This window comes from Cupriavidus sp. FW305-27 (assembly GCF_058787995.1).
This window is the reverse complement of record NZ_JBYTAG010000055.1, coordinates 1-48,982: the sequence shown is the minus strand read 5'-3', so window position 1 is coordinate 48,982 and position 48,982 is coordinate 1. Positions and strand designations below refer to the sequence as shown.

The window sequence follows — 48,982 nt, the reverse complement described above, 5'->3', positions numbered from 1 at the left end:
GCCATGCTGGGTGGGGGAGGCTGTGGTTTCCATGGCTTTGGGTGTCAGGTTGCGGTGTCCAAAGATTAGGGGCCGCCGGGGGCAATTTGAATCACGGCGGCAAGCAAGTCAGCGTTGCGCGGCGCGCAACGCCTTCATTTCGGGGGTGGCGTTTAATGATCATTGGATAATCAACGGGCAGACGGCGCGCGGCGCAATCGCCACGGCGGCAGCCTGAATCAACAACCGGAAGCTACCTGGCAGCTCATTGGTGGCGTCTTCGATGAGTTCGCGCACACGGCCGAGAACGTGGGTCAGGCCCTGCGGCACGACGAGACCGAACTCGGCCAGCAGGCCGCGGAGGTGGTTGGCCTGGGCGGTGCGTGCACCGACGAAGCCCTGGCGCACCCGATGCAGCGCCAGCACGGCCTGCTGCTCGACGTTCTTAAGAGGCACGAAGCGCATGTTGGGCCGCGCGACCGCTTCGCAGATCGCCTCGGCATCGGCCGCGTCGTTCTTATTGGTCTTGACGTAGGGCTTGACGAACTGTGGCGCCATCAGCTTGACGGTGTGACTAAATGCCTGCAGCTTGCGCGCCCAGTGGTGGGCTCCGCCGCAAGCTTCCATGCCAATCAGGCACGGAGGCAAATTGGCGAAGAAGGGAATGGAAAGGGCACCGATGGCGCCGGCCCCGGCAGCCCGCGCCGCAGGCAATGGCCGGTGCCCACGCGACTAACTCTATTCGACCGTTGGCCCCGGATAAAGGCATCGGCAAGAACAACAATTGGTACTGCCAGGAGCAAATCCACTGCCTGGCAGCCTTTTGTATCCCTTTGTATCGGCAAGCCTGCGGGATACGTACATATGCAAATCCGCACTCTGCACGCCACAGCCCGGATACATGAGTCGCCTTAAATCCATGGATCCCGCCGCAGGGGCGCGCGGGATGCAACTTCCATCAGTCTTCTGGAGCCAACCATGACCCAATCCGGACAAACCCTCTATACCGGCAAGACGCACACCACCGGCGGACGCGACGGCGCCGCCCGCAGCGATGACGGCCGACTGGACGTAAGACTGTCGTCACCTGGCAGCAGCGGCAGCGGCACCAACCCCGAGCAGCTGTTCGCCGCAGGTTGGTCCGCCTGCTTCATCAGTGCGATCGGCTTCGCGGCCCGCGCCAGCAAGATCGCACTGCCGCCGGATCTGGCGGTCGACGCCGAAGTCGACCTGGCCAACAGTGAGGGCGCCTACTTCCTGCGCGCCCGGCTCAACGTGAGCCTGCCGGGCGTGGACACGGAGACCGCCCGGGCGCTGGTGGACACCGCGCATCTGAACTGCCCTTACTCCAAGGTCACGCGCGGCAACCTCGACGTCGAGATCAACCTGGTCTGACCCAGGCACCTGATCCGGGTCCGGGCGGCCGGCGGGCGGCCCGGACCCCACCCTCGATACGGGCCGAAGGCACTGGCGGATAGTGTCAGGACGCCCTCGTGCCAGGCGATTGTTGCCATGGCGGACCAACAGTGGTTGCCGCCGTTGTGTTCCTTACCGGGGCCGGTATGTCCGGCGCGAACATTAAGAGACCGTTTCAAAAAGACGGCTCAGCGCGCCTGAAGATGTTCCAGCAGACGAGAGAGCAGCCGAGTTTGAGGAGGGTCCTCATGAATGTCAGCTCGACGTTCGAAGCGAATGCGAAGACGACGGAAGTTGTGAAGTCACGCAGGAGTACGTTCGACAACCCAGCGGAATTTGCCCAGTCCACTGCCATGTTCTGTGCGGCGCTTGGCGATTACTGGTTTGACGCCGCGCTCACGCAGCCGCTGACGATGCGGTTCGGAGTCGTAGCCGCAGTCGGCGTAGATGACTTTGGGCTTCTGAAGCGGTCGGCCACGTACGCCGCGAATCGGCGGAATGGCATGACGAGCGGCAGCAATTGGCTGACGTCGTTGCGGTTCGCGCCGGTCAGGATTGCACTGATGGGGACGCCATTCGCATCGACGAGGATGTGATGCTTGGAACCGGGTCGCGAGCGATCCGTGGGGTTTGGGCCAGTTTTTCGCCCGCCCCAACGGCTCGCACCAACAATGAATCGACGGCTGCTCGTGAGAAATCGAGTTGGCCGGTCTCGTGTAACTTCGCGAGCCCAGCTTGTGCAGTCGGTCCCACACGCCGGCCTTCTGCCAGTCGCGCAAGCGCCGCCAGCAGGTCGAACCAGAGCCAAATCCCAACTTGGTCGACAGGTCGCACCAGCGTATTCCGGTCTTGAACACGAACAGGATGCCATTCAGCGCCGCCCGACTCGAAACCGGGCACCGCCTGGATATTTCTCGCGTCGCGGTTTCGACGGCGGCAGCAAAGGCTCGATCAGTGCCCACAGCTTGTCGTCAATGATCGGCGCGCTCATCCCCTCGGTTCCGGTTGTTCAGATGGCCAAGGCTAACAGCCCCCTGGGGTCTTTAGCGAAATGGTCTCTTAGGCTTCGTCGCCAAACGACTTCAGCCAGCTGTACCGGCTAGCGGCTTCCGACCCTCGGGCCATCACCGTTCCCCGCCATCCGCACGCTTGCGTTGAACGGGCCTTGCCCGCGCCGCCATCGCCTCACCGACCGCGTCCCGCACGCATTCCGCCAGCGACTCCGAAGCCCGCGTCCGGGTCGTGGCACTCGCCCGCGCGATCACCAGCGGCTGCCGCACCGTCTCCTCCAGAATCGGCCGCTCCGCCACGCTTGCGCCCTGGCCTGACGCTGGCGCCTGCGTAATCAGCAGCGCCACTCCCAGCCCATTCGCCACCATGCTCCGCGCCAGCTCCAGCGACGTCACGCGGTAGCGCACCTCTGGCTGCAGTCCAAATTGCCAGAACGGCGCCATCAGGAATTCACGGCTGTGCGGCAGATCGATCAGGATCAGCGGCTCCCGCGCCAGTTCGTGCAACGATATCCCACCCTTGCGCCGCGCCAGTCGTGAACCGGCAGGCACCAGCCCGTAGGGCCTGAGTTCCGCCATGACCTCGCGGTCGATTTCATTGGGCAGGCCGACGTCGTAGGTTAGCGCCAGCTTGATCTGCCCGCCGTGCAGCCAGTCTTCAAGCTGGGCCAGGTCGCCCTCGACGAAGCGCACCGAAAAGCCAGGGATAGCGCTCGCGCGCGATGCGCAGCACCAGCGGCAGGTAGGTCGGCGCCAGCGTGCGGAAGACGCCGATCCGGACCTCGCCGGCGGTGGCATCGCCGCTCTTGTCGACTTCGAACGCCATGGCCGCGCCGAGGATGTGGCGCGCTTCGGCGAGCTTGCGCACGCCGAAGTGGGTCAGGGTCATCTTCGCGCCCGCGTCGCGCGGAAACAGCGCTTCCTCGAACAGCGTCTCCAGTTCGCGGATGGCGACGGAGATGGAGGGCTGGGAGACGTTCAACTGCCGCACCGCCGCCGTGGTGCTGAACGATTCCGCGGTCGCGACGAAGTAGCGCAACAGCCGCAGCGAGGTGCGCATTAAGAAATATGCCGCACAGAATCGTGTCACCGCAACGCAATCCGGGCGCCCCTGCAGGGTACGGCGCCGCCAGGCCTGCAGGCCGAGGTGAACGGGCTGCTGGGCGCGGCGGGCATTCCGGTTGCGCCCATCCGCAATGTGAAGGAGGCACTAGAAAGCGAGCATGCCGCCCATCGCGGCCTGCTGACCGAAGTGCGCGAGCCGGACGGTGGCACCGTGCGGCTGCCATCGCAGCCGGTGAAGTTCTCAGGCTATGGCGCCAACCGCGTGACGCCTGCGCCGGCGTTGAGGCAGCACACCGAGGCCATCCTGGGCGAACTGGGTATCGCCTCTGCGCAGGCCGGGCAATTGTGGGCCAGCGGCGCGCTGGGTGCCGCGGCGATGGCCGCCGAAACATTGCAAACGCATATTTTCAACACGGAGAAGCAACATGCATAGGCGCTTGGGTGTCGAGCCGGGCGATCTGGAAATCGCGGACGCGATCAGCCGTTTCGCACAGAGCGAACTGGCGCCGAAGGCGGCCGAAGTGGATCGCGACGAAACCTCCACCACCCGCTACGTTCCCCAGCTCGCCGAACTCGGCCTGATGGGCATGAACCTGCCTGAGCGTTGGGGCGGGACCGAAACCTCGCCGGTCGCCTGATCCTGTCGCTGGCCGAGGTCGCCAGGGCCTGCGCCTCGACCTCGTCGATGATCGGCGCGCACTACCTGGCCACCGATTCCATCCTGATCGGCGGCGACGACGGGCTGCGCGAGCACTACCTGCCGGAAGCGGCGTCGGGCACGAAGCTGGGCGCCTTCGCGCTGACCGAGCCGCGCGCCGGCTCCAACCCCGCCGACATGGCCACGCGCGCCACGCCGGAGGGCGACGGTTATCGCCTGCGCGGCGTCAAGCACTTCATCTCCAACGCGGACGCGGCGGACTTCATCGTGGTCTACGCCAAGACGGATCCGGCCGCCGGCACGCGGGCATCAGCGCCTTCGTGCTGGCCGCCAACCGGCTGGGACCGGAAGGCAGCGGCTTCCGCACGGCAATGAAGGTGCTCGACAACAGCCGCCTGGACGTGGCCGAGCGGCTGGTGCGCGATGCCCGCATGCTGCGCATCTACGAGGGCTCGTCCGAGATCCAGCGCACCGTGATCGCGCGCGCCGTGCTGGGGTGAGCGCCGCGCTCAGCGCAGGGACCGGAACGCGGCGCGCACCTCGGCGCTGAACAGCCCCGGCTCTTCCCAGGCCGCGAAGTGGCCGCCCTTGTCTACGCGGTTGTAGTAGACCAGGTTGCGATAGGTCCGTGCTGCCCAGTGCTTCGGCGGCCTGTAGACCTCGCCGGGGAAGATTGTTACGGCAGCGGGGATCGAGATGCCGGTCCCGCTGGCCGCGCCAGGATTACTCTCCGCGTAGATGCGCCCGCTCGACGGCCCGGTGTTGGTCAGCCAGTAGAGCGTGATGTTGTCGAGCAGTTCGTCGCGGGTCAGCGCGCGCTCCGGGTCGCCTCGGGTGTAGACCCAGTCGGCGATCTTGTCATAGATCCACGCCGCCAGTCCCACGGGCGAGTCAGAGAGGCTGTAGCCCAGTGTTTGCGGGCGCGTCCCCATGATGGCGGCGTAGCCGAAGCCTTTGTTGAGGAACTCCCGCGCTTGGTCGAATACCGCCTGATCTTCGGCAGTCAGGCCCTCCGGGGCAGGATCGCCGCTCTTGAGCGCCCTGGCAATTTCCGGCGGGAGCGTGGTCGCGCGCTCGATCCGGTTGACGTGGATACCGAGCAGGCCCGCAGGCGCCTGGCGGCCCATGGCATCGGAAATGATGGCGCCCCAGTCGCCGCCTTGCGAGACGTAGCGCGAATATCCCAGGCGCTTCATCAGGACGCCCCAGGCGCGGCCGATCCGGTCCGGATTCCAGCCGGTGCCCTTGGGCTTCTCCGAAAAGCCGAAGCCAGGCAGGGAAGGCAGCACCAGGTGGAAGGCATCGTCGGCAGTGCCGCCGTGCGCCGTCGGATCGGTCAGCGGACCGATCACCTTCAGCAACTCGAACACCGAACCCGGCCAGCCGTGGGTCATGATCAGCGGCAATGCGTTGGGATGACGGGAGCGCACGTGGATGAAATGAATATCCAAGCCGTCGATATTGGTCAGGAACTGCGGCAAGGCATTTAGCTTCGCCTCGGCCTTGCGCCAGTCGTAGCCCGTCTGCCAGTAGCGCACAAGCGGCTGGAGCTTCGTGAGCTGCACGCCATGGGAGCGATCACTGACCGTCTCGGCGTCGGGCCACCGCGTCGCGGCCAGGCGGCGGCGCAGGTCGGTAAGCGCGGCTTGCGGAACATTGACGCGGAACGGGCGGATGGCATCTGCGGCAGCGGCCTGTGCCCCGGCGGCCTGCGCCGCATCGGACCGGGTAGCAGCCGTTACCGGACGAAATGCCGCAAGGGCGGCCGCCGCCACGCCGCTCAGCAACAAGGCCCGGCGGGACAGGACGGTAGCGTTGGGAGATTCCGATGCACTCATGGTCGCACTTCTTGAGCTCTGGTTTTCAATATCGCGGTGCATTCAGGTCGCGCTCACTTGCTCGGTACGGCCAGCGGAGCCCCTTTCTTGACAATATAGGTAGCGAGTTCCGCCGCCTTGCCGGTGCCGACATTCCTTGCCGAGTGAGCCGTTCCCGAAGGGATGAACAAGCTGTCGCCGGCCTTGAGCGTGACCGGCGGCTGGTCCCCGAGCTGGTACTCCAGCGTGCCTTCGAGAACAAAGGCGACTTCTTCGCCCGGATGAGAGTGCTTCGGGGCAAACGCGCCCGAATCGAAGTCGACTCGCACCTGGACGGCCTCGCGTCCGGGCACGCTGATGTCCTGCTTCAGCAGGTCCGTGCGATGGATACCCACGGCCTGCGCCTGGGCCGCTTGCATCGCGATGCTGCTACCGACGACCAGCAACGCCGTCGCCATGAATCGAGTCGTTTTCATTTGGAAGTCCTTTCATGCCCGGGAGCATGCGTAAGTGAGCTGATGCGTGACAGGGCGATTACCGGCATCCGGTAACGCCATTTGAGCAGCGTGACGTGTTAGCGATGTATCGGCCAGGCGGGGTTTTCGTAAGCGCATGTGTTCGCGCTAACGGCTGACACATTGCGATACAAAACGGGCGCCACGAAGGCAGTGCTCGCCTCATTTTTGGTTCTTCGAAGAATTCCGGGGACTGAATTGCCACATTCCGTATCCTAATGGCCGTTAAGACGGCGATTAGGGAACGGGATGCTGGATCGGAAAACGCTACAGGCGTTGGGCTGCTGGGATGGCTACAAGCTGGAACGGGTGGTGTGGCCTGAAGGGGAAAGCCGACGCTAGCGCTGTACCTCAAGCCGGTCAGCAAAGTCATGTACTGCGAGGAATGCGGGTCGAAGTGCCGGCAGGTCCATGAGACGGTGGTGCGGCGCGTGCGGGATCTTCCGCTGTTCGAGTACCGGGTCGTGCTGCACGTTCCCCGGCGCCGGGTGTGGTGCGACCAATGCGGTGGCCCGCGCCTGGAACGCTTGGAATGGCTTGGCCGCTACCAGCGTGTCACGGCCCGTCTAGCTCAGGCTTGCGGTCAGCTACTGCGTACCTGGCCATGGACGAATTCGCGCTGCACAAGGGCCATCGCTATGCCACGGTCGTCGTCGATCCGATCGGGCGGCAAGTGCTCTGGATCGGTCAGGGCCGCTCGCGCGAGACAGCACGGGCCTTCTTTGAGCAGCTCCCGGCGGGAGTAGCCAAGCGCATCGAAGCCGTTGCCATCGACATGACAACTGCCTATGAACTGGAGATCCGGGAGCATCGCCCGCAGGCTGAGGTGGTCTTCGACCTCTTCCACGTGGTAGCCAAGTATGGGCGCGAGGTGATCGACCGGGTCCGTGTGGACCAAGCCAATCGCCTGCGGCACGACCGTCCAGCCAGACGGGTACTCAAATCCACGCGCTGGCTGCTGCTGCGCAACAAGGAAAACCTGAGCGACACTCAAGCCGTGCATTTGAATGACGTGCTGCAGGCCAATCAACCGTTGCTGACCGTCTACATCCTGAAGGACGAACTCAAGCGGCTGTGGTTCTACCGCCGTCCCGCATGGGCCCAGAAGGCTTGGGAGCATTGGTGCGCCCAGGCAAGGCAGAGCCGGATTCCAGCCCTGCAGTTGTTCGCGCAGCGCTTGCAGACCTATTGGCACGGCATCATCGCTCGATGCCGGCACCCGCTGAACACAAGCGTCGTTGAGGGCATCAACAACACCATCAAAGTCATCAAGCGCCGAGCCTACGGCTACCGTGACGAGGAATACTTCTTCCTAAAGATCAAGGCGGCGTTCCCCGGAATTCCTCGTTGAACCTTTTTTTGCCAGGCTGTTGTTGTCCACGCTGACCTCCCCATCGAGGAGGTGGTGCGTCAGCGCCGCCCACTTCTTGAGGCTGTAGTCGAGCGCCTTGGCCGTGATGCCACCATCGGGTACACGTGACCGCTCCAGCTGCAGCCAGGCATGCAGTTCCTCCCACAACGGCTTGGCGTCGCTGTACCTTCTGACCAGACGTTGTTCGCTGCTGAGGGAGGCGAGCTCGCGCTCAAGGCGGTAGATCTGCGCAATGCGACGCAGCGCCTCTGGCGCGACCGTGCTGCCGCGCTGGTTCCGTAGCAGCTCGTCGTACCGACGCCTATGAGCCTGGGCTGCGCCGAAGACCTGCACCACGCGGGCCAGCAACCGCTCGCTTCCGGCACGCATGTCGATGGGCTCGACCGCCAACCATGGCGCGTCAATGCGGATCATCGCAACCAGTCCCGAAGCAGTTGGGCAAACTGCTGGGCCGCTGACAGAGGCCAGTGCACAACCAGCGTGCCGCCTGCGCGCTGTATCTCCATGCGGATGGTCTCGGGCGTTGCCGCCGCCGGCGTCTTACACGGTAGCACCTCCCCCGTGACAGGGGACAGAGCGTTCATCTGTAGCGGAACAAACGCGTGGCCCTCGCTCAGCGCCGTCAGCATCTGCCGCTGACGGTCCTCGCGCATCCATCGGTGCACCATGTTCGGGTTCAGCGCGTGGCTGAGCGCGACCCCCGCCATCGAAGCACCTGGCTGGCGAACCTGCTCCAGAACCATGGCCTTGAATTCGGCGCTGTACTCCCGCCGGTGCGGCCGCTCAACTGTCGACACTTGATCCATCGTATCCACGATCCTCCTTCGTGGGGACGATGCTTCATCGCTTCAATCGATTCAAGATGGGGCAACTGGCCGCTTACTTGGATACAGCGCAACGATCTCGAATCGGCCCAGCCTGGCGAGTTGTGGATCGCCGATCGCAACTTCAGCACCCGGGCGATCCTTGCCGGCTGGCAGCAACGTGGCAGCGCGTGCGGCTTCATCCTGTAGTGACAAACTTTCACCACCAACCGTGATTGTCACACTACGGCTTGCAGCCGACTGCTTTGGATTGATTGCGGCTATCGCTCTCTGTTGCATCGGACGACCGCTCATCGGCCATTCTGTCATCGGCGATCGGAGACCGGTTGAATCCACAGCCGGCTACTGCCGTTGCGCATCCGCCATTCCTGTCAGTAACCGTTGCCTTGGCACGGGGGTCAGAAAGAACATGAGGCCGGCGAGTCGGGACGTTGCGATAGGGCACGATAACGCGCAGTTATTATTACGCCTAAGAACCGGTTGTTTCCAAAGTAGGGGGACCTCACACATTTCGCGTCAGGACCAGGTCGTAAAATTGCCGTTCTCAGACCCGCGAGCGGCGACGGAGTCCCCTGACAAGTCCTGACGAATTCCCGGGCACCACCAAGTGTTGCTGTGAGGAACCGGAAATAGCTGGACTGCAATGCAGGCGCCGTTTTGCGCACTTCTCGTTGCAAGGATTCAACCCGGTTGTCAGTGGCTCTTGCCGACCCCGAACAGCCCTTCGATCCGAGTCTGCCTCTGCGCATTCGGGCGGAGCGCTTCTGCACTTATGTCCCCGTGCAGCAGGCCCCACCGGTGATGCTCCCTATTTCCAAAAAAACGCCGCCACCTTGTGCCGGCATTACCGGACAACAGCGCGAAGCGATTTACTTCGGCGCAACGACCTAGCGGGCATTCTTCATGGCTTCGGGCGTCATGCTTTCCGTCGAGACGATGGTCAAGGATTGCGCTGAACCAGCGACCGTCTTCTCCGAAACATTCAACGTCGCGTTGACGGAATCCGGGAACGAATACATAGCACCTGTAGCCGGGTCAACGGCCAGCAAGCCAATTACGCCGCCAAACAGAATGTTCCCGATGTACCAGCCGTTGACTGTGCTGACGATGTCCAATTGCCCCCGGCTCGTAACCTTAGCGTGCCGACTCACGCCCAGTGACTTCCACCGGCGCACTCTGGTCCTCGTCACCATTGGATGCCCAGCTCGGGCACGGTGAAAGACTCCAGGTCGTCGAGGAAATCGGTGGCGTACCGGGCTTCGGCGGTGCCAATCACCGCGGGGTGCCGGCCTGGTACGTCATGTGCGAGTACCGCTGCTGCATGACCCCATTCGGGAACCGTACCGCAAACGTCGCTCTTCATTGCCGCGCCGAAAGTGGATGATGGGGCGCCTCGTTGTTTTGATCCTTTTGGGCATTTTATTGAGCAAAGGTAGTCTCGAAATCGGTATCGGGTACGCCTAAAGTGGAGGCTCCTAACCACCTGATGAAAGGGTCGCACCATGAGCCGTATCGCTATTCCCGCCATCGAGTCCGCCACCGGCGCCACCGCTATGCCCAACGAAACTACCAAAACCAATGCTGTCATCGAATGTATCTTGAGCCGCAGCGCCGCCAAGTATTACGACCCTGCCGCCATCTTGAATGACGACCAAATCCGCGAGCTGGTGCGAATCGGCACCGCCGCGCCGACATCCTTCCACTTGCAGAACTGGCGCTTCATCGCCGTGCGCACACGTGAAGCCAAGGCTCGGCTGAGTCCGATCGCCTGGAATCAACCTGCGATCACCGATGCCGCCGTTACCTTCATCGTCTGCGGCCAATTGGCCGATTCCAGCGTAATACCGGAGCGCCTGGCTCCGTTGGTTGAAGCAGGCGTTATGCCGGAAACGATGGTGGCTGAATGGGAAATCCCCGCACGCGATCTGTACATGCACTACCCGCAGCGCCAGCGCGACGAGGCCGTACGCACTGGCACCTTCGGCGCGGCGGCGATGATCTATGCGGCCCGCTCGCTGGGCCTGGGTTCGACGCCGATGATCGGTTTCGATGCCGAAGCGGTGCACCGCGAGTTCGGACTGGCTGCAAACGAAGTGCCAGTCATGCTGTTGTCCATCGGGGCAGAGCGCCCGGGAAACTGGGCGCAGAAGCCGCGCCGTCCGGTGGACGATGTGTTGGATTTGGTATAGGTGCGTCCCGGCGGCAGTGATCGCGCCGAACGACTAAGCGACCTTCAAGTGAGAGGCGGCCGCAAGGTACCTCCTACTTGAAGGCATGACCAGCTTCGACCCAAGACTTGGGTACGAAGTAAGCCGAGGAATGGTTCCCACATGGACTTTCCCCAATTAGCAAAACGTGTAACTCACGGAGATTATGATGGCAAGAACTGTAGCTCTAAAGCCGGAGCAGGTACCGGCCGATTCGAAACCGACTCTCGATGCGTTCACCAAGAACATTGGGTTCACCCCAAACATGATGGCGAGCTTCGCGCAGAGCCCGATTGCGTTCAACGCATGGGCCACTCTGCTCGGCTCCTTGAGCAAGGCGCTCGACGTGAAGACGCGTGACGGCATCGGCCTCGCTGTCTCCGAAGTGAATGGCTGCAACTACTGCCTGACAGTTCACAGCTTTACGGCCGAGCATATGGCCAAGCTGTCGGCCGAGGAAATCATTCTCGCTCGGAAGGGTCACGCCAGCGACCCGAAGCGCGACGCCGCCCTCCAGTTTGCGCGCAAAGTCATCGAGGCCCGGGGCAACGTCAGCGATGCCGATCTGAAAGCCGTCCGCGATGCCGGCTACACGGATGCGAACGTCATGGAGATCGTCGCGCTGGTGGCCATGTACTCCCTGACGAATTTTTTCAACAACGTGTTCGACCCCGAGAAGGACTTTCCTGCCGTCACGCCGGCTGGCTCGATCTGAACTTTATCCGGCCGCATCGACCCTCTCCGAGGGTCCTGGAAGGTGTCATCTGATGCGAGCGTAACGCCAGAGCCTGGACGCACCCAAGAAAGAATCTTGGAAACGTGTCCAGGCTCTTCGTATGTACCGACGAGTCTAGGAGGAAGAAAGTGACACTCAATCATCCAATTTTCACGCGCTGGCCGGTGCAGTACCCCGATCGGCTCCAGCTCTTTTCCTTACCGACGCCCAACGGAGTGAAGGTCGGCATCATGCTGGAGGAGACAGGCCTCGCCTATGAGGCGCACCGCATCGACATCATGGCGAATGAGAACCACGATTCGGCCTTCCTCGCGCTCAACCCCAATGGCAAGATTCCTGCGATCTACGATCCTCACGGTCCGAGCGGACGGCCGCTGGCCTTGTTCGAATCGGGAGCGATCCTGATCTATCTCGCCGACAAGACGGGGCAGTTCCTCTCCACCGATCCCGGCACGCGCTACGAAACGATCCAGTGGCTGATGTGGCAGATGGGCGGTGTCGGACCGATGTTCGGCCAGGTTGGCTTCTTCAACAAATTCGCCGGCAAAGCCTATGAGGACAAGCGCCCGCGCGACCGCTACGCAAACGAATCCGCGCGGCTGCTCGGTGTCCTCGACGAACGGCTCGCGGGCCGCGACTGGGTGATGGGCGCTGACTATAGCATCGCCGACATTTCGCTGCTTGGTTGGGTGCGTAACCTGATCGGCTTTTACGAAGCGCGCGAGATTGTTGGCTTCGACCGCTTTCTTCATGTGCAGATGTGGCTCGATCGCGGCCTCGCGCGTCCGGCGGTGCAGCGCGGGCTGGAAGTGACGGCGGCCTAGCCAGAAGCCCGGCGAGGGAAGGTCTCTGCGGCCCCACGAGCTGCGTAGACGTTGCAGCGAACGGTAGTTACCAATATGCACGGGCCAAAGACGGGCGCAACATTCACGCAGCGACTACTGCCCGCCAGAGATGACGGCCAGTGCATGAATGCACATCTTTTATTTCTGGAATATTCTATGCAATCAGTCGAGATCAAAGCCGTTGATAACTACGATTTTGATATGTGGCTTCCGCTGTGGAAAGGCTATCAGCGATTTTACGAAGTGGATATCCCCGAGTCCGTGACGCTCAATACCTGGAGGCGCTTCTTGGACCCAGGCGAACCGATGCATGCAGCGCTTGCCATGGTGGGCGAACAACCATTGGGGCTGGTGCATTCAATCTACCATCGATCTGCCTGGACGACGGGCGACTACTGCTATCTTCAAGACCTGTTTGTTGCTGACAATGCGCGTGGCGGCGGCATCGGTCGCTCGCTGATCGAGCATGTCTATGCGGAAGCGAAACGTCGCGGGGCGTCCCGTGTGCACTGGCTGACACACGAATCCAACCATAACGGCATGCAGCTTTACGACCGCATCGCTGATCGCTCCGGTTTCATCCAGTACCGAAAGCTATTAGCCTAACCCGCTGAGCGGGTACTGTCCTCAGGTCTCGTTCGGCGCATCGCTATCGTTCGTGATCCGGGCTAGGTCGCGATAGATGGTTGCAATCGAGCAGCCCGCCCGGTGCGCAACGTGTCCGATCAGCTCTTGCACTGGGGCCATGTGGTGCGTACAACCGGTGTGCAACCGCAATAAGACGCTTGAGCGTTTCAAGTTCCCGAGGTCCTATGTCCCAAGTCGACTGGCTGAGCCATCTCCTGCAAATGATCAACATCACTGGCCGGCTGGAGGTCCGCTGCGTCTACGGTGCGCCATGGCGTGTGGCCTGGGATCAGTCCGCAGCGCACGAGATTCCCTACCACGTCGTGCTCAAGGGCCGGGCCATTATTGAGGATCCGGAGACGGGGAAGGTCAGGGAGCTAGTTGGTGGAGATATCGTGCTGTTGCCTCACGGGTCGGCGCACGTGCTGCACGATGGCAGCGGACATGCGCCGGGTCTTACCTACAATCGTCAAGGTTCTGCAGGATGGACGCTCAGCGAGAATGATGGCCAGGGCGAGCATCTGGACATGTTGTGCGGGCGATTTTTCATCGGGCCGCCCCATGATCGGCTGATTCGCGATTATCTACCCACGACTCTCGTGGTACAGGCCATGGACCGCCGTGGTGAAGAGGGCATCGTGTCCGCTTCGAACCACCTGGCCAGTCTCGTGGGTCTGATGCGCATGGAGTCCACCGGCGACAAACCGGGCGGATACGCCATGCTCAACGCGCTTAGCTTCGCGCTGTTCACACTGGTACTGCGCGCGGCGAGCGAATCCGAACAGGCCCCGGCAGGCTTGTTGGCGCTTGCCGGCCATCCACGACTGGCCCCGGCCATTTCAGCCATGTTCGCCGATCCGGCGCGACCCTGGAACCTGTCTGATCTGGCCGACTTGTGCAGCATGTCACGCGCCACCTTCATGCGGCACTTTCAGGCCAATCTGGGGCGCTCGGCCAACGAACTGCTGACCGATATCCGGATGAACCTGGCCGCCAACGAGCTGAAGAAGCCGGCGATGACCACTGAGGCCGTGGCCGACTTAGTCGGGTATCGATCCGTATCGGCATTCCGGCGTGTGTTCACCGACAAGATGGGGATGACGCCGGGGCAATGGCGCCGCCTGGCGCGCGAAGCCGAGTAATGCGCTTCGCTTTCCGTGTGCAGCTTCGATGTGGCGCTAGACGCGCCGGCGCAAGGCAGGCCATTCCTTCGAGCGGAGCTCGTTCGCGTCTGGCTTTAGCAATGACGCGCGGTCCGACATGCACGCCCAGTAGCGACTATCCCAGAGCCGTGGCGAACTGGAATGTCGTTGTCGTTGCGTTTCGTTCGGGCAGACAATCCACGAAGCGCTTGCCTATATCTGCAAGTACCTGAACCTCGATCTCGACGAGACGATTTGCGGCGTGCTGCGCTGTGCCGCCGTTTTTGGGATGGATTGCCTCGTTATTTTGATCCTTGTGGGCATTTTATTGAGCAAAGGTAGTCTCGAGATCGATATCTGGTGGGCCTACAGTGGAGGCTCCTAACCACCCGATGAACAACTTGAATGGGAAACCCCAATGACCACTCGTGCAAATCAGTTTCGTCTACAAATCGCTGAAAAGAGCGTTGGATCGCTCTCTCTTCAGGCCCTACTCAGATGGGCGCTGGTCGTCATCTTTCTTTGGTTCGGTGGAATGAAATTCACCGCTTACGAAGCCAACGGCATCGCTCCGTTCATCGCCAACAGCCCCATCATGAGCTGGTTGCACGCCCTATTCGGAGTTCAAGGGACAAGTTACGTTATAGGTGTACTTGAGCTGTCGACCGCAGCGGCTCTGATTCTCGGAGCCTTCCAGCCCATTTTCTCCGCATTGGGAGCGGCGATGTCGGCTGCGACCTATCTGATCACGCTCACGTTTTTCTTGACTACCCCCGGCGTAGCAGAAGCGACGGCTGGTGGATTTCCGGCCATTTCAGCTATGCCTGGCCAGTTCCTTCTTAAGGATCTCGTTCTGCTGGCTGCATCGCTTTCTCTCCTTCTGGCATCTGTCCAGGGCTCATGGCCCAACGCTCAGAAGTCATGAGGTGAACAAATGGCCCGGACATCCGGGCCGGCTTATTCAACAGGAGATCAGATATGACCAACACGACGGCGTTGAATGGCAAAGAGGCTGCCTATCACGGTGTGCCGGCGGAAGACGACTACGGCTATGCACAGGCAATCAAGATCGGAAACATGATCTATGTGTCCGGCCAGCTCAGCCACGACGACAAGGGCGTCATGATCGCGCCTGCTGCGCTCGATGGAACCGGCAAGCCAGCCGACTTCTCGATGATGGCGGAGCAGATGCGGGTGACCTATGCAAACGCTGCAACGATCCTCGCACAGTTCGGAGCCACGCTCGACCACGTGGTGGAAGAGACGCTCTATGTCCTCGATGTCGATGAGGCGTTTGCAGTAGCGGGCAAGGTGCGCAAAGAAGCCTACGCCATGGCGCGGCCTCAGTGCGCCAGCAATCTGATCGGCGTATCGAGGCTGGCCTTTCCGGAGCAGCTTATTGAGATCGTCTTCAAGGCGGTGCTTGCCGACGTGCACGAGCGGCACCCCGTCGAACCAGCTTGATGAACGGCACGACAGGCCAGCGATACGCAGGTCATGGGGTCGCTTCAGAAAACGGAAAACTTTGCACGCTAAGCGATCGCTAGCGCCTGCCGGGCGCTAACTACCGGGCGACGAACCTGACCCATAGAATTCGGAGAGTAGTCCCTTCACTTCCGAGCCAGCTGAGACATCGGCATCGCCTTCGACGCCACTTCCGCTGGCGCGCATGCGCGCAACAACGCGCTGCTGCAGGAGCGCGGCGTGCGCGTGATCGACCTGACACCAGCGGCCATCGGTCCCTATGTCATCCCAGTCGTCAACCTTGACGCGCATCTGGATGCCCCGAACATCAACATGGTCACCTGCGGCGGGCAGGCGACCATCCCGATGGTGCGCGCTGTCTCCCGCGTCGCCCCGGTCCATTACGCGGAGATTGTTGCGTCCATTGCCAGCAAGTCGGCCGGTCCCGGCACGCGCGCCAACATCGACGAGTTCACCGAGACGACTTCCCGGGCCATCGTCGAAGTCGGCGGAGCGCGCCACGGCAAGGCCATCATCGTGCTGAACCCGGCCGAGCCGCCGCTCATCATGCGCGACACGGTCTACTGCCTGGCCGAGCTCGACGCCGACCAGGACGCGATCCGTGACTCGGTGCGCGACATGGCGGCCAGCGTAGCCGAGTACGTGCCGGGCTACCGCCTGAAGCAGGCCGTACAGTTCGAGCGCTATGAGGTGGAGCGGGCGCTGAACCTGCCGGGCATCGGTCGGCAGGCCGGCCTGAAGGTGTCGATCTTCCTGGAGGTCGAAGGCGCGGCGCACTACCTCCCGGCCTATGCCGGCAATCTCGACATCATGACCAGCGCGGCGCTGGCGGCCGCGGACCGGCTGGCCGCCGCGAAGCTCGGCCTGTGATCCCCGGAGGAATTCCCATGTTCGACAAGACCAAGAAGATCTACGTCTCCGACGTCACGCTGCGCGACGGCATGCACGCCATCCGCCATCAGTACTCGCTGGAACAGGCCGTGCGCATTGCGCGTGCGCTGGATGTCGCCGGCGTCGACAGCATCGAAGTCGCCCACGGCGACGGCCTGCAGGGTTCAAGCTTCAACTATGGCTTCGGCGCCCACACCGACCTCAAATGGATCGCGGCGGTGGCTGATGTGCTGAAGCACGCGAAAGTGGCCACGCTGCTGCTCCCAGGCATCGGCACCATCCATGACCTGAAGCAGGCCTACGAAGCTGGCGCCCGCATCGTGCGGGTGGCCACGCACTGCACCGAAGCCGACATCTCGAAGCAGCACATTGAGTACGCGCGTCACCTGGGCATGGACACCGTCGGCTTCCTGATGATGAGTCACATGACCACGCCACGGCACTTGGCCGAACAGGCAATGCGCATGGAGAGCTATGGGGCGCAATGCGTGTACGTGGTGGACTCCGGCGGCGCGCTGAACATGTACGACGTTGCCGACCGCTTCAAGGCATTCAGGGATGTGCTGAAGCCCGAGACGCAGACGGGCATGCACGCCCACCACAACCTGTCGCTCGGCGTGGCCAACTCGATCGTGGCGCTCGAGCATGGCTGCGACCGCATCGACGCCAGCCTGACCGGCATGGGCGCGGGCGCGGGCAACGCGCCGCTGGAGGTGTTCATCGCCACGGCGGATCGCATGGGACTGAACCACGGCTGCGACGTCAAGACGCTGATCGATGCGGCGGAGGACATCGTGCGTCCACTGCAGGAACGCCCGGTGCGGGTGGACCGCGAGACGCTGGCGCTTGGCTATGCGGGCGTGTATTCGAGCTTCCTGCGCCATACCGAAGTTGCCGCGCAGAGGTATGGGCTGTCGGCGTTCGACATCCTGATCGAGCTGGGCAAGCAGCGCATGGTAGGCGGGCAGGAGGATATGATCGTTGATGTGGCGCTGGATTTGCTGCAGCGGCGCGATGCTCGCGGTGCCGGAGCGCATTGAGCCGACGACGTTCCGGAATCAGGAGGTGACAACAGTAAAAGGTGCAGTCATTCTGCTGGCGGGTGTGCTGGCGACCAGCATCCTCAGCGTGGCGTCCGCGGCGGACTCGGCTCCGCGCGGTGCGGACCAGCGGCCGAATATCCTGCTGATCTTGGCCGATGACCTCGGGTATTCCGACATCTGGGCCTTTGGCGGGGAAATCCATACGCCTAACCTCGACGCGCTGGCACGTCAGGGCGTGCGCATGACGCAGTTCTACGTCGCACCGACCTGCTCGCCCACCCGTGCCATGCTAATGTCCCGCGTGGACAGCCACCGCGCCGGCCTCGGCGCCATGGCCGAGACCATGGTACCCGAGCAGCGCGGCAAGCCGGGCTACGAAGGCTACCTGAACCAGAACTTGGTGGCGTTCCCGGAGCTGTTGCGCGATGCCGGTTATTACACCTACATGACCGGCAAGTGCCACCTAGGCCAGAAGGAAGAGCAGAGCCCGGCGGCGCGGGGCTTCGAACAGTCCTACGGGCTTTGTCGCAATATGCCTCCGATAGAATGAGCCGGTATCGAACTCAGGCAATGTGGGCAGCGATGATAAACGCGGAGATTGCGAAGGTATTGAAGCGCCTGCACTATCCGCTGGAGGTGATGCTGACCTGCATGCGCTGGTATGTCGCCTATCCGCTGAGCCTGCGTCATCTCGAGGAGATGATGGCCGAGCGTGGCATCTCGGTTGACCAATCGACCGTGCACCGCTGGGCGCTGAAGATGCTGCTGCCGGCGCTAAACAAAATCTTTCGCCGCTCCAAGCGCCCGGTGGGGAAAAGCTGGCGCATGGACGAAACCTATATCCTGGTACGCGGCAAGTGGAAGTATCTGTACCGGGCGGTCGACAAGGGGGGCAATACCATCGACTTCCTGCTGCGCGCCCAGCCTGACAAGGCCGCAGCACGGCGGTTTTTCGAGAAAGCCATCGCGCAGCACGGCCAGCCTGACACGGTGACCATCGACGGCAGCGCATCTAACCTAGCGGCCCTGCATGACGTTAACGCCGAACGAGAAACTCCCGTCACCATCCGGCAGGTCAAGTACCTGAATAACATTGTCGAGCAGGACCATCGAGCCATCAAACGCTTGACTCGACCAATGCTGGGAAAGGACTTTCGCTGCGCGCGCATCCTGCTGGGCGGTATCGAGCTCATGCACATGATTGCCAAGGGCCAGATGCAGGCCCACGAAGAGCGCAATCCGTCCGCTGCAGAGCAATTCTATTCACTGGCAGCATAAGTCAGTTGTGCCCTCTGGGGTCTTCTCGTCCTTGCTCCCTTACAGCTACAGAGCCCTTCGTCGAGATAAATGGTGATCGCCACTGGCTGCCAACGGGGGATCACCGAGAGTTCATGAAAGTGAATGCCACGCGGCAAGAGTTGCCAGCGCTGACATACAGCAGGACACTACAAATCAATTAGGCATCCGATGAAAGTGCCAGGGCCACCAGCTGCATCGTGCCGCTTACGCCGCCTACAGACTGCTGGGGAAGGACGTGCTTCTCGCCAAGATAGCCCTGCACGCGAGCCCGCTGATAGCTGGCTCGCGTGGTGAGGCCTCGCGTCCCCTGGATCTTGTTCTGCTTCTCAAGCTTGGCCGCAAGATTGACCGTGTCACCAATCACCGTGTACTCAAGGCGGCTGCCATGCCCGAGTATGCCGAACAGCACCGGCCCGCTTGCCATCCCGGCGCCAACGTCAGGTGCAGGCTGACCGCTGGACTGCCGCCGAACCCGCCATTGGTCAACCGCTTCCAGGATGGCATCGATGGCACGCAAGGCATTTGCCGCATGGCAATCGTCGGCAGTGACGGCGCCAAAGCTGGCAAGGATGCCGTCGCCCATGAATTTGTCTATGCTGCCGCCATGCGCTTTGACAATCGGCACAACCAGGCTTTGGTATTCGCCCAGTAATTGGATCAGTGCGGAGGGCTGCAGCATGGCAGACGCCTGAGTGAAGCCGCGCATGTCGAGGAACACGACCGACGCCTCGCGCAGCTCGGCGTGGCCGACCATGACGCTTGCTTCGGAGTCGGTGATGCGATGGGCCACGGAATCGTCAAAGAATAGCGACAGGTCCGCGACCGCCAGTTGGCCCTTGACGGCCTTGACCACAAAGCCGCGCGCCCTGGCCAGGGCCAATGCCAGCGTGGCGCTGACGATCAGGATGGAAAGCAGCTTGTCGAACTCCGCTCCGTAGTGGATCTGGGTCGAGCGCAATGCGGTGACATAGTCCCAGGTGACAGGGTTGCCGCTCGCGTGTGTCAGCGCGTAGTGCAGCAACAGCAGCCAGCCCAAGGTCGCTGTGAGGCCCGACAGCGCCACCCAGAGCGGTTCGAAGCGCAGGGCACGCAAGGCGATTAAGCCGAAGATATAGGCGAATTCGGTGGTTTTCAGGTACATCTGGGCTGGCTGCTCGTACTGCAGGTGGTAGGCCCAGATGACGAAGATCAGGACTGCCATTTCGGCCACCACGCTCAGTCCCACCATCCAGTTGGCCAGTTGCCGGGTCATGGCAAGGTAGAGCCGGACCAACGCCAGCACCGCGAACAGCGAGATGCCGAGCGGTACCGCGCGTACGGGCGCGTCGGGTGAAAAGCCCGGGGGCGTTCCGAGATAAAGGACCGCGAACAGGAGCAGCACCAGCAGTTGCAGTGAGGTCACCAGCAACTCGCTCAGATACTGTTCACGCTCCAGCTCCCGCCGTACTCGTGGCGGCAACTGCATGCCCTGGCCCAACGCGGCGAGCTTCGCTGCTAGCCCCGCAGCGATTTTCCGTGCCATGCTTGCCGCAATACGTTCCGACTTCTGCCGGTGCGGTGCCGTCAGTGTCTGTCCTTCCTCTTTCATCGCGCGGTCCCGCAGCCACCGCTCAGGGTGCGGCAGACCTGAGGCTGCCACCCGCGATCCGGGCGCAGGTGCCGGCGGGCAGCATCAGCCATTCATCGCCGGCGGCGTCGTGGCGGGCGCGGCCCGCGCAAGCGTGCAGCGCGGTGCCGCAGTCGTTCCTGCCTGCCCTGGCTACGCCGAAGCACCGTTCACGGTCCAGGGCAAAGTGTGCCGGGGAACTGGCCAGCAGATGCGTGTTCTGCTTGATCGCAAGCCCGACGGCAGCGAGCGCGGTCGCGATCACCAGCGCGTTCCCGATACGGTGGCTCATGCTTACTCCTTCAGACTGTCAGCAGTGCAACACGACTGGTCCTGCTAGTCTTGCCTAGGATTGCGGGGCGCCCGGAGTCGTAGCGGTCTGGCCAAGCCGACGCTGAAGCCATTGCGCGAGCGCGATGGTGACGCACATCGTGCCGAATGCGACCCATGCATACGGCCACAGCAGGGGCATGCCGACCAGCAGCAGTCCATCGTTGCCGCCCGGAATCAGCATGCCGCCCCAGCCCATGATGGCACCGCCTGTGAAGCACCGGAGACACTGCGCACTGGAAGTCGCGGGACCTTCGCGGCGGCCAGCGCTCATCCCGCCGAGGATGGCACCAGCGAGCAGCCCCAGCGACAGCAATGCCCGTGCCGGCAGCATGGCAGCGCTGCCACGTGCCAGTTCGGCCAGCACCTCGGTGTATGACCACGCGCCTGCCAGCAACAGGAGCAGCAAGAAGGTGACACCGATCACCGTGGTGGCATGGTGCGGTGACCAGATCCGGGCGGCAACGCGTGCATGCCACGTTTGCTCCAAGGGTGCAGGAGCGCCATGGCGTCGCGCCCGCTGCCACAGACGGAGCAGCCGCCATCCGACGAACAGAAGGAAAAGCACTGTCAGCAGCGGCGCAGCACCCCATACCGGCGAGGTGGCTGAGAGCGCCGGGCGCTCGGCTTGCGGCCACAGCGCAAGCAGCCCCACGCAGCCTGCGTAGTATCCGAGGGGTGTGGCAGCATACGCCCATTGCCCGCTGCCCAGCCGGGCGATGGCGCCGAATACGCATGCGCCATTGATGAAGGCGCCCAGCCCGAGCAGGGCGCCTCCCAGGACGGTCAGGCCATCGACCGGATAGCCGGACGGCATGGCCGGAAGCAGATGCAACCGCTGCGCGATCAGCAGTCCGCCACACACGTACAGCGACGCTTCTGCCATGGCACGGAGGTGCGAGCAACTGCGCGATGACGTGATCTCGCTGACCGCGGCGACCGCACAGGTTGCGCCGCGCTGGATGGCGAATCCCATCACGGCGGCGCAAAGCAGGGCGCCCGCAAAGGACAGACTCAGCAGCATGAGTTTCATGGGCGCATCATCCTCGGGCATGCGCAGGTAGCCGTCCCCGCAACTGTTCACATAGTATGCGGGTCCATCTTCATTTCGACCGGGAAGAGATCGGACGACAGCAAGACTGCGGGGCTGCCGCCTTCATTCTTCCACCAGTGGGAAGTCCCGTTCCTCTCCGCGGTCACGTCGCCGGCGCGGTGTACGATCGGAACCGCGCAGTTGCTCGCATACTCCACGATCTCGCCGGAGACGATATAGATGATTGCCGGGCGGTTGTTGTGGCTGTGCCATGGCACGATGCCACCGGGCTGCACGTCGAGCTGGCGCAGCCGCAGCAGGCGTCCCGCTACGGCTGCCGGCTCCTTCGAAAGGTCGGTCGAGGCGCGCACTGTATCGGCGACGCCCTTGGGTTCTGTCGCGCCAGGCCGCTGCCCCTGGCCATCCGCGACGCGCTTGTCGGCGGGGCACTGGCCGGCGTAGGCCATCACTGAGACGAGGGACAGGGTGACGGTGACGATCGCGCCGCGCATCACGCGATGCCAGACGGGTACGGCTTGCTTGGTGGTAGTCATGGTCCTAAACTCCGTGGGTTGAGGAATCCGCGCCGACCGCTTCGGTGGCGCTACGTGGTGGATCAGAGAAATTCCTGGTGCAAGTCGACGCTGCACCGTTCACCGATTGCGCTGTAGTTCTGCTGCAACCAGCGCCCGGCCTCGTCCCGGCCCTGATCGCGCAGATAGCAAAGGAAGTCCCAGTCGGCATTGAGCTTGCTGGAGACGCCGAGCGCCATCATGGTCTGGTCCGAGCGGATCGAGTGGATCAGCATCTCCTTCATTTCCCCGCGGTTGACCTTGCCATCCTGGATGAGCCTGGTGACGAAGCTGATGGCGCGCAGTTCGCGGATCAACGAGGAGTTGAAGCTGACCTCGTTGATGCGATTGAGGATCTCCGCGGCGGTCTTCGGCACACCCTTGCGCACGATAGGATTGATATGGACGATCACCACATCCCGCGCGCCACAGTTGTAGATCAACGGGAAAATGGCGGGGTTGCCGACATAGCCGCCGTCCCAGTAGTGTTCGCCGCCAATTTCCACCGCCTGGAACAGGAACGGCAGGCAGGCAGAAGCCAGCACAGCCTTCAGGCTGATGTCGTCGCGCGAGAACACGCGTACCTTGCCGGTCTCGACATTGGTCGCACACAGGTAAAGGTGGATCGGGCAGTGCTGGTTAAGCGCGTCAAAGTCGACATGGCGGGCCAGCACGTCGCGCAGCGGGTTGAAGTTGAGCGGGTTGAACTGGTAGGGCGACAGCACACGCAGCATCATGTCCGTCAGCAGGTACATCGGCGAGTAATCGAGCCCGTAGCCGTTGTGCAGCAAGGTCTCCCATGGCAGCTTGCGGAACGGGTTGCTGGCGCGCGCGGCGTTGGCAACGTCGCGCCAGAAGTCGTGCAGGGCGGTGCGGGCGCGTGGCGGCCCGCCCTGGAGCAGGCCGTACGCGAGCACCGCGGCATTCATCGCGCCGGCGCTGGTGGCGCTGACGCCCTCGATTGCAAGCCGGCCGTCTTCGAGCAGGCGGTCCAGCACGCCCCAGGCAAAGGCACCATGGGCACCCCCGCCTTGCAGCGCCAGCGTGATCGGCTTCACGGCTTGGCCGGTTTCTCCGGCATCTCGCGTTCCAGGATTGGTCGACATGGCTCGCCCTCAGTGCTGGGTCCAGCCACCATCCATTGCGAGCGCAGTGGCGGTCATCGAGGCTGAATTGTCCGAGGCCAAGAACAGGGCCAGGACAGCAAGTTCGTCAATCCGCACGAACTCCTTGCGCGCCTGGTGCACCAGCAGGACATCGCGCACGACGTCGGCGGGCGAGATCCGGTGCGCGCGCGCCTGGTCGGCGATCTGCTGTTCCACCAGCGGCGTCTTGACATAGCCGGGGCAGATCGTATTGCTGGTAATGCCAAACTCGGCCGCCTCCAGCGCCACAGCCTTGGACAGGCCGATCAGCCCGTGCTTGGCGGCGACATAGGGCGCCTTGAACGGCGAAGCCACCAGGCCATGGGCGGAGGCGATATTGATGATGCGGCCCCAGCGCCTGGCCTTCATGCCGGGCAGGACGGCCTTGATCAGGTGGAACGCAGAGGACAGGTTGATGGCAACGATGGCGTCCCACTTGTCGTCCGGCATCTCTTCGGTCGGGGCAACATGCTGGATGCCCGCGTTATTCACGATGACGTCAACCTTGCCGAACTCGGATGCAGCAAATTCGGCCATTTCGCGAACCTGGCAAGGTTGGCTCATATCCGCCGGCGAATAGCGCACGCGCACGCCATACTCGCCCTCCAGCCCTGCACGCGTGGCTTCAATTTGCTCGGCATCGCCGAAGCCGTTCAGCAGTACATCGGCGCCATGGGCGGCAAAGGCGCGCGCAATGCCAAGCCCGATACCGCTGCTGGAGCCGGTAACGATGGCTGATTTTCCTTCAAGCATGTTGATCTCCTGTTAGCGTGGGGGCGGCGGGGGTGGCGTAGGGCGTCCGCGGTATCCCGGAAAAGTCATGCGTTGCAATGCGGGTTGCCGATGCACCCGGCGCTTGTGGGCGGTGGGGTGGCAGCCCATCGGGTGGCGATTCGTCTGCCTCGCTGGTGCGTGTAAAGCGCAGGTGGGTGATGTCAGTCGGGAAGAACATGGACAACGTCCATTCCGCCCAGAGGCGCAGCTTGCGCCCGAGCGTCGGCATGCGCATCAGGTACAGCGCACGCCAGGCCAGCCAGGCCGGCAAGCCCGAGAAGCTGAAGCCATACACCTGGGCAACGCCCTTCATATGCCCGATGCTGGCCATCGCGCCCTTGCTCTGGTACGAAAACGGTTTGCTTTCACGCTGTTCCAGGTGGCCGGCGAGGTTATGGGCAAGCTGGCGCGCCTGAGCCACGGCGAACTGCGCGGTTGGCAGCGAATCCTCGTCGGTGGCGGCGTTGGCCACCCGTGCGCAATCGCCGATGGCCCACAGTCCGGGCATGCCGCGCACCGACATATCCGGGTTGGTCTCGATGCGTCCGCGCCGGGTGGCTAGTGCGAGATTGCGCTCCAGGGTGGCGACCAGCGGATTCGGCCTGGTGCCGACGGTGCAGACCACCGTTGCACCTTCGATCATTTCGCCGTCAGCCAGCACCACCGTGTCGGCTTCGAAGCGGAGGGCCCGGGTACCGAGCCTGAGCCGGATGCCGCGCGCGGCCATATGGCGTGCCGCGGCCATGCCAAGCGAGGCGGGCAACTCGGAAAGCAGTTGCCCGGTGTCATGGAGCAGCGTCACCGCCAGCTCTTCGCGCTGCACGCGCGGGTAGAAGCGCCGGATGCTGCAAAGATAATCGGCGAGTTCCCCGGCAACCTCCACGCCCGAAAAGCCCCCGCCCACCACGATGAAATGGCCCAGCCGGCGGCGCAGGACCGGGTCCGACTCCAGTTCCATGCGGGCCAGCTGGCGCAACACGCGGTTGCGGATAAACAGGGCGTCACCCACAAGCTTCAGGGGCAGGGCGTGCTCGGCCATGCCTGGCACCAGGTCGAGATTCGCTCGAGTGCCGAAGGCAAACACCAGGTGGTCGAAGGGAATCTCGCGCAGGCCCGCCAGGGTCGTGCAGGACAGCTTGCCCTGGGCGTAGTTGACGTCCTGCACGGTGCCCATGATGAACTGGGTGCGCCTGAGCATCTGGCGGATCGGCACGATCACGTGTTCAGGGAAGACCGAGGCACCCACCACCTCGGCCAGCATCGGGTTGAAGGTGGTGTAGCTTTCGTCGCTGACGAGGATCAGCCGGTGAGTCGTCGGCAGCAGCTTCTCCAGCGCCTGGGCCAGCGTGGTGCCGGCGAATCCACCACCGATGATGACGATGTTGTTCTCTGCAAGCATGACGGTTCCTTTTGCCCCTGGCATGGCGCCCTGGGGCTTTCGAGCTAGTGGCTGCCCTTGCCGCGCAGCAGGAAGCGGTCGATCAGGTGGTCCAGCGACAGCCGGCCGGGGCCGTGCAGCATCGTGACCAGCAGCAGGAGTCCCCAGTACTGGTGGTCCTTCAGGCCGACTTCGCCCAATCCCGGATACGAGATCACCGCGACGATGTTGAAGACGAACAAGGCCAGCGCGGCTGCCCGCGTACCGAGCCCGAGCACGAGCAGCACCGGCAGGCACAGCTCCGCTGCGGTACCAAGATAGGCGGCCAGGATCGGGTTCAAAAGCGGCACGGCGTATTCGCTTTCGAAGAGCGCAAGCGTGGTGGACCAGCTGGCGAGCTTGGTCAGCCCGGACTGGAAGAACACCAGGCCGATCAGTACGCGAATGCCGAGATCGAGCACAGGAGCCAGCATTTCCAGCAGGCGGATCGCCGCCTGCCCGGCTCTGATGAGGCGCGAAGGCTTTGCGTCGGCCACATCCAGCGGCGTGGACGACAGGGGGGTCGTGCATTTCATTTGGGCTACCTCGCGAAGCGGTCAGGGAGTTGGGGACGCCGGTCAGCCGTGACGCGGCACGTGTCACGGCGTTTCGCTGCAGGCTCGGGACCGCTCAGGCCGGGTGGGCCGCCTTGGCGGCCGGGCTGAGTTCGCCGCTCTTGCCACCTGGCTTGGCAAACTGGGACGTCTGCAGCCGGCCTCCGGCGATCTTTTCGCAAGTGCCCGCGGGAACCAGGATCCAGGCTTCCGCGTCGCGGTCCATTTTGGCCGTGGCGGCACAGGAACTCTTGCTGGTGCCACAGTCGTTCTTGCCGGCCTTGGCAATGCCCGCGCATTTTTCATTGCTGCCTGCCGCTGCCATGGCCTGAGAGGTAGCGCCGGCAATGCCAAGCGCCAGCATGCCTGCAATAGCGCCGCGGATAATTTGATCACTGTTCATGATGCGCACTCCGTATTTGCTTGGGTTCAGGACAGGAGAAATCCCTGTCTCTGGACTGCAGTATGGAAAGCCGAACTCACGCTTGTTTCGCTCAATTTTCAAATTTTCTTCACGGCGCCTGGGTGCTGGCGGGCCCCAATCTTGGCCACGCCGGCGGAGGGCTTTCCATCCTTGAAATGCGTTCTAGAATGGTTCAGTGGCTCCCACGCCGCAATCCAGGCGGCAAGGAAGGTCATGCCGGTATCCCGCAGGTTTCAAGATGAGGTAAAGCCATGTCGCGCCAGGTTCTGGTGATCGAGGACGACGCAGATATCGCCGAACTGGTACGGCTGCAGGTGAGCGGGCTGTCTTGCGACGTGAAGGTGATCAACCACGGCAGGGCGGGACTGGAAGAGGCGCTGAGTCGTCCCTATGACCTGGTCATCCTGGACCTGATGCTGCCGGGCGCCGACGGGCTGGAAATCTGTCGGCGCCTGCGCGCGGAACCGCGCTATACCCCCATCCTCATGCTCACGGCGCGCTCGACTGAACTGGACCGGGTGCTGGGACTGGAGATGGGCGCCGACGACTACCTGACCAAGCCGTTCAGCGTCCTTGAGCTGACCGCGCGGGTCAAGGCGATCTTCCGGCTGGTCGACACCCTGGCCAACCCGCCATCCGATGGTCCCAGGACGGTGCAGGTCAAGGCCCTGCACATCGATATCGACAAGCGTGAAGTGAGCGTGCGCGGCACGCCGATCTGCCTCACCGCCAAGGAATTCCAGCTGCTGCTCTACTTTGCCAGCAATCCGGGGCGCGTCTTCAGCCGCGCCCAGTTGCTGGACCAGGTCTGGGGCTATAGCCACAGTGGCTACGAGCACACGGTAAGTTCGCATATCAACCGGCTGCGCGCCAAGATCGAACTCGACCCCAACGAGCCGGAGTACATCCAGACCGTCTGGGGCGTGGGCTACAAGTTCTGCAATACGTAATAGGGCGCAATAGGGGAAGGGAAAGGGGATTCCATGATCCGCACCCTTTACGGCAGGCTGGCGGTGGTGCTGATGGCGGTGTTCATTACCATCGGCGCCCTGATGATCCTGGCCTCCCAGAAGATGATCGAGACGCAGCGCCTGATCGAACTGGCGACCGACCTCATTATCGGTACGGTGGCCTTCAGCCTGGTGGCGGCGCTGATCGTGTTTCGGCTGTTGACGGTACGGCTGCGCGTGCTGTCGGAGGCCATCGAGGCATTCCGGGCTGGCGGTTTTTCCACGCCGGTGCGACTGGCGCGAGACGGCCGTGCGGACGACGAGATCCAGAAGCTCAGCACGGCGTTCGAGGAGATGTCCGAGCGGATTGTCACGCAGCTCGCCCAGCTGTCACAGGTGGACCAGCAACGGCGCGAGCTGCTTGCCAATGTCTCCCACGACCTGCGTACGCCGCTCGCATCGATGCAGGGTTACCTGGAAATGCTGCTGCTGAAAGCCGAAGAGATGACGCCCGAGGACCGCAATCGCTACCTGCAGGTGGCGACCAGGCATTGCGAACGGCTCGGCAAGCTGGTGCAGGACCTGTTTGACCTGACCAAGCTCGAAGCGCGGGAGGTCCAGCCGCGGCTGGAGAGCTTCCCGTTGTCGGAACTGGCGCAGGACGTGGTCCAGAAGTTCGCCCTGGCGGCAAACAAGCGCGGGCTGGCCCTGCTGGCGACGTCAGGTCCCGGTTGTCCGCCGGTGAGCGCCGATATCGGCATGATCGAGCGGGTGCTGGAGAACCTGATCGAGAACGCCATGCGCTATACGCCTGCCGGCGGAGAAATCAGCGTCGACGTCCAGGCCGCCGGGGAGCGCGTCGAACTGACCGTGCGCGATACCGGCCAGGGCATAGACACGAGCCAGGTGCAGGGTGTGTTCGACCGTTACTACCGAGTGGAGCGTACGGAGTCTGACAATGGCAGCAACGTCGGTCTCGGGCTGGCCATCAGCCGGCGCATCGTGCAGTTGCACGGCGGCGAGATCCGTGTGCGCAGCGCGCTCGGCAAGGGCACTGCCTTTACGATCGACCTGGCGCGGGGATAAGGCCGGCGGCGCAGGCGTCGAAATCAGTGATCGTCGCGTCTAGGATGCGGCGCTGGATAAAGTCGGCCAGTGCGAAGCCGGGCGCTGCCTGCAGCGCCCGCTGATACGCCGGCTCGAGCGCGGCACCGCCATCCAGTGCGTCGAGCATGGCGTATTCGCCGACATTCAGGGACTGCACTTCGACCACAAAGCCGCTGCGCCTGACCAGCAGCCAGTCGCCACCGCTGTCGGCGTCGATCTCGATAGCGTCCGCATGATCTGGCTGGTTCGCCTGCCAGATATGCAGCACCGGAAATGGGGACGCGAGTAAGCGGCAGGCCGGGTTCAGCTTCAGGCGCAGGCATGCGGCATCAGCCTCGGCGAGCGCGCCCAGGCGCTTCAGCGCGAGCGGCTCGGCGTCTGCCGCATGGAAAACCTCATGCGTCAGCCATTCGAGCCTTGCCACATCGGGCAGGTAGCGCACGCCCGCAGCCGGTCCGAATTGCGCGAGGAAGTCCGGAAAGCTCTTGCCGAAGCGCTGGATGTCGCCGCTGGTGGATGGGCAGGCCCGGATATACCGGCCCGCCGTGGCATCGAAGAACGGCTCGCCCACCAGGCGCTCGATCACGGGGAATACGGCGCGCAGCGCCTCGCACAAGTTGTGGCGCACGTTGCCGGCGTAAATGCCGAGGCTCCGCTGCGCGTCCATGGCGCCGCCGACGATGTGGTCGAACAGTGCAGCCGGGTCCTGCTCGAGCACCGCCCGGGCAAAACGACACTGGATCTCATGCAATGAAGGCATCGTCGGTCTCCAGCATCTGGTCTGCCCTGCGGGCTTCGTCGAGCAGTACCTCGAGCGGGGGAATGTCGGTATCCCACTCGATCAGGGTCGGAACCGGGCCAAAGCGGGCGAGCGCATGCCGATAGAGTCTCCATACCGGCTCTGCCACGCGCTGGCCGTGGGTGTCGATCAGCATGCCGCCGCTGTGGTCAAAGCCAGCCAGGTGGATCTCCTTCACCGCGCCCACGGGGATCGCATCGATATAGCCCGATGCATCGGTGTCGTGGTTGACCGCGTTGACGTAGATGTTATTGACGTCAAGGAGGATGCCGCAACCGGTTCGCGCCACCAGCGCGGCGATGAACTCGGGCTCGGCAATCGTCGAGTGGCTGAACCGGAGATAGCTGGTGATGTTCTCCACCAACAACTGCTGTTGCAGGTAGTCCTGTACTTCCTGCACGTGTTCGCACACGACGGCGAGCGATTCCTCCGTGTAGGGCAGCGGCAGCAGGTCGTTGAGGTAGCGGTCTCCAATGCGGCCCCAGCTCAGATGTTCGGATACCAGCCCTGGCTGGAAGCGCCGGAGCAGGGCAGCCAGCCGCTGCAGGTGCGCGCGATCCGGCCGGTCCGTAGCGCCCAGGCACAGGCCGACGCCGTGCAGGCTCAGCGGGTGGGCGGCCCGCACCTGTGCAAGGTAGTGCAGGGGCTGACCTCCATCACCGAAGTAGTTTTCACTATGGACTTCGAACCACCCTGTCGCGGGCGTTTCCGCCAGGACCTGGCGATAGTGTGGGGCGCGCAAGCCGATCCCGGCCCGGGGCGGGATGGCGGCTCCCATATTGGGGTGGAGGCTGGTGGATAGCATCGGAAGTCCTGTCGGTGGCGGTTTCCTTCAGCCCCACTCTGGCCGACAAAGATCACGAAACTCTCACGCGGCCTTCAATTAAGTCCTCCGATCAGCGCTATGGGCAGGGTGCGGGCGTGATTCCGCGGTACTGGTTGGTGACGGGATCGTGGGCTATGTTAGGAAGGGCTCGCGCCGGCGTGTCACGCGAGGGTGGTGCGGACGTGGCATGCCTCCACAGAACCGCGCAAGCTGTAAAGCAAAAGGCACCTGTTGTGATGCGCGTCTGTAGCGACGGGGGCGGAACAGAAAGAGAATCATGATGGGCCTGAGAGCAAAGCTGCTGCTGCCGCCGGCATTGATCAGCCTGCTGCTGATTGCCTACCTCCTGCTCGGCTGGGTGCCCGGCGCGGGCCCGCCCGGCACGCGCACGGGCATCGCACTGGTGGCGGCGGCCGGGCTGGCGTTGCTGCTTGGCGTGCTCGCCCTTGCTATTCACGCCTTCTGGGGACGTCCGCTTAGCGCGCTGCTGCGCAGTTGCGCCGCATCCCAGGTATCACGCAACGATGGCGCCGGCCGCGGCAAGCCCCCTGATGAATTCGAGCAGATTCGCCAGGTCGTCACGGACTTGCGCGCGTGCGTCGAGTCGTCGCAAAGCACATTGGCGTTGTCGATGGAACAGCGCCGACAGCAGGAAATCGCGCTGCGTTCCAGCGAAGAACGCTATACCCTGGCCATGCGCAGCGCCGATGACGGCCAGTGGGAATGGAATTTCCAGACCAACGAATTCCACCTGTCGCAACGCTGGAAGGCCATGCTCGGCTTTGAAGAAGACGAACTGCCGGATAGCCTGCAGGCCTGGAAAGAACGGGTACATCCCGCCGACCTGCTCGCGGTCGAGCAGGCGATGGCACGCCACCTCGAGGGTGCCAGCCCGCGCTATCAGCAGCAGTGCCGCTTGCTGCACAAGGACGGGTACTACCGGTGGGTCAATTCGCTGGGCAGCGCCATTCGCCATGCCAACGGCAAGGCATTGCGGCTGGTCGGCCTGGATACCGATGTGACCCGTATCAGGCGCGTCGAAGAGATTCTCAAGCACATCGTCGAGGGCACCTCCGGCACCTGTGGCGACGAATTTTTCCGCGCACTGGTCCGCCACTTCGCTGGCGCACTGGACGTCCCCTGCGCCTTCGTTACGGAATGTACCGGGTGGCCGCCACGGCGTGTCCACACGCTGGCCTTCTGGTTCAAGGATGACTTTCGCGACAACGTCGAGTACGACCTGGCCGGCACGCCTTGCGAGGCGGTTTTCGACCATGGCTTGCCGGTGTTCTACCCGGAGGGGATTGGCAAGTTGTTTCCGCGAGAGCAGGGCTTCGAATCCTATTACGGCTTGCCCATCCAGGACAGTCAGGGCAAGGTGATCGGGCACATGGCCTTCCTCAACATTCGAAAGATGAAGGAGGAAGAAGTCCTGATGGACTACGTGTACCGCATCTTTACCGCGCGTGCCGCCGCCGAGATAGAGCGCAAAGCCGTCCTTGAACACCTGACCCGGGCACAGGCAGCGCCCGGTGCCGGATAACGCAGCGACGGGCGGCGCGGGAACGCCGCTTGTCGGCCACGCCATGTGTCGCCGCCTGACGCGTCATGGTCCGATGCGCGGCGCCAGCAGATCAGACACCCCCCCGATGTAGCGTTTCCACGCACGCGATCGAGCATGGCAATGCCCACATAAGGAATCTCGAATCCGTCCTTGCCACCGTCCCGCTCTTACGTCGCATGACAGCGTAACCGGTTTGCTGCTTGACCAGTTGCTCGATGGGGTGGCTTTAACCATCAGAGCGTGACGCGGCTAGCTTCATCGCTTCTGCATGGATAGCCGATAGAGGGGACAAATAGGCGCTCAATGGTGCGCCGTGACGGAAATTTGATCTTTAACGGATAAAGGCGTGAGTTCCGTTGCGCACACTACATACCAAGGACAGACAATCAGTCTGTCCGAGTTTAAACCCGTCGCGGACCGTCATGAAAATGTCGAAGTGCGCTTGCGCCGGCCCGGCTCAACCCCTCTTAATGCCTAGGAAACAGGACCTGGACCAACATGAAACCCATCACGATCTCTTCCCTCGCCGCTGCCCTGCTCTTCTCGACGCTCGCTGTCGCGGCACATGCCGCCAACGCCAGCGGTGCGGCCCTTCCCCTGACGCGCGCCGAAGTGCGTGCCGACCTTGAAGCCTGGACACGCGCAGGCCTGGCCGAGTACTGGCACGGCGATAGCGGCCCCGATGTCAACAGCGCGGAATATCAACGGCGATTTGCCGTCTATGAAAGCCTGCGGGCGGCCCAGAGAGAGGCCGCCGCACGCTGATCCGGCAAGAATGACGAGTGCCCACAGCAACTGCGCCACCCGGGGCGATGCCGTTCAGATAACCACTGTCGTTCCCGCGAAGGCAGGAACCCAGTGACTTTAAAAAGACGCTGGATTCCCGCCTGCGCGGGAATGTCATCCCGAATCGTCTACTCAACTGCTTAAGCTACAGTGCGCAAATCATATTGAATGGAACCATGTAACCGCCTGAAAAGGAGGTGGAAAATGCTAAAGAAAGTCTTATTGCTCGTTGCGGCGAGTGCCGCGCTCGGTGTCGGGGTTGCTGATGCCGGCATCGGGATGCGCGATGTCTATACCGATGGCGCTGTGATGGGGCCGCGAGACCCCTATACCAATGGTGGCAGAGCAACCACCGATAGACGGGATGTGTTTACGGATGGCGCGAGAATCACCAACCGCGATGGGTACATCGAAGAGGGCTCACAAAAGTAAGGGCTTGAAGAAGTACCCCAAGTGATGGGCGCGCCCTCTATGCGTCCATTTGCGAGTCGCCCGCCCCCGGAGGATACCCTTGCGGGGGTGTTTCTTTTTTGAAGGCCACAGTGCATCGGGTACAGTAAGGCGCGCTTGACGACGCCGTCGCGCACATGGCCAGTGTAGCTGCTACTGATGCCTGTTGAGGCTGCGCGCAGACGACACCAGATCGATGCTACTGGGATCTCGACGCTGAGGCCATTCCCGAGGAGGCCAAGCTCCTCGGCAAGCTCGAGGAGTTCATCGTCTATCTGGATAACAGCCGGCACTTCATCGTGAACTGCGGTGACCGCTTCCGCCACGGGGAGCACGTTGCATCGGGTTTCGTCGAATCGGCCGTCAACCAGGTGATCAGCAAGCGATTCGTCAAACGGCAACAGATGGCCTGGCGACTGCAGCACGCGCACGCACTGCTACAGATCCGGACGGCCGTGCTCAATGACCAGCCCCGCATTCTGAACGATGGTATCCCTCCATCGCCGATGAAAACGACCACCGCTTTGCCGCTTAATCAGCCCCGGTTTGGCGCGGTCTCAAGCCGAGGCGGCGGCGCTCGCCGATCGGCTCGTGGTCGCCGAGCAGGCGCAGCGCCGAACCGCCTGTGACTTGGACGCCGATCTTAGCCTCGGCAACAAGGCCTGAATGGGCCCGGGGCGTCAGTCGCGACGACGCCATGAACGACCGGCGGGTCGGCGACATTGGGGCAGCGTATCGCAACGGTCCTACATTTTTATGAATCAACGGCTTAGTCGAATAGGCCACCGGAAAGGTCATGCTCTAGGGAGAGCGATCATTGAAGCCGGCTGCAAGCAGCGCATGGGCTGGCCGGCTGTTCCACCAAACTGACAGCAGGGAGCTCAGCACGCGGAGTATGCGCATGGGGTGGATGGCGCATTGGCGGACCTGCTCGCTGCGGGCTTCGCCATACAGGCACCAGGTACAGAAGTGTTCGCAGTTGTTGCTCAGCAGGCGATAGCGGTTCTCGCCCAAGCGCGAGCGTGCCCGCCTGACCACTTGGTCGCTGGTAAAACGCGGCAGCGACTCGGTTCTTACCTCGATGCCATGGCCGGCGCCGAAGTGTTCCAGGCTCAGCTCTTCCACCGGCCCGGTGTGCAGCCCACGGCAAAGGCCCGCATAGTGCAGCACGCGGCCGTTGCCCACATATATGCCGTGGTGGCTGTAGCCGCGACGCTGCGTGACCAAGTGTGCGCCAAGCGGCGGCTCGCCTGCCGCTTTGCACTGCGCGACCGGCGCCTGCCAGCCTGCCTCGCTACCCTTCATAGCTTGCTCGCCGTCGCCTCGCGCGGCAAGTACCTGCGTGGCAGCGTCGGCGATGCACTGCGCGAGCATGGTTGCATTGGCACCGCGGCTGATCTGTTCTCTCTTCATGATTCATACCCCGACATCAGATTTGGATGGACAGTAGGGGTAGCTGTCTCTGTGCTGCAGTATGAGAAACAGGGCTCACGCTTGCGTCGCACAAACCTCAAATTTTCTTCACGATGCCCACGGACGGCGGCAACCGCGGCGTGGGCGACTCTAGCGGTTTCGGCGCAGCGGTACTTGCGGGCGGCAAGGGAAACGCTTTCCATCCAGCCAATGCGCGGGGATCAGGCGGCGAGCGTGAACCGTTCCGCTGCCGACGAGCAGTTTCCTCGCGAGAGGTGGCCTTGCCCCTTGCGTGGCTGTGTTGCAGTAAGCCTTCGGTAGAATGGCCCGGGAGAGATTCCACTCGGGGCAACACTCAAGCCCTCTCTCTCCATCTTTCAGATAGCGCCACAGGGCGATCGCCAAACGGCGCGCGAGGGTCACTATGCCGACAGGGATCGCAGGTTTGGATCGAGCGCGCCTGGCGCCTCGACCGCCTGCCGCCCAAAGACAAGAACAAGCTGTACGCGCTGCATGCGCCGGAGGTTGAATGCATCGGCAAGTCTGCCTGACGATCACCGCCAGGCAGGGATGGATCGTGGGGCGCGCGCAGCTTCCCCGGCAACCCGTATGGCGGTCATCGCTCTATGCAGAACAACGCCGTTGGCTCAAACGTCGCCAGGCTGTTGAGCCTCATCGGCCATACAACCACGGCATGCGCAGGTGCTGGCTGAAGGGCAAATCGGCGACGCGCTGCGCCCAGTGCTCTGTGCGGTGGGATTCAATATCCGCTGGCTGCTGCGTGCCATTACCCGTGGTGGAATTCCGACGCGATGTGGATCGCCGACCTGCTGGCGCATGGCCTGATCCGCGCCAGCTTCGTGCCGCCCGCAGCGACACAGGAATTGCGCGACCTCACGCGCACGCGCAAACAGCTCGTGCACGAGATCGCCCAGCCCGCTTCGCTCCGGCGAACGAGTCTCCGTCACTGGGCTCGCTCATGACCAGCTGTGCCGCGTCTCCATCTTTGTTCAAATGCAGCACAACCAGCGCGAGATCGTCGTGTCCCTTGCCCAACTCGTCCCGGTTCGCGCCGGCCAGAGTACGCGACTTGCTGTCTCAGACTGGCACTACCGGTGCGACCAAGGTTACAACTTCTGAGCTTCTCACTGTCGCCGGCTGCGTCCTCCGACTGAGTTCCCCCGAACAATACAGGCTCGATGGCCGGGAAGGGCTCGTTCGGCCCACTTTCAAGATCAATCGCACCCCGCAAAGCCTTGCCTGTTAAGGGCTGGCGGGAGATTTCCAGTTTTCGGGGGACGGGCAAAAATAGCCTTCTACATCCAGGTTGGCTGCGCCTGACATTAGTCCAGTGCGTCAGGCCCTAGGGCGCGCCGCGCTCGACGATGCGATATACCCTGCCGCTCGTGCCGGACGCAAGGGTATCGGCCAGCACGTAGAGTTCGCCCTGCGCATCTGCGCCGAACGAGAACACGCTGCCCGGGATGGCAACGCCCCAGTCCAGTTGCTCGGCCGCCGCGTCCCGGTAGGCAAAGCTGCGCAGCCAGCCGCTGCACAGGTCCGAATAGAGGTAGCGTCCGCGCAGTGCCGGCATGGCGCTGCCGCGGTAGACGTAGCCGCCCACCACCGCGCATCCGCCAGCGGCGTCGTGGCCGTATTCCAGCAGGGGCAGGACAAAGCCCTGTGGGCTGCATGGCACGGACGCCAAGCACAACGAGCCTTCGGTCAGGTTCCAGCCGTAGTTCAGGCCGGCGCTGGCCAATGGCGCCACATCGATTTCCTCGCGCTGGTTCTGTCCCACATCGGCAATATAGAGACTGGCTTCGGCGGGATCGAAGGCAAAGCGCCAGGGATTGCGCAGGCCCATGGCCCAGATCTCGCCGCGCAGGCCGGCCTGGGCGGCGAAGGGATTGTCGGGCGGGATGGCATACGGCTGGCTGCCGGCGCGGCTGACATCGATCCGCAGCAGCTTGCCCAGCAGGGAGCCGGTGTCCTGCGCGTGTCCGGACGGATCGCCTGCGCCGCCGCCGTCCCCGATGCCAAGGTAGAGCATCCCGTCGGGGCCGAAGGCCAGCAGCCCGCCGTTGTGGTTGTTGAAGTTCGGATGCGCGATGCTCAGCACGATGGTCCCGGCCGTGTCCGCCACGTTGGGATTTGCCGCGGACACCTGGTAGCGGGCGATCGTGATATCGCCTGCGGTGTCGGTGTAATAGACGTAGAAGCGACCGTTGGCGGCATATGCCGGATCGAACGCCAGCGAGAGCAAGCCGCGCTCGCCGTCCGTCGTGGTCAGGTTCGAGATATCCAGGAACGGCGTCGCCAGCAGCACACCGTTCTGCACGATGCGTATGCGCCCGGCGCGCTCGGCCACGAACAGCCGCGTGTCATTGGCCGGCGCGGTCAGGAAGACTGGCCCAGCCAGCCCGGAAGCCACCTCCCGCAGCGCGAGGCTGAAGGACTGGGCGGCCGTATAGGTCACCGTGGCTGTCGCGGTTGTGCTGCCTACGGCCACCTGCTGGGTGCTGGGCTGCGGAGTCAGCGTCGTGCTGGCGGTCAGCACTGCTGCAGCCTTCACCGTGTAAGCCCCGCTTGCCAGATTGGTCAGCGTGGCGGATGCGCCCAGGCGCTGGCGGAAGCCGCCAGCGCCGGTCACGGTCACATCGCCGCTCGTGCCGGCGGGCAATCCCAAGATCACCACCGAGAGCGCGCCGCGTGACGACCCGCCGCTAGTGATGACAACGTCCACGCTGCCGCCACAGGCTGCCAGGATGAATCCAGCCAGGAGCAGGATGATGCTGCGGATGACGTTTCGCGCGTGTATCATCGATCCAGTCTCGCAGATTGGCCTCGGGGACTAGCGCCGTGCGCACCGGTGCGCCGCCGCTGAAAGGTCACCCTTAAAAGCCTAGCGAGCCGAAGCCGACGTGCCAAGGCATGGCACCACCCCGCATCTCAGGAATCTAGGTCGCCGCCAGCGCCGGCGGCCGCCGGCGCGAGGCCGCGGCGAATGCGATTTGTGCCAGCCCGGCGGCCACGTCCAGCCCGACGCCGGCCTGCCAGGCCACCATATAGGAGCCGAGCGCGTCATATCATATACCAGCCCGCCGCCGAAGGCGTCGGCGAGCTGCCGATCTGGTGGCTGAAGAAGGGAGAGTAATGGGTGCCATTCGGCCCCAAATCGGGTTCAAACCACTCCCACTCTCCCGAATTGTGAAAGTCGGATGTCAAACAAGCGCTGACGCTCCGCTCAGCGGCTATTGATCAGCGATTCCCGCAGGCCATGAGCGATGCCCCGCGCTTGCGGATCGCGCATGGGCCGATGGTCAACGTCGAGTCGCACTTGCCGGCGGACGTGATCGCCACTCTGCGCGAACGGCGCCACAACCTCGTGGTCGCCCGGCGACTGGCGACACTTTCGCAATTTCCGAGTTCATGACCGCTATCCACACGTGCTAAGTTCGACACCGGGCCATGCTATCGAAGGCTTACAGCGAAGACGCCCCGGTTTGTCAATTCGCCTTATGGCGAATTGAAATTGCCAGTTCGGTTTCTAAGCTGTGAAGTCCATGCGTAACGCATTGATTTTGTGGAATATGGTTTTCGGTTGCCTGGGCCCTTGAAAAAAAGAGAACCTTGATGACGCTGCAACTCAGATCAGGAAAGCCGGAAGACGCCGCGCGATGCGGCGCCATCTGTTTCAGCGCCTTCGCGGCGATTGCCCAGGCACATGCCTTCCCGCCGGATTTTCCCTCGCCCGATGTAGCGGTTGGCCTGATGGCCGACTTGTTCTCGCGCGAGGATGTCTTCTCGGTCGTAGCCGAAATCGACGGCGACGTCATCGGCAGCAATTTTCTGTGGGAAGGTGGGCCAATCGTCGGCATTGGCCCCATCACCATCGACCCCTCGGTTCAAGACAGGAAAGTTGGACACGCCCTGATGGAGCACGTACTGCAGCGCGGCCGCAGCAGGAATGCCGCCGGCATTCGACTCGTCCAGGCGGCATATCACAATCGCTCGTTGTCGCTTTACGCCCGTCTTGGCTTCGAAGCGCGGGAACCGCTTTCAGTACTGCAGGGCAGCGCAGTGAATGCAAAAGTCCCTGGCTACCCAGTACGGGCGGCTGTACCATCAGACCTCGACGCCTGCAACCGCCTCTGCCTGCAGGTTCACGGACATGAGCGCGCAGGCGAACTGCGCGATGCAATCGACCAGGGAACGGCGAGTGTGGCTGCACACGACGGACGCATTGTGGCCTATGCGACCGCCATCGGATTCTTCGGGCACGCCGTCGCTGAAAACAACACGGGCATGAAAGCGCTGATCGGCGCCGCCCCCGCCTTTGCCGGCCCCGGATTCCTTCTGCCCACGCGCAATGGGGAGTTGCTGCGCTGGTGCCTGGAACGCGGGCTGCGCATTGTGCAGCCGATGACCTTGATGAGCATCGGGCTATACCAGCAGCCGGAAGGTTCGTTCCTGCCGTCGGTCTTGTATTAAGGCGAGAACGCCTACCGCCGCAGCAGCCAAACCAAAAGCCTGATCACACCTCCGGCCACTACAGGCCACTTCGGGGGGCGCTTTCAACTTGCCGATAGCGAGACAAGGCAGTGGCACGCAGGTGCACCGCACAAAAAGGAGACCGCTTTGGCGCGGTCTCCGACCGACGCCGCGCTGCAAACCGACCTGGCTGAGCTGCGCAGCCGCTTTCCCGAGACCCGCGCGCTCTACCGCGAGGTCTGCGGCCTGCTGTTCTTCCGCTACGGCGTCACGCCCACCGCCAACAAGCTCTACAGCCTGGTGCGCAAGGGCAGCATGGGCACGCCGGCCGAGGTGCTGCAGGCGTTCTGGCAGGAGCTGCGCGGCCGCACGCGCGTCACCATCGACCATCCCGACTTGCCGGAGGCGTTGAAGGACATCGCGGCCGGGGCGGTCCAGACCATCTGGCAGGCGGCCGACGAGGCCGCCACCGGCGAGCTGGCCACGCTGCGCGCAGAGGCGCGCGCCGCCGCCAGCGCTGCTGAAGCCGAGCGCCAACCCATCGAGGAGGGTCAGGGGACGCTGGCCGCGGAGCGGCAGGCGCACGCGGCGACCCAAGCTCGGCTGGAAGCGGGGCGGGCGGAACTGGAGGCCGGGGGCGGCAACTGGCGGAACTGCGTACCCAATTCTCGACCGAGCTGGAGCGTGCCCGCGAGGCGGTGACCCTTGCCCAGGAGCGGGTCCGAAGCCAGCGAGCGACGGGCCTTGCGCGAACTGGACGCGGAGCGTACCGCGCGCCAGCAGAGCGAGCGCACGGCCGAAGCACTGCGCGGCGAGCTGGTGGCGGCGCGCAGCGAGGCGCGCGACGCGGCGGTGGCACAGGCCGAAGTCCGGGCCCGGCTCGAGGCCCAGGCCGCGGCGCTCGCCGATCGGCTCGCGGCCGCCGAGCAGTCGCAGCGCAAAGCGGCGAACGACCTGGACGCGGTGCAGGCGGAGCTGGGCGCGGCGCAGCGCCGCGCGGAGCGCGCTGAGGCCGAAGCGGCGCTGGCGCGGCAGCTGCTGGCAAAATTGCGGGGGGCGCCTCTGGGGCGGGGCGAGGGTGGTGGCGGACGGCGGCGCAAGGCCGGCGGCCCGGCGCCGAACGACGAGGCGGTGCCAAGCGAAACACGGGACGAACAGCAAGACGACAAGCAGGGCGCGCCAGCGGCCGCCTCCAAGCCGGATGACGGCAGCGGACAGCAGTGACGACAGCGATGACAGCAAAAACTGAGCGGGCGGCGGCGATCCGCTGGATCCAGGCGGAGATGGCCGACTACGGGCTGACCATGGGGTACCGGTGCTGAAAATTTCAGCCAAATCGGAGGCTTGCCGAGGGATGTGGCGGATTTTTAGATACCGGACACCCATCCCCAACCGAAGCCACTGAAAGGAGCCCTCGTTGTCGAGGATTGCTACGCATCGATCTTCTTCATAATTTTTGCAGAAAACTTTGCGCTTGAGGATTACATGCAAGCCCAACGTAAAGTGAATCAACGATGGACGAGTTCAGATTTTTATATATGCTGCGTCATTCCAATCTAAAAGAATTTAAGATCGGAATAGCAAGAGATGTTTGGCATCGCTCTTTGCGTGTCGGCAGCCTATAGATCACGAGTCATCCATTATTTACAGGAGGACTTCGCGCTCCTGTCGCGCAGCAGAAAAGGGTCCTGCACGAACTGCTATATAAACATCGCTAAAACCGTTGCCAGGATCGGGTGGTACAGAGTGGTTTCACATCAGGACGTGGGATCACGCGCGGAAATTGATAAGAGACCGTTTCAAAATGACTGCTCCGTACGCCTGAAGATGTTCCAGCAGACAAGGGACCAACCGAGTTTGAGGAATGCTTCGTGAATGTCGGCCCTACGCTCAAAGCGAATGCGAAGCCGGAAGACCTCGACCTGATGCGCGAGCAGATCGCCGCCGTCAATGCCCGTCCCGACGTGCTGGTGCTGCGCATCGAGACTCGGGGCCTGCATTCTGCAGCGGCTTCAATATCGGAAAGGTCGGCAGTAGCGACGCCGGCGAGCGCTTCGAAGCGCTGGCCAACGCGCTGGAAGCGGCGCGGCCCGTCACCATCGCTTTGATCCAGGGCGGCCTGTACGGCGGCGCTACCGATCTCGCGCTAGCCTGCGATTTCCGGCTTGGCGCGCATGGCGTCGACATGTTCATGCCGGCGGCGCGGCTGGGGCTGCTGTTCTACCGCGGCGGGCTGGAGCGCTACGTGTCTCGGCTCGGCCTGGCCACCGCCAAACGCGTACTGCTGGCCGTCGATAAGCTCGATGCCGCGCAGATGCTGGCATGCGGCTTCCTTGACCGCGTGGCCGGCGACCCGGATGCGCTGCAGACGCAGGCCGCTGAGTTGAGCGAAAGCTGGCCGGCATAACGCCGCTGGCCCTGCTCGGGATGAAGAAGCACCTGAACTGCTGATGGGGGAGGACTGGGAATGACATCATTGGATATGAACTTGGACAACTACTTCGCCAGGATGCAGCGCGGACAGGTGCCGCCACCCCCCATCTGCTCGTTGCTTGGTGGAAGAATCGGTGCGGTCGACCTGAAAGCGGGAACGCTGGAATCCGCCTACCACGCCACGCCGGCCTTCCTGAACCCGGCAGGCCAGGTCCAGCGCGGCATGCTGGGAGCGATGCTGGATGACGTGACCGCCATGCTGGTGACAGCTAGCCGGACCCAGATCTCTGACTTACCCATTCTGGATCTCTCGCCATGACACACGCCACGCCCCCTCCCCACACCCCCCTCACGATAGTCGCGCACGCGCAACGCGTGGTGGATTGGCTCGATCGCATGCCATACACAATCCTGGCCATTCCGTTGCGGCTCGCGGTTGCCACCGTCTTCTGGAATTCAGCCATGGCCAAGCTGGCGAACTGGGCAACGGCGGTGGAACTGTTCCGGGGGGAATACCGGCTGCCGCTACTGCCGCCCGAACTGGCCGCTACCTGGCGGTATCCGTTGAGCTGACAACGCCAGTACTGCTGGTGCTCGGCCTGGCAGCCCGCCCCGTGGCGCTGATACTGCTTGGCATGATCACGGTGATCCAGCTGTTCGTCTATCCGCTGGCATGGCCCACGCATATCCAGTGGGCGGCGATGCTGCTGGTACTGCTGGCACGGGGGGGCGGGGCGCTCTCGGTTGACTGGCTGATTCACCGGCGTCTCATGGACGCTTCGGAGCACTGAGCCATGTGGACGGGAAGCGCGGGCGATCTGTCTGATCTTCAACGACGATAGCGCGATGCACGACGTCATCCTCGAATCAGTCGTGACCTGTCCACATTGCGGGTGGGCGCAGCGGGAGACCATGCCTATGGATGCGTGCGTGTTCTTCTATGAGTGTCGGCATTGCAGAGTGCTGCTGAAACCCAAGTCGGGAGACTGCTGCGTGTTCTGCTCATTTGGCTCGGTCCGATGTCCGCAGGTGCAGCAAGGACAGTGTTGTGAGCGGTCGCGATTTGAGTGATGTCTTATACCGCCTTGACGCATGGCCCGCCATTGCCCGCGAAGGCCGCCGAATATCTCCAGCAGCGGGAGGCCGTCAACCGCTTTCGCGAGGAGGCATATTCTGGCCTTTCTTCCACGCAATTCGTGTACTGGCGTGGAAGCGAGCCGCTTGAAGGTCGCCAATTCCGTTGGGGTTGGAGAATGTCGAATGTCCGGTAGATTGAGCGAAGCCGACGGGTGGGTGTCCGTCTTTTTGACTTCGCGCGACCACCGCTCGGTCAAACGGCGTGTCACCGCGTATGATTTCAGTCATAGAGCGAGCCGGATACCGGCACTAGACTGTGAGCATACTTTCGATTGAAGTGATCCATGAAACGCCATTCAGCCACTGTAATCGCGGCATCGACCGCCATCCTGCTTGGTGCCGCTGCGCTGTCGTCGTCCGCCATCGCCGAAGTCACGGCGCGCCAGAAGGACGTTGGGCAACACGGCGCGGAGGTGATGCCGTTCACCCTTGCGGCTACGACCCACATCTTTACGAAGACGGCGGACGGTGGGAACCAACAGGTCGTCACAAAGCATCACGACCCGAAGCAGGTTACGCTGATCCGCGGGCATCTGACCGCGATCGCTCGGCAGTTCTCGGCGGGTGACTTCGAGGCGCCGGAGCAGATCCACGGCAACAGTATGCCGGGCCTAGCCGCGCTGCGTGCAGCACAGCCGGGAGAACTGAAGATCCACTATCGCGACTTGCCCGATGGAGGCGAAATCGAATTTCACACGGACGAGCCTCGCCTCGTCGCCGCGCTGCACGTCTGGTTCGATGCCCAATTGTCCGATCATGGCCACGACGCGATGGCAGGGCACGCCCCTGGCATGATGCATCATCGTCCGGCGAACGCCTCGACAGCGGAATAAGCCGCGCATACGACCAGGATGCCAGTCGACGATTTGCCAGATTCGTCCCCCGCTCCGGCGGTGGCGGCCCTGCCGGCGTGGCCTGCCGCGCTGCGCGAATCGGCTCGCTTGCGCCGGTACGATCCTGACACGTACGTATTCAATCGCGGACAGCGGGTCGAGTCGATCTACCAGGTGCAGACAGGGCAGGTGCTATTGCGACGTGACGGAGCGGACGGCGAACCCCTCACGCTGCAGACTGCAGGCCCCGGCGATTTCGTGGCCGAAGCAAGCCTCTTCAGCTCCCACTACCACTGCGACGCATTTTGCGGGAGAGCGAGCGAATTGTTTGCCTTTCCTGCGAGGACGTTGCTCGCGTGTCTGCAGGGCGATCCATCGTTCGCGGTGGAAGGGGTACGGCTCCTGTCGCGGCAACTCATGCGCAGCCGTGCACGCGAGGAACGCCTGACGCTACGCTCGCCGCGCGACCGCATCCTGCATTGTCTGCAGCTCGAGCACGATGCTTACGGACGGTTCACACCGCCCGGAACGCTCATGCAATGGGCGGGCACGCTTGGGATCGCGCATGAAACCTTGTATCGCGCGCTGGCACAGATGGAACAGGAGGGCCTGATTGTGCGCGACGGGATCCAAATTGTCCTCTCCGAGATTCAATGAAAAAATGCCGCACGATCACGTCGGCCGCAATGCCGCTGATCGTCGCGTGAGGAGTTGGGTGTACCGCACGGCGTGCGATCCCGCACAGACCGACCAGCTCGTTTGCACTAGATTTCCCTTCAAAGGGCTTGTTGGCCCGGAACTACTGGAGGAGGAAATGAGACTCTTCTCGAGAGCATTACTCGTTATCTCGTTCGCACTTTGCGCTTGCTTTGGCCCGGCAGTATTGGCGCAACAGGTCGGCGCACAGGCATCACTTTATGATCGATTAGGGGGGCTGAAGGGGATCACGATCGTGGTCGACGACTTTATCGACAGGCTCGTCACGAATAAGACACTAAACAGGAATCCTGCCATCAACGCCGGCCGAAAGAGTTCTCCGCCACCCTATCTTAAGTTCCAGGTTGCACAATTGGTCTGTGAGGCAAGCGGGGGACCATGCAAGTACACCGGAAAGCCGATGAAGGAGTCGCATGCTCATCTGAACATCAGCGAGCGAGAGTGGGACGTGATGGCCGAGGAGTTCAAGAAGTCCCTGAACAAGTTCAAGGTTCCGGCTGCTGAGCAAAAGGAATTGTTTGATATTGTCGGCAAGACGAAGGCGGATATCGTCGTCAGGAAATGAGCCTTGACACGCAGGACATTGGGCGTGCGGAGGTCGGAAGGCCGCTGGGCGGTTATGCCCAGTGGCATGGCCATCCCTCGACTTCAAGGCAGCGCCGCCTGCAATCATGCAATGACAATGGGCCGTTGGACTACCGCGGAAAGGAGCGCACCATGTCTGCATACCTGATTGCCGATGTCGATATCAGAGACCCGGCCCTTTTTGAAGAGTTCAAACGAGAAGTCCCGGCTACTGAGGCGCGCTACGGTGGAAGATATTTAGGCCGCGGTGGTCGAACCAAGGTTCTCGAAGGCGACTAGCAGCCGCATCGGCTCGTCATTGTCGAGTTCCCGGACAAGGATTCCCAGGAGCGACCCGTCGCCTTCGTAGTTCAGGTCTTGATTCGCACCTGACGCTCAAATCAGCGCAGCACGCGATAGGTCGACTGCACCAAGCCGGACGGAAACAGCCGGCTCGACTCGAGCGCCAGACTCACGTCCCGCGGCAGGGCTCCGAACAATGATCTTCCTGCCCCGATCAACACCGGCACAGTAGTGACGACCAGGTCGGCGATCAATCCCTCGCGCAGGAATGACTGGACCAACTGGCCGCCATCGACGTATACCCTGCGCATGCCTGCGGCCTCCAGTTGCGACATCGTCTCCGTGGGCGTGCAATCCGAGAAACGCACCTTTCCCTGTAGCCCCTCTGGCACTGGCGTGCCGGCCAGCTTTCGGGACAGCACCAGCACTGGCCTGTCGTAAGCCCATTCGCCCATCGTGAGGACCTTTTCATAGCAGCCCCGGCCCATGACGATCGCGTCCTTGTCGGCGATGAAGGCCGGATAGCCATGGTCTTCGGCCGGGTCATCCCGCTCCAGAAGCCAGCCGATGTCGCCATCGGGCCGGGCGATAAAGCCGTCGAGGCTGGTGGCAATGAAGACGTGTCCTGTGATCATTGTTAGTCCTCAAGAAGTGCTCGGCGTGAATGATGGCACCGTGTGCCAGAAGAACCTGTGGCATGCGGTCAACAGAACAACCGTTCGCTCCTCGGCGCCAAATTTCTCTTGAAAGAGAGGATCGGTCGGACGCCAAAAGAAATCGTCCGATTCCAGACCGCGCGCATGGGTTGCGAAGCCGACTGAGTGCGCTAGCGTCGACGTACTGGAGCCTGCTGCGCCCGTGATCAGGATATGCATTGCGAGCGTTGAGAGTGCGAATAGAACAGCGAAGTCTACCAAGCCGACGAACGGGCGAACAGCAGCTCGCAGATCTGCCTCTTAGCGACCCTTCTGAGACGTCCGAGCGCTTCGAGCCGAGTGGCCGGTTCACCGAAAGGCGGTCATCCGAGACAAGAGAAGGAGAGAGGGCCATACCGACCCTTCCTACTCCGTCGGGATACCAGCTGGGGGATTTGGACTGCCTACGTCGCGACAAAACCCCCAGGCAAGCGCCTGTCCGACAGCGTCACCGCCATGGCGCATCGTTTGCCCGAGAGCAGGGAGGCCATCAGCCACTGCGCGAAGTCATTGAACTGCTCGCTCTTGTTGGTCGCGGCATGAATACCTGCCGGCCGTCCTTCGTGCCTGCACATAAAGGTTCGCGCCGTAAAACCCAACGAACTCGTCACCGTAGACCCCTTCGAAGGTGAGGGCGACTCGCTCTAGCGCCTCGACCAGCCGCTCAGGCGTCACCGGCCCGGCAATCTTGACTCTCATATCCGCGTTTCCTAGATCATGGCATCCGTGTGCGGCAATATGGTACCCGCCCACTCAAGCAGATAGCGAGATATCTGAAGAATCACGTTGGATCTCATAGCTGATCGTGACACCTGCCTCGAACACGCGCGGATCGAACATCGGCGCCACCCGGGGCAGCAGCGGCTTGGGTTCGAGCAGCTGAAAGTATTCGAGACAGAAGTCGACATCCCAAGTCGCTAGCCACTGGAATAGGGCGCGCGCCGCGAGCACATTGTGGGGCTGCTGCAGCGCCGCCCAGCTACCGGCTTGCAGCCACGGGCGCCATTGCGAGGCAGCTTCGCCGGCGTCCGGCGTCTCGTTGATGTCACGAAACCACTCGGGCGCGGCGAAGCCAGCCGCCCCCACGGCCTCACGTGCGGCGGCCAGGCTGCTGCGCTTTCTGGCCCCAACAAGGCCGGCCGCCAAGGTGTCGAACCGGACGCTGAACGCCAGCGTTTGCTCGTAGCCGCCGCGCGGAGCGCCGGGGCTTAGCGCCACCTGGGCGGCCAGGGGCGTCGGTGGCGCTTCCGGGTCGGCCTGCCCCGGCGCTGCGCCAAGATTTCTGCCGCCTCCTCCCAGGAGATTCCTCGGGCGACCAGCTGCTCTCGCAACCGTTCGCGGCCGAATGCGCCGAATCGCTATCATGCCGAGATCACTCTATGGTGAGGGAATCCCAAAATCCAGCGATCCGAGCCGAAGCGCACTAGCGCCCGCTCATAGGGCGACGGCCCCGACCAGCCTCGGGCCTACGCTGGGCGTGGGCGGCTCCGCGAGGCAAGGACCAATCGCGATCGAACGCCTCGGCCATCTCCAGGCTGCGCGCGAGCTGGCGCAGCCGCTCGGCCAATCTGCGCGCCGAGGTGCCTCGGGTCGGCGGCGATGGTCCGTAGGGTGTCGGCGGCGACATCGAACAACAGGCCGTAGATCACGGCCTTGTTGTATCTGATCGCTCCGGGGAGTGCGGTGGGGATCGTCTTTCAGGCATTACGCCATGTCGGACCTGTGCGTGCCGCCGACGTTGCACAGATTGCGGCCCATCGCCTGTCGGCCAGCGACAAGAAGACTCTCGCATCCACAGCGTACCAAGCGCCGGCCTGGATGCGCCCGACGCTGACCTCGATCGCCAACACGGCGTCGGTTGAAATCGATGGATAAGGTTGCCCGACTTCCCGCAGAAGATCGGGCGGCCCTATTTGGTGAGAGCGGCGCCAACCGAGGGATCGCGAATACGATCATCGAAAAAGACTTTTGGGTCTGCTGGACCTTGAAGCGCCTCTTTGGCCTAAGGGAAGGGGAGGCCGCCACGCTTGTCTTCAAGGGCGGCACGCCCTTTCCAAAGCGTTCGGCGCCATCCGCCGCTTTTCTGAAGATATCGAACCTTCGACCGGGCCGACCTTGGCTATACGGGGGGTCGGGATCCCGAGCAGGGCGGAATTAGCAGGAAGAAAGCGAATCAGCTCATCGAAGATCTTGTGGGCGATGTCGAGCGGCACATCGCCGAGAACCTCCTTCCGGCCCTTCGCGCCGCGATTGCACAGCAACTTGGCGAGCCGACCAAAGGCGAGTGGTCGCTTGAGATCGACTCCAACGATGCCCAGACGGTGAACTTCCACTATCCGACGGCATTGCCCGAAACCGAATATATGGGCATGACGTACATCACTCCGCGGGTGAAGCTCGAGTTGGGAGCGCGCGGCGATCCCTGGCCTACAGAGGAAAAGATTATTCGCCCTTACGCGGCTGAAGACTATCCCGACTTCTTCGAAGACCCCGACTGCACCGTGACCGTCCTGTCAGCGCAGCGTACCTTTTGGGAAAAGGCCACGGCCTTACATGCGGAAGCACACCGTCCGGCCGAATCGCCAACACCTCAGTATTTCTCTCGGCATTACTACGACCTGGCCATGCTTCTCGGCACCAACGAAGGGCAAGCTGCCGCCACTAACTTCGGCTTTCTGGCACAAGTGGCGAAGCACAAGGCCATCTTCTTCCGATCGGCCTGGTCCAGTTACGGTACCGCGCGGCCGGGGACGCTGCGTCTGATGCCGAACGAAGCACGGGTCAAAGACCTGCGAATGGATTACAGGGAGATGGCGCCCATGATGTTCGATGAAGAGCCGGTCGCCTTCGACGATATCTTGCCAAGATCAAAAAGCTCGAAACAGCCATCAATAGCTAGCACAAGAGGACACGAGCAGTCCGTCGCGACTAGCGATTGGCCTACGCGAAACTGATATTTTTGTTATGCGTCATAATAATTTAACATAATATACATTACGCGCGTATCGAGTGTCAGGGCCAAATAGAATTGTCGTACCTGGGCCAATTAGGCCTCCAGCCAAGATACGGGAATCCGCTATCATAAGCCTTTTGGTTATATAGATTTGCGATGTTATTTCCAGTGG

54 protein-coding genes and 14 pseudogenes are annotated in these 48,982 nt (G+C 62.8%); 40 read left to right on the top strand and 28 right to left on the bottom strand.

Features of this window, described 5'->3' with window-relative positions; all coding sequences use genetic code 11:
* Nucleotides 1-216 precede the first annotated feature (216 nt).
* A pseudogene (locus tag AC3WRI_RS24025) lies at nucleotides 217-645 on the bottom strand (IS110 family RNA-guided transposase); the annotation flags it as partial.
* 312 nt (nucleotides 646-957) lie between these two features.
* Here AC3WRI_RS24025 and AC3WRI_RS24020 point away from each other — a divergent pair.
* Nucleotides 958-1,374, top strand: a complete 417-nt coding sequence (locus AC3WRI_RS24020) for an organic hydroperoxide resistance protein (protein ID WP_011615312.1) — start codon at nucleotides 958-960, stop codon at nucleotides 1,372-1,374.
* 196 nt (nucleotides 1,375-1,570) lie between these two features.
* Here the strand turns inward: AC3WRI_RS24020 and AC3WRI_RS24015 are convergent.
* Nucleotides 1,571-2,386: pseudogene (locus tag AC3WRI_RS24015) on the bottom strand (IS5 family transposase).
* A gap of 133 nt (nucleotides 2,387-2,519) precedes the next feature.
* Nucleotides 2,520-3,465 (bottom strand): annotated as a pseudogene (locus AC3WRI_RS24010) (LysR substrate-binding domain-containing protein).
* Between the two features lie 6 nt (nucleotides 3,466-3,471).
* On the opposite strand from AC3WRI_RS24010, the gene AC3WRI_RS24005 reads away from it, so the two are divergent.
* From AC3WRI_RS24005 to AC3WRI_RS23990, 4 genes are read left to right on the top strand one after another with little or no spacing between them, the layout of a single operon-like run.
* The gene (locus tag AC3WRI_RS24005; protein ID WP_307163891.1) at nucleotides 3,472-3,903 is read left to right on the top strand and encodes a CoA transferase; all 432 of its coding nucleotides are present in this window, start codon (nucleotides 3,472-3,474) and stop codon (nucleotides 3,901-3,903) included.
* Entirely contained in the window at nucleotides 3,896-4,108 is a 213-nt protein-coding gene (locus AC3WRI_RS24000; protein WP_492294226.1) for an acyl-CoA dehydrogenase family protein, read from the top strand. Before AC3WRI_RS24005 ends, AC3WRI_RS24000 begins: the two co-directional genes overlap by 8 nt.
* Nucleotides 4,075-4,503, top strand: a complete 429-nt coding sequence (locus AC3WRI_RS23995) for an acyl-CoA dehydrogenase family protein (RefSeq protein WP_492294223.1) — start codon at nucleotides 4,075-4,077, stop codon at nucleotides 4,501-4,503. Before AC3WRI_RS24000 ends, AC3WRI_RS23995 begins: the two co-directional genes overlap by 34 nt.
* A gap of 2 nt (nucleotides 4,504-4,505) precedes the next feature.
* Nucleotides 4,506-4,628 (top strand): acyl-CoA dehydrogenase family protein, encoded by a 123-nt coding sequence (locus AC3WRI_RS23990; RefSeq protein ID WP_492294221.1) that lies wholly within the window; start codon nucleotides 4,506-4,508, stop codon nucleotides 4,626-4,628.
* A gap of 9 nt (nucleotides 4,629-4,637) precedes the next feature.
* On the opposite strand, the gene AC3WRI_RS23985 is transcribed toward AC3WRI_RS23990, so the two are convergent.
* Both AC3WRI_RS23985 and AC3WRI_RS23980 read right to left on the bottom strand, forming a co-directional pair.
* Nucleotides 4,638-5,966: an epoxide hydrolase family protein gene (locus AC3WRI_RS23985; RefSeq protein WP_041687356.1), complete on the bottom strand. Its 1,329-nt coding sequence runs from the start codon at nucleotides 5,964-5,966 to the stop codon at nucleotides 4,638-4,640.
* Nucleotides 5,967-6,019: 53 nt separating this feature from the next.
* On the bottom strand, nucleotides 6,020-6,421 hold the full coding sequence (locus tag AC3WRI_RS23980) for a cupin domain-containing protein (RefSeq protein WP_011615314.1): 402 nt from the start codon (nucleotides 6,419-6,421) through the stop codon (nucleotides 6,020-6,022).
* A gap of 288 nt (nucleotides 6,422-6,709) precedes the next feature.
* On the opposite strand from AC3WRI_RS23980, the pseudogene AC3WRI_RS23975 reads away from it, so the two are divergent.
* Nucleotides 6,710-7,811 (top strand): annotated as a pseudogene (locus tag AC3WRI_RS23975) (ISL3 family transposase).
* On the opposite strand, the gene AC3WRI_RS23970 reads toward AC3WRI_RS23975, so the two are convergent.
* The 4 genes from AC3WRI_RS23970 to AC3WRI_RS23955 form a co-directional block, all read right to left on the bottom strand.
* Complete coding sequence (locus tag AC3WRI_RS23970; RefSeq protein WP_492294219.1) at nucleotides 7,773-8,246, bottom strand: IS66 family transposase; 474 nt, start codon at nucleotides 8,244-8,246, stop codon at nucleotides 7,773-7,775. The pseudogene AC3WRI_RS23975 and the gene AC3WRI_RS23970 overlap by 39 nt on opposite strands.
* Nucleotides 8,243-8,638 carry an IS66-like element accessory protein TnpA gene (tnpA, locus tag AC3WRI_RS23965; protein ID WP_492294218.1) on the bottom strand — a complete coding sequence of 132 codons (396 nt, stop codon included), beginning with the start codon at nucleotides 8,636-8,638 and terminating at the stop codon, nucleotides 8,243-8,245. Before tnpA ends, AC3WRI_RS23970 begins: the two co-directional genes overlap by 4 nt.
* Before the next feature lie 905 nt (nucleotides 8,639-9,543).
* Nucleotides 9,544-9,771: a hypothetical protein gene (locus AC3WRI_RS23960; protein WP_136227766.1), complete on the bottom strand. Its 228-nt coding sequence runs from the start codon at nucleotides 9,769-9,771 to the stop codon at nucleotides 9,544-9,546.
* A 71-nt stretch (nucleotides 9,772-9,842) separates the two neighbouring features.
* Nucleotides 9,843-10,019, bottom strand: a complete 177-nt coding sequence (locus AC3WRI_RS23955) for a hypothetical protein (RefSeq protein ID WP_155737081.1) — start codon at nucleotides 10,017-10,019, stop codon at nucleotides 9,843-9,845.
* A 190-nt stretch (nucleotides 10,020-10,209) separates the two neighbouring features.
* On the opposite strand from AC3WRI_RS23955, the gene AC3WRI_RS23950 reads away from it, so the two are divergent.
* The 11 genes and pseudogenes from AC3WRI_RS23950 to AC3WRI_RS23900 all read left to right on the top strand — a co-directional run bounded on the left by AC3WRI_RS23950 (nucleotide 10,210) and on the right by AC3WRI_RS23900 (nucleotide 18,910).
* On the top strand, nucleotides 10,210-10,845 hold the full coding sequence (locus AC3WRI_RS23950) for a nitroreductase family protein (RefSeq protein WP_041687771.1): 636 nt from the start codon (nucleotides 10,210-10,212) through the stop codon (nucleotides 10,843-10,845).
* Between the two features lie 187 nt (nucleotides 10,846-11,032).
* The gene (locus tag AC3WRI_RS23945; RefSeq protein WP_011615317.1) at nucleotides 11,033-11,578 is read left to right on the top strand and encodes a carboxymuconolactone decarboxylase family protein; all 546 of its coding nucleotides are present in this window, start codon (nucleotides 11,033-11,035) and stop codon (nucleotides 11,576-11,578) included.
* Between the two features lie 149 nt (nucleotides 11,579-11,727).
* Complete coding sequence (locus AC3WRI_RS23940; RefSeq protein WP_492294216.1) at nucleotides 11,728-12,423, top strand: glutathione S-transferase N-terminal domain-containing protein; 696 nt, start codon at nucleotides 11,728-11,730, stop codon at nucleotides 12,421-12,423.
* Between the two features lie 177 nt (nucleotides 12,424-12,600).
* The gene (locus AC3WRI_RS23935; RefSeq protein WP_011615319.1) at nucleotides 12,601-13,050 is read left to right on the top strand and encodes a GNAT family N-acetyltransferase; all 450 of its coding nucleotides are present in this window, start codon (nucleotides 12,601-12,603) and stop codon (nucleotides 13,048-13,050) included.
* 206 nt (nucleotides 13,051-13,256) lie between these two features.
* Entirely contained in the window at nucleotides 13,257-14,213 is a 957-nt protein-coding gene (locus tag AC3WRI_RS23930; protein WP_492294214.1) for an AraC family transcriptional regulator, read from the top strand.
* A gap of 418 nt (nucleotides 14,214-14,631) precedes the next feature.
* Nucleotides 14,632-15,138, top strand: coding sequence for a YkgB family protein (locus AC3WRI_RS23925; protein WP_011615321.1), 507 nt, complete (start codon nucleotides 14,632-14,634; stop codon nucleotides 15,136-15,138).
* 53 nt (nucleotides 15,139-15,191) lie between these two features.
* Nucleotides 15,192-15,677, top strand: coding sequence for a Rid family hydrolase (locus AC3WRI_RS23920; RefSeq protein ID WP_011615322.1), 486 nt, complete (start codon nucleotides 15,192-15,194; stop codon nucleotides 15,675-15,677).
* Nucleotides 15,678-15,842: 165 nt separating this feature from the next.
* Nucleotides 15,843-16,568: pseudogene (locus tag AC3WRI_RS23915) on the top strand (acetaldehyde dehydrogenase (acetylating)); the annotation flags it as partial.
* 17 nt (nucleotides 16,569-16,585) lie between these two features.
* Nucleotides 16,586-17,629, top strand: coding sequence for a 4-hydroxy-2-oxovalerate aldolase (gene dmpG, locus AC3WRI_RS23910; RefSeq protein ID WP_492294213.1), 1,044 nt, complete (start codon nucleotides 16,586-16,588; stop codon nucleotides 17,627-17,629).
* Nucleotides 17,574-18,182, top strand: coding sequence for a sulfatase-like hydrolase/transferase (locus tag AC3WRI_RS23905; RefSeq protein WP_492294211.1), 609 nt, complete (start codon nucleotides 17,574-17,576; stop codon nucleotides 18,180-18,182). The genes dmpG and AC3WRI_RS23905 overlap by 56 nt, the downstream gene beginning before the upstream one ends.
* A 32-nt stretch (nucleotides 18,183-18,214) precedes the next feature.
* Nucleotides 18,215-18,910: an IS6 family transposase gene (locus AC3WRI_RS23900; RefSeq protein ID WP_492294228.1), complete on the top strand. Its 696-nt coding sequence runs from the start codon at nucleotides 18,215-18,217 to the stop codon at nucleotides 18,908-18,910.
* A 178-nt stretch (nucleotides 18,911-19,088) separates the two neighbouring features.
* On the opposite strand, the gene AC3WRI_RS23895 is transcribed toward AC3WRI_RS23900, so the two are convergent.
* From AC3WRI_RS23895 to AC3WRI_RS23850, 10 genes are all read right to left on the bottom strand, one after another.
* Complete coding sequence (locus AC3WRI_RS23895; RefSeq protein ID WP_011615324.1) at nucleotides 19,089-20,519, bottom strand: adenylate/guanylate cyclase domain-containing protein; 1,431 nt, start codon at nucleotides 20,517-20,519, stop codon at nucleotides 19,089-19,091.
* A gap of 22 nt (nucleotides 20,520-20,541) precedes the next feature.
* Nucleotides 20,542-20,829: a BufA1 family periplasmic bufferin-type metallophore gene (locus AC3WRI_RS23890; protein ID WP_010812012.1), complete on the bottom strand. Its 288-nt coding sequence runs from the start codon at nucleotides 20,827-20,829 to the stop codon at nucleotides 20,542-20,544.
* Between the two features lie 54 nt (nucleotides 20,830-20,883).
* Complete coding sequence (locus tag AC3WRI_RS23885) at nucleotides 20,884-21,900, bottom strand: YeeE/YedE thiosulfate transporter family protein (protein ID WP_011615325.1); 1,017 nt, start codon at nucleotides 21,898-21,900, stop codon at nucleotides 20,884-20,886.
* A 47-nt stretch (nucleotides 21,901-21,947) separates the two neighbouring features.
* Nucleotides 21,948-22,454, bottom strand: coding sequence for a cupin domain-containing protein (locus AC3WRI_RS23880; protein WP_010812014.1), 507 nt, complete (start codon nucleotides 22,452-22,454; stop codon nucleotides 21,948-21,950).
* Between the two features lie 62 nt (nucleotides 22,455-22,516).
* Nucleotides 22,517-23,578, bottom strand: coding sequence for a patatin-like phospholipase family protein (locus tag AC3WRI_RS23875; protein ID WP_011615327.1), 1,062 nt, complete (start codon nucleotides 23,576-23,578; stop codon nucleotides 22,517-22,519).
* Nucleotides 23,579-23,587: 9 nt separating this feature from the next.
* Nucleotides 23,588-24,370, bottom strand: a complete 783-nt coding sequence (locus tag AC3WRI_RS23870) for a 3-hydroxybutyrate dehydrogenase (protein ID WP_010812016.1) — start codon at nucleotides 24,368-24,370, stop codon at nucleotides 23,588-23,590.
* Nucleotides 24,363-25,790, bottom strand: a complete 1,428-nt coding sequence (locus tag AC3WRI_RS23865; protein ID WP_011615329.1) for an NAD(P)/FAD-dependent oxidoreductase — start codon at nucleotides 25,788-25,790, stop codon at nucleotides 24,363-24,365. Before AC3WRI_RS23865 ends, AC3WRI_RS23870 begins: the two co-directional genes overlap by 8 nt.
* A gap of 44 nt (nucleotides 25,791-25,834) precedes the next feature.
* Nucleotides 25,835-26,344, bottom strand: coding sequence for a DoxX family protein (locus tag AC3WRI_RS23860; RefSeq protein ID WP_492294209.1), 510 nt, complete (start codon nucleotides 26,342-26,344; stop codon nucleotides 25,835-25,837).
* A gap of 94 nt (nucleotides 26,345-26,438) precedes the next feature.
* Nucleotides 26,439-26,867: a BufA1 family periplasmic bufferin-type metallophore gene (locus AC3WRI_RS23855; RefSeq protein ID WP_231881408.1), complete on the bottom strand. Its 429-nt coding sequence runs from the start codon at nucleotides 26,865-26,867 to the stop codon at nucleotides 26,439-26,441.
* The gene (locus AC3WRI_RS23850) at nucleotides 26,864-27,001 is read right to left on the bottom strand and encodes a hypothetical protein (RefSeq protein WP_155737082.1); all 138 of its coding nucleotides are present in this window, start codon (nucleotides 26,999-27,001) and stop codon (nucleotides 26,864-26,866) included. The genes AC3WRI_RS23855 and AC3WRI_RS23850 overlap by 4 nt, the downstream gene beginning before the upstream one ends.
* 36 nt (nucleotides 27,002-27,037) lie before the next feature.
* Here AC3WRI_RS23850 and AC3WRI_RS23845 point away from each other — a divergent pair, with 36 nt between their 5' ends.
* On the top strand, nucleotides 27,038-27,736 hold the full coding sequence (locus tag AC3WRI_RS23845) for a response regulator transcription factor (RefSeq protein ID WP_011615332.1): 699 nt from the start codon (nucleotides 27,038-27,040) through the stop codon (nucleotides 27,734-27,736).
* 33 nt (nucleotides 27,737-27,769) lie between these two features.
* Nucleotides 27,770-28,822 carry a sensor histidine kinase gene (locus AC3WRI_RS23840; protein WP_010812021.1) on the top strand — a complete coding sequence of 351 codons (1,053 nt, stop codon included), beginning with the start codon at nucleotides 27,770-27,772 and terminating at the stop codon, nucleotides 28,820-28,822.
* On the opposite strand, the gene AC3WRI_RS23835 is transcribed toward AC3WRI_RS23840, so the two are convergent.
* Together AC3WRI_RS23835 and bufB are read right to left on the bottom strand one after the other, a co-directional pair.
* A complete protein-coding gene (locus AC3WRI_RS23835) occupies nucleotides 28,797-29,603 on the bottom strand; it encodes an HvfC/BufC N-terminal domain-containing protein (protein ID WP_010812022.1) in 807 nt (268 codons plus the stop codon). The two genes, AC3WRI_RS23840 and AC3WRI_RS23835, sit on opposite strands and share 26 nt — an antisense overlap.
* Complete coding sequence (gene bufB / locus AC3WRI_RS23830) at nucleotides 29,587-30,447, bottom strand: MNIO family bufferin maturase (protein ID WP_010812023.1); 861 nt, start codon at nucleotides 30,445-30,447, stop codon at nucleotides 29,587-29,589. The genes AC3WRI_RS23835 and bufB overlap by 17 nt, the downstream gene beginning before the upstream one ends.
* Nucleotides 30,448-30,745: 298 nt before the next feature.
* Here bufB and AC3WRI_RS23825 point away from each other — a divergent pair, with 298 nt between their 5' ends.
* The 4 genes and pseudogenes from AC3WRI_RS23825 to AC3WRI_RS23810 form a co-directional block, all read left to right on the top strand.
* Nucleotides 30,746-32,011, top strand: coding sequence for a PAS domain-containing protein (locus AC3WRI_RS23825; RefSeq protein WP_492294208.1), 1,266 nt, complete (start codon nucleotides 30,746-30,748; stop codon nucleotides 32,009-32,011).
* A 519-nt stretch (nucleotides 32,012-32,530) separates the two neighbouring features.
* On the top strand, nucleotides 32,531-32,797 hold the full coding sequence (locus AC3WRI_RS23820; protein ID WP_010812025.1) for a DUF4148 domain-containing protein: 267 nt from the start codon (nucleotides 32,531-32,533) through the stop codon (nucleotides 32,795-32,797).
* A 225-nt stretch (nucleotides 32,798-33,022) separates the two neighbouring features.
* On the top strand, nucleotides 33,023-33,250 hold the full coding sequence (locus AC3WRI_RS23815) for a hypothetical protein (protein WP_010812026.1): 228 nt from the start codon (nucleotides 33,023-33,025) through the stop codon (nucleotides 33,248-33,250).
* Nucleotides 33,251-33,471: 221 nt separating this feature from the next.
* Nucleotides 33,472-33,803: pseudogene (locus tag AC3WRI_RS23810) on the top strand (ISKra4-like element ISBte1 family transposase); the annotation flags it as partial.
* A gap of 266 nt (nucleotides 33,804-34,069) precedes the next feature.
* Here the strand turns inward: AC3WRI_RS23810 and AC3WRI_RS23805 are convergent.
* Nucleotides 34,070-34,681, bottom strand: a complete 612-nt coding sequence (locus AC3WRI_RS23805) for a lecithin retinol acyltransferase family protein (RefSeq protein ID WP_492294206.1) — start codon at nucleotides 34,679-34,681, stop codon at nucleotides 34,070-34,072.
* Nucleotides 34,682-35,112: 431 nt separating this feature from the next.
* Here AC3WRI_RS23805 and AC3WRI_RS23800 point away from each other — a divergent pair.
* From AC3WRI_RS23800 to AC3WRI_RS23790, 3 pseudogenes are all read left to right on the top strand, one after another.
* A pseudogene (locus AC3WRI_RS23800) lies at nucleotides 35,113-35,470 on the top strand (IS5/IS1182 family transposase); the annotation flags it as partial.
* Between the two features lie 14 nt (nucleotides 35,471-35,484).
* Nucleotides 35,485-35,607: pseudogene (locus AC3WRI_RS23795) on the top strand (IS110 family transposase); the annotation flags it as partial.
* A 43-nt stretch (nucleotides 35,608-35,650) separates the two neighbouring features.
* Nucleotides 35,651-35,821 (top strand): annotated as a pseudogene (locus AC3WRI_RS23790) (calcium-binding protein); the annotation flags it as partial.
* Between the two features lie 223 nt (nucleotides 35,822-36,044).
* On the opposite strand, the gene AC3WRI_RS23785 reads toward AC3WRI_RS23790, so the two are convergent.
* Both AC3WRI_RS23785 and AC3WRI_RS23780 read right to left on the bottom strand, forming a co-directional pair.
* Complete coding sequence (locus AC3WRI_RS23785) at nucleotides 36,045-37,505, bottom strand: PQQ-dependent sugar dehydrogenase (protein WP_492294205.1); 1,461 nt, start codon at nucleotides 37,503-37,505, stop codon at nucleotides 36,045-36,047.
* 136 nt (nucleotides 37,506-37,641) lie between these two features.
* Nucleotides 37,642-37,828, bottom strand: a pseudogene (locus AC3WRI_RS23780) (MFS transporter); the annotation flags it as partial.
* A gap of 133 nt (nucleotides 37,829-37,961) precedes the next feature.
* On the opposite strand from AC3WRI_RS23780, the gene AC3WRI_RS23775 reads away from it, so the two are divergent.
* The 4 genes and pseudogenes from AC3WRI_RS23775 to AC3WRI_RS23760 form a co-directional block, all read left to right on the top strand.
* Nucleotides 37,962-38,117 carry a hypothetical protein gene (locus tag AC3WRI_RS23775; RefSeq protein ID WP_155737083.1) on the top strand — a complete coding sequence of 52 codons (156 nt, stop codon included), beginning with the start codon at nucleotides 37,962-37,964 and terminating at the stop codon, nucleotides 38,115-38,117.
* A gap of 200 nt (nucleotides 38,118-38,317) precedes the next feature.
* Complete coding sequence (locus AC3WRI_RS23770) at nucleotides 38,318-39,175, top strand: GNAT family N-acetyltransferase (protein WP_010812031.1); 858 nt, start codon at nucleotides 38,318-38,320, stop codon at nucleotides 39,173-39,175.
* 186 nt (nucleotides 39,176-39,361) lie between these two features.
* Nucleotides 39,362-40,424 (top strand): annotated as a pseudogene (locus AC3WRI_RS23765) (DNA-binding protein).
* Nucleotides 40,408-40,482: pseudogene (locus tag AC3WRI_RS23760) on the top strand (H-NS histone family protein); the annotation flags it as partial. The pseudogenes AC3WRI_RS23765 and AC3WRI_RS23760, both read left to right, overlap by 17 nt.
* Nucleotides 40,483-40,974: 492 nt before the next feature.
* Here AC3WRI_RS23760 and AC3WRI_RS23755 read toward each other — a convergent pair.
* A pseudogene (locus tag AC3WRI_RS23755) lies at nucleotides 40,975-41,085 on the bottom strand (IS5/IS1182 family transposase); the annotation flags it as partial.
* On the opposite strand from AC3WRI_RS23755, the gene AC3WRI_RS23750 reads away from it, so the two are divergent.
* The 8 genes and pseudogenes from AC3WRI_RS23750 to AC3WRI_RS23715 all read left to right on the top strand — a co-directional run bounded on the left by AC3WRI_RS23750 (nucleotide 41,040) and on the right by AC3WRI_RS23715 (nucleotide 45,159).
* Nucleotides 41,040-41,582 (top strand): enoyl-CoA hydratase/isomerase family protein, encoded by a 543-nt coding sequence (locus AC3WRI_RS23750; RefSeq protein WP_011615340.1) that lies wholly within the window; start codon nucleotides 41,040-41,042, stop codon nucleotides 41,580-41,582. The pseudogene AC3WRI_RS23755 and the gene AC3WRI_RS23750 overlap by 46 nt on opposite strands.
* A gap of 81 nt (nucleotides 41,583-41,663) precedes the next feature.
* Nucleotides 41,664-41,927: a hypothetical protein gene (locus tag AC3WRI_RS23745; RefSeq protein ID WP_174549471.1), complete on the top strand. Its 264-nt coding sequence runs from the start codon at nucleotides 41,664-41,666 to the stop codon at nucleotides 41,925-41,927.
* Nucleotides 41,924-42,399 (top strand): annotated as a pseudogene (locus AC3WRI_RS23740) (DoxX family protein). The gene AC3WRI_RS23745 and the pseudogene AC3WRI_RS23740 overlap by 4 nt, the downstream one beginning before the upstream one ends.
* A gap of 55 nt (nucleotides 42,400-42,454) precedes the next feature.
* The gene (locus tag AC3WRI_RS23735) at nucleotides 42,455-42,679 is read left to right on the top strand and encodes a GDCCVxC domain-containing (seleno)protein (protein ID WP_011615343.1); all 225 of its coding nucleotides are present in this window, start codon (nucleotides 42,455-42,457) and stop codon (nucleotides 42,677-42,679) included.
* A gap of 350 nt (nucleotides 42,680-43,029) precedes the next feature.
* On the top strand, nucleotides 43,030-43,578 hold the full coding sequence (locus AC3WRI_RS23730) for a hypothetical protein (protein ID WP_011615345.1): 549 nt from the start codon (nucleotides 43,030-43,032) through the stop codon (nucleotides 43,576-43,578).
* A gap of 18 nt (nucleotides 43,579-43,596) precedes the next feature.
* Nucleotides 43,597-44,235 (top strand): Crp/Fnr family transcriptional regulator, encoded by a 639-nt coding sequence (locus AC3WRI_RS23725; protein ID WP_492294203.1) that lies wholly within the window; start codon nucleotides 43,597-43,599, stop codon nucleotides 44,233-44,235.
* 4 nt (nucleotides 44,236-44,239) lie between these two features.
* Nucleotides 44,240-44,860, top strand: coding sequence for a group I truncated hemoglobin (locus AC3WRI_RS23720; RefSeq protein WP_492294201.1), 621 nt, complete (start codon nucleotides 44,240-44,242; stop codon nucleotides 44,858-44,860).
* Between the two features lie 152 nt (nucleotides 44,861-45,012).
* A complete protein-coding gene (locus tag AC3WRI_RS23715; protein WP_081225809.1) occupies nucleotides 45,013-45,159 on the top strand; it encodes a DUF1330 domain-containing protein in 147 nt (48 codons plus the stop codon).
* Between the two features lie 101 nt (nucleotides 45,160-45,260).
* On the opposite strand, the gene AC3WRI_RS23710 is transcribed toward AC3WRI_RS23715, so the two are convergent.
* The 3 genes from AC3WRI_RS23710 to AC3WRI_RS23700 form a co-directional block, all read right to left on the bottom strand.
* Nucleotides 45,261-45,797 (bottom strand): dihydrofolate reductase family protein, encoded by a 537-nt coding sequence (locus AC3WRI_RS23710; RefSeq protein ID WP_011615348.1) that lies wholly within the window; start codon nucleotides 45,795-45,797, stop codon nucleotides 45,261-45,263.
* 567 nt (nucleotides 45,798-46,364) lie between these two features.
* Nucleotides 46,365-46,556, bottom strand: a complete 192-nt coding sequence (locus AC3WRI_RS23705) for a hypothetical protein (protein ID WP_492294229.1) — start codon at nucleotides 46,554-46,556, stop codon at nucleotides 46,365-46,367.
* A 54-nt stretch (nucleotides 46,557-46,610) separates the two neighbouring features.
* Nucleotides 46,611-47,075, bottom strand: a complete 465-nt coding sequence (locus tag AC3WRI_RS23700) for a hypothetical protein (protein ID WP_492294199.1) — start codon at nucleotides 47,073-47,075, stop codon at nucleotides 46,611-46,613.
* A 435-nt stretch (nucleotides 47,076-47,510) separates the two neighbouring features.
* Between AC3WRI_RS23700 and AC3WRI_RS23695 the strand changes: the two genes are divergently transcribed.
* A complete protein-coding gene (locus tag AC3WRI_RS23695; RefSeq protein ID WP_234788280.1) occupies nucleotides 47,511-47,732 on the top strand; it encodes a hypothetical protein in 222 nt (73 codons plus the stop codon).
* A gap of 317 nt (nucleotides 47,733-48,049) precedes the next feature.
* Nucleotides 48,050-48,811 (top strand): nucleotidyl transferase AbiEii/AbiGii toxin family protein, encoded by a 762-nt coding sequence (locus tag AC3WRI_RS23690; protein WP_492294197.1) that lies wholly within the window; start codon nucleotides 48,050-48,052, stop codon nucleotides 48,809-48,811.
* Nucleotides 48,812-48,982 lie beyond the last annotated feature (171 nt).

Excerpts from the sequence above, each read along its gene's own strand:
- AC3WRI_RS23850 (WP_155737082.1), bottom strand. The coding sequence starts at position 27,001 with ATGACCTTCCTTGCCGCCTGGATTGCGGCGTGGGAGCCACTGAACCAT.
- AC3WRI_RS23950 (WP_041687771.1), top strand. The coding sequence starts at position 10,210 with ATGCCCAACGAAACTACCAAAACCAATGCTGTCATCGAATGTATCTTG.
- AC3WRI_RS23895 (WP_011615324.1), bottom strand. The coding sequence starts at position 20,519 with ATGAAAGAGGAAGGACAGACACTGACGGCACCGCACCGGCAGAAGTCG.
- AC3WRI_RS23820 (WP_010812025.1), top strand. The coding sequence starts at position 32,531 with ATGAAACCCATCACGATCTCTTCCCTCGCCGCTGCCCTGCTCTTCTCG.
- AC3WRI_RS23885 (WP_011615325.1), bottom strand. The coding sequence starts at position 21,900 with ATGAAACTCATGCTGCTGAGTCTGTCCTTTGCGGGCGCCCTGCTTTGC.
- AC3WRI_RS24020 (WP_011615312.1), top strand. The coding sequence starts at position 958 with ATGACCCAATCCGGACAAACCCTCTATACCGGCAAGACGCACACCACC.
- AC3WRI_RS23715 (WP_081225809.1), top strand. The coding sequence starts at position 45,013 with ATGTCTGCATACCTGATTGCCGATGTCGATATCAGAGACCCGGCCCTT.
- AC3WRI_RS23935 (WP_011615319.1), top strand. The coding sequence starts at position 12,601 with ATGCAATCAGTCGAGATCAAAGCCGTTGATAACTACGATTTTGATATG.
- AC3WRI_RS23920 (WP_011615322.1), top strand. The coding sequence starts at position 15,192 with ATGACCAACACGACGGCGTTGAATGGCAAAGAGGCTGCCTATCACGGT.
- AC3WRI_RS24000 (WP_492294226.1), top strand. The coding sequence starts at position 3,896 with ATGCATAGGCGCTTGGGTGTCGAGCCGGGCGATCTGGAAATCGCGGAC.
- AC3WRI_RS23980 (WP_011615314.1), bottom strand. The coding sequence starts at position 6,421 with ATGAAAACGACTCGATTCATGGCGACGGCGTTGCTGGTCGTCGGTAGC.
- AC3WRI_RS23905 (WP_492294211.1), top strand. The coding sequence starts at position 17,574 with ATGTGGCGCTGGATTTGCTGCAGCGGCGCGATGCTCGCGGTGCCGGAG.
- AC3WRI_RS23930 (WP_492294214.1), top strand. The coding sequence starts at position 13,257 with ATGTCCCAAGTCGACTGGCTGAGCCATCTCCTGCAAATGATCAACATC.
- AC3WRI_RS23725 (WP_492294203.1), top strand. The coding sequence starts at position 43,597 with ATGCCAGTCGACGATTTGCCAGATTCGTCCCCCGCTCCGGCGGTGGCG.
- AC3WRI_RS23860 (WP_492294209.1), bottom strand. The coding sequence starts at position 26,344 with ATGAAATGCACGACCCCCCTGTCGTCCACGCCGCTGGATGTGGCCGAC.
- AC3WRI_RS23770 (WP_010812031.1), top strand. The coding sequence starts at position 38,318 with ATGACGCTGCAACTCAGATCAGGAAAGCCGGAAGACGCCGCGCGATGC.
- AC3WRI_RS23775 (WP_155737083.1), top strand. The coding sequence starts at position 37,962 with ATGAGCGATGCCCCGCGCTTGCGGATCGCGCATGGGCCGATGGTCAAC.
- AC3WRI_RS23805 (WP_492294206.1), bottom strand. The coding sequence starts at position 34,681 with ATGAAGAGAGAACAGATCAGCCGCGGTGCCAATGCAACCATGCTCGCG.
- tnpA (WP_492294218.1), bottom strand. The coding sequence starts at position 8,638 with ATGGATCAAGTGTCGACAGTTGAGCGGCCGCACCGGCGGGAGTACAGC.
- AC3WRI_RS23955 (WP_155737081.1), bottom strand. The coding sequence starts at position 10,019 with ATGAAGAGCGACGTTTGCGGTACGGTTCCCGAATGGGGTCATGCAGCA.
- AC3WRI_RS23925 (WP_011615321.1), top strand. The coding sequence starts at position 14,632 with ATGACCACTCGTGCAAATCAGTTTCGTCTACAAATCGCTGAAAAGAGC.
- AC3WRI_RS23750 (WP_011615340.1), top strand. The coding sequence starts at position 41,040 with ATGCTTCGTGAATGTCGGCCCTACGCTCAAAGCGAATGCGAAGCCGGA.
- dmpG (WP_492294213.1), top strand. The coding sequence starts at position 16,586 with ATGTTCGACAAGACCAAGAAGATCTACGTCTCCGACGTCACGCTGCGC.
- AC3WRI_RS23705 (WP_492294229.1), bottom strand. The coding sequence starts at position 46,556 with ATGAGAGTCAAGATTGCCGGGCCGGTGACGCCTGAGCGGCTGGTCGAG.
- AC3WRI_RS23815 (WP_010812026.1), top strand. The coding sequence starts at position 33,023 with ATGCTAAAGAAAGTCTTATTGCTCGTTGCGGCGAGTGCCGCGCTCGGT.
- AC3WRI_RS23945 (WP_011615317.1), top strand. The coding sequence starts at position 11,033 with ATGGCAAGAACTGTAGCTCTAAAGCCGGAGCAGGTACCGGCCGATTCG.
- AC3WRI_RS23870 (WP_010812016.1), bottom strand. The coding sequence starts at position 24,370 with ATGCTTGAAGGAAAATCAGCCATCGTTACCGGCTCCAGCAGCGGTATC.
- bufB (WP_010812023.1), bottom strand. The coding sequence starts at position 30,447 with ATGCTATCCACCAGCCTCCACCCCAATATGGGAGCCGCCATCCCGCCC.
- AC3WRI_RS23985 (WP_041687356.1), bottom strand. The coding sequence starts at position 5,966 with ATGAGTGCATCGGAATCTCCCAACGCTACCGTCCTGTCCCGCCGGGCC.
- AC3WRI_RS23970 (WP_492294219.1), bottom strand. The coding sequence starts at position 8,246 with ATGATCCGCATTGACGCGCCATGGTTGGCGGTCGAGCCCATCGACATG.
- AC3WRI_RS23710 (WP_011615348.1), bottom strand. The coding sequence starts at position 45,797 with ATGATCACAGGACACGTCTTCATTGCCACCAGCCTCGACGGCTTTATC.
- AC3WRI_RS23845 (WP_011615332.1), top strand. The coding sequence starts at position 27,038 with ATGTCGCGCCAGGTTCTGGTGATCGAGGACGACGCAGATATCGCCGAA.
- AC3WRI_RS23900 (WP_492294228.1), top strand. The coding sequence starts at position 18,215 with ATGATAAACGCGGAGATTGCGAAGGTATTGAAGCGCCTGCACTATCCG.
- AC3WRI_RS23865 (WP_011615329.1), bottom strand. The coding sequence starts at position 25,790 with ATGCTTGCAGAGAACAACATCGTCATCATCGGTGGTGGATTCGCCGGC.
- AC3WRI_RS23825 (WP_492294208.1), top strand. The coding sequence starts at position 30,746 with ATGATGGGCCTGAGAGCAAAGCTGCTGCTGCCGCCGGCATTGATCAGC.
- AC3WRI_RS23785 (WP_492294205.1), bottom strand. The coding sequence starts at position 37,505 with ATGATACACGCGCGAAACGTCATCCGCAGCATCATCCTGCTCCTGGCT.
- AC3WRI_RS23875 (WP_011615327.1), bottom strand. The coding sequence starts at position 23,578 with ATGTCGACCAATCCTGGAACGCGAGATGCCGGAGAAACCGGCCAAGCC.
- AC3WRI_RS23880 (WP_010812014.1), bottom strand. The coding sequence starts at position 22,454 with ATGACTACCACCAAGCAAGCCGTACCCGTCTGGCATCGCGTGATGCGC.
- AC3WRI_RS23890 (WP_010812012.1), bottom strand. The coding sequence starts at position 20,829 with ATGAGCCACCGTATCGGGAACGCGCTGGTGATCGCGACCGCGCTCGCT.
- AC3WRI_RS23840 (WP_010812021.1), top strand. The coding sequence starts at position 27,770 with ATGATCCGCACCCTTTACGGCAGGCTGGCGGTGGTGCTGATGGCGGTG.
- AC3WRI_RS23835 (WP_010812022.1), bottom strand. The coding sequence starts at position 29,603 with ATGCCTTCATTGCATGAGATCCAGTGTCGTTTTGCCCGGGCGGTGCTC.
- AC3WRI_RS23730 (WP_011615345.1), top strand. The coding sequence starts at position 43,030 with ATGAAACGCCATTCAGCCACTGTAATCGCGGCATCGACCGCCATCCTG.
- AC3WRI_RS23720 (WP_492294201.1), top strand. The coding sequence starts at position 44,240 with ATGCCGCACGATCACGTCGGCCGCAATGCCGCTGATCGTCGCGTGAGG.
- AC3WRI_RS23735 (WP_011615343.1), top strand. The coding sequence starts at position 42,455 with ATGCACGACGTCATCCTCGAATCAGTCGTGACCTGTCCACATTGCGGG.